46 protein-coding genes and 1 tRNA gene (1 of these 47 only partly in view) are annotated in these 57405 nt (G+C 70.4%); 33 read left to right on the forward strand and 14 right to left on the reverse strand.

Annotated features, from left to right (window positions below):
• Nucleotides 1-116: 116 nt before the first annotated feature.
• On the reverse strand, nucleotides 117-1691 hold the full coding sequence (locus tag ACWDNU_RS26215; RefSeq protein ID WP_449670840.1) for an FAD-dependent monooxygenase: 1575 nt from the start codon (nucleotides 1689-1691) through the stop codon (nucleotides 117-119).
• Nucleotides 1692-1835: 144 nt separating this feature from the next.
• Here ACWDNU_RS26215 and ACWDNU_RS26220 point away from each other — a divergent pair, with 144 nt between their 5' ends.
• Nucleotides 1836-2813: an NAD-dependent epimerase/dehydratase family protein gene (locus tag ACWDNU_RS26220; protein ID WP_449670841.1), complete on the forward strand. Its 978-nt coding sequence runs from the start codon at nucleotides 1836-1838 to the stop codon at nucleotides 2811-2813.
• 81 nt (nucleotides 2814-2894) lie between these two features.
• On the opposite strand, the gene ACWDNU_RS26225 is transcribed toward ACWDNU_RS26220, so the two are convergent.
• The 4 genes from ACWDNU_RS26225 to ACWDNU_RS26240 all read right to left on the reverse strand — a co-directional run bounded on the left by ACWDNU_RS26225 (nucleotide 2895) and on the right by ACWDNU_RS26240 (nucleotide 9589).
• Nucleotides 2895-3722 carry an AfsR/SARP family transcriptional regulator gene (locus ACWDNU_RS26225; RefSeq protein ID WP_370935364.1) on the reverse strand — a complete coding sequence of 276 codons (828 nt, stop codon included), beginning with the start codon at nucleotides 3720-3722 and terminating at the stop codon, nucleotides 2895-2897.
• A 189-nt stretch (nucleotides 3723-3911) separates the two neighbouring features.
• A complete protein-coding gene (locus ACWDNU_RS26230) occupies nucleotides 3912-7697 on the reverse strand; it encodes a type I polyketide synthase (protein ID WP_449670842.1) in 3786 nt (1261 codons plus the stop codon).
• Entirely contained in the window at nucleotides 7694-8746 is a 1053-nt protein-coding gene (locus ACWDNU_RS26235; RefSeq protein WP_449670843.1) for a ketoacyl-ACP synthase III family protein, read from the reverse strand. Before ACWDNU_RS26235 ends, ACWDNU_RS26230 begins: the two co-directional genes overlap by 4 nt.
• 87 nt (nucleotides 8747-8833) lie before the next feature.
• Complete coding sequence (locus ACWDNU_RS26240; protein ID WP_370935367.1) at nucleotides 8834-9589, reverse strand: TetR/AcrR family transcriptional regulator; 756 nt, start codon at nucleotides 9587-9589, stop codon at nucleotides 8834-8836.
• A gap of 215 nt (nucleotides 9590-9804) precedes the next feature.
• Here ACWDNU_RS26240 and ACWDNU_RS26245 point away from each other — a divergent pair, with 215 nt between their 5' ends.
• The 19 genes from ACWDNU_RS26245 (at nucleotide 9805) to ACWDNU_RS26335 (ending at nucleotide 29475) form a co-directional block, all read left to right on the forward strand.
• Nucleotides 9805-10833: a methyltransferase gene (locus ACWDNU_RS26245; protein WP_370935368.1), complete on the forward strand. Its 1029-nt coding sequence runs from the start codon at nucleotides 9805-9807 to the stop codon at nucleotides 10831-10833.
• A 28-nt stretch (nucleotides 10834-10861) separates the two neighbouring features.
• Entirely contained in the window at nucleotides 10862-11992 is a 1131-nt protein-coding gene (locus ACWDNU_RS26250; RefSeq protein ID WP_370935369.1) for an acyl-CoA dehydrogenase family protein, read from the forward strand.
• A gap of 24 nt (nucleotides 11993-12016) precedes the next feature.
• On the forward strand, nucleotides 12017-12649 hold the full coding sequence (locus ACWDNU_RS26255; protein ID WP_370935370.1) for a dTDP-4-dehydrorhamnose 3,5-epimerase family protein: 633 nt from the start codon (nucleotides 12017-12019) through the stop codon (nucleotides 12647-12649).
• Complete coding sequence (locus ACWDNU_RS26260) at nucleotides 12634-13914, forward strand: beta-ketoacyl-[acyl-carrier-protein] synthase family protein (RefSeq protein ID WP_449670844.1); 1281 nt, start codon at nucleotides 12634-12636, stop codon at nucleotides 13912-13914. The genes ACWDNU_RS26255 and ACWDNU_RS26260 overlap by 16 nt, the downstream gene beginning before the upstream one ends.
• Nucleotides 13902-15179 carry a ketosynthase chain-length factor gene (locus ACWDNU_RS26265; protein WP_449670845.1) on the forward strand — a complete coding sequence of 426 codons (1278 nt, stop codon included), beginning with the start codon at nucleotides 13902-13904 and terminating at the stop codon, nucleotides 15177-15179. The genes ACWDNU_RS26260 and ACWDNU_RS26265 overlap by 13 nt, the downstream gene beginning before the upstream one ends.
• Entirely contained in the window at nucleotides 15176-15439 is a 264-nt protein-coding gene (locus ACWDNU_RS26270; protein WP_370935373.1) for an acyl carrier protein, read from the forward strand. The genes ACWDNU_RS26265 and ACWDNU_RS26270 overlap by 4 nt, the downstream gene beginning before the upstream one ends.
• A 24-nt stretch (nucleotides 15440-15463) precedes the next feature.
• Nucleotides 15464-16093 (forward strand): antibiotic biosynthesis monooxygenase, encoded by a 630-nt coding sequence (locus tag ACWDNU_RS26275; protein WP_449670846.1) that lies wholly within the window; start codon nucleotides 15464-15466, stop codon nucleotides 16091-16093.
• A 125-nt stretch (nucleotides 16094-16218) separates the two neighbouring features.
• Complete coding sequence (locus ACWDNU_RS26280; RefSeq protein ID WP_449670847.1) at nucleotides 16219-17184, forward strand: ATP-binding cassette domain-containing protein; 966 nt, start codon at nucleotides 16219-16221, stop codon at nucleotides 17182-17184.
• The gene (locus tag ACWDNU_RS26285; protein WP_449670848.1) at nucleotides 17181-18032 is read left to right on the forward strand and encodes an ABC transporter permease; all 852 of its coding nucleotides are present in this window, start codon (nucleotides 17181-17183) and stop codon (nucleotides 18030-18032) included. The genes ACWDNU_RS26280 and ACWDNU_RS26285 overlap by 4 nt, the downstream gene beginning before the upstream one ends.
• A 42-nt stretch (nucleotides 18033-18074) precedes the next feature.
• The gene (locus ACWDNU_RS26290; protein WP_449670849.1) at nucleotides 18075-19313 is read left to right on the forward strand and encodes a cytochrome ubiquinol oxidase subunit I; all 1239 of its coding nucleotides are present in this window, start codon (nucleotides 18075-18077) and stop codon (nucleotides 19311-19313) included.
• A complete protein-coding gene (locus ACWDNU_RS26295; RefSeq protein WP_449670850.1) occupies nucleotides 19313-20260 on the forward strand; it encodes a cytochrome d ubiquinol oxidase subunit II in 948 nt (315 codons plus the stop codon). The genes ACWDNU_RS26290 and ACWDNU_RS26295 overlap by 1 nt, the downstream gene beginning before the upstream one ends.
• Nucleotides 20260-21957, forward strand: a complete 1698-nt coding sequence (gene cydD / locus ACWDNU_RS26300; protein ID WP_449670851.1) for a thiol reductant ABC exporter subunit CydD — start codon at nucleotides 20260-20262, stop codon at nucleotides 21955-21957. The genes ACWDNU_RS26295 and cydD overlap by 1 nt, the downstream gene beginning before the upstream one ends.
• On the forward strand, nucleotides 21954-22196 hold the full coding sequence (locus ACWDNU_RS26305) for a hypothetical protein (RefSeq protein WP_449670852.1): 243 nt from the start codon (nucleotides 21954-21956) through the stop codon (nucleotides 22194-22196). The genes cydD and ACWDNU_RS26305 overlap by 4 nt, the downstream gene beginning before the upstream one ends.
• A 235-nt stretch (nucleotides 22197-22431) precedes the next feature.
• Nucleotides 22432-24132, forward strand: coding sequence for a thiol reductant ABC exporter subunit CydC (gene cydC / locus ACWDNU_RS26310; protein ID WP_449670853.1), 1701 nt, complete (start codon nucleotides 22432-22434; stop codon nucleotides 24130-24132).
• Nucleotides 24133-24154: 22 nt separating this feature from the next.
• Nucleotides 24155-25315, forward strand: a complete 1161-nt coding sequence (locus ACWDNU_RS26315; protein ID WP_449670854.1) for a nucleotide disphospho-sugar-binding domain-containing protein — start codon at nucleotides 24155-24157, stop codon at nucleotides 25313-25315.
• Between the two features lie 225 nt (nucleotides 25316-25540).
• On the forward strand, nucleotides 25541-26164 hold the full coding sequence (locus tag ACWDNU_RS26320) for a response regulator transcription factor (RefSeq protein WP_370935386.1): 624 nt from the start codon (nucleotides 25541-25543) through the stop codon (nucleotides 26162-26164).
• 203 nt (nucleotides 26165-26367) lie between these two features.
• Nucleotides 26368-27600 (forward strand): glycosyltransferase, encoded by a 1233-nt coding sequence (locus tag ACWDNU_RS26325; RefSeq protein ID WP_370935387.1) that lies wholly within the window; start codon nucleotides 26368-26370, stop codon nucleotides 27598-27600.
• 147 nt (nucleotides 27601-27747) lie between these two features.
• A complete protein-coding gene (locus tag ACWDNU_RS26330; RefSeq protein WP_370935389.1) occupies nucleotides 27748-28929 on the forward strand; it encodes an aminotransferase class I/II-fold pyridoxal phosphate-dependent enzyme in 1182 nt (393 codons plus the stop codon).
• A 108-nt stretch (nucleotides 28930-29037) separates the two neighbouring features.
• Nucleotides 29038-29475 (forward strand): nitroreductase/quinone reductase family protein, encoded by a 438-nt coding sequence (locus tag ACWDNU_RS26335; protein ID WP_449670855.1) that lies wholly within the window; start codon nucleotides 29038-29040, stop codon nucleotides 29473-29475.
• A 231-nt stretch (nucleotides 29476-29706) separates the two neighbouring features.
• On the opposite strand, the gene ACWDNU_RS26340 is transcribed toward ACWDNU_RS26335, so the two are convergent.
• On the reverse strand, nucleotides 29707-30138 hold the full coding sequence (locus ACWDNU_RS26340; RefSeq protein WP_449670856.1) for a nuclear transport factor 2 family protein: 432 nt from the start codon (nucleotides 30136-30138) through the stop codon (nucleotides 29707-29709).
• 189 nt (nucleotides 30139-30327) lie between these two features.
• Here ACWDNU_RS26340 and ACWDNU_RS26345 point away from each other — a divergent pair, with 189 nt between their 5' ends.
• The 9 genes from ACWDNU_RS26345 (at nucleotide 30328) to ACWDNU_RS26385 (ending at nucleotide 41027) form a co-directional block, all read left to right on the forward strand.
• Nucleotides 30328-31110 (forward strand): SDR family NAD(P)-dependent oxidoreductase, encoded by a 783-nt coding sequence (locus ACWDNU_RS26345; protein ID WP_370935393.1) that lies wholly within the window; start codon nucleotides 30328-30330, stop codon nucleotides 31108-31110.
• 28 nt (nucleotides 31111-31138) lie between these two features.
• On the forward strand, nucleotides 31139-32086 hold the full coding sequence (locus ACWDNU_RS26350; protein ID WP_370935394.1) for an aromatase/cyclase: 948 nt from the start codon (nucleotides 31139-31141) through the stop codon (nucleotides 32084-32086).
• Entirely contained in the window at nucleotides 32079-33611 is a 1533-nt protein-coding gene (locus ACWDNU_RS26355; protein WP_449670857.1) for a class I adenylate-forming enzyme family protein, read from the forward strand. The genes ACWDNU_RS26350 and ACWDNU_RS26355 overlap by 8 nt, the downstream gene beginning before the upstream one ends.
• Nucleotides 33608-35173 (forward strand): FAD-dependent monooxygenase, encoded by a 1566-nt coding sequence (locus tag ACWDNU_RS26360; RefSeq protein ID WP_449670858.1) that lies wholly within the window; start codon nucleotides 33608-33610, stop codon nucleotides 35171-35173. Before ACWDNU_RS26355 ends, ACWDNU_RS26360 begins: the two co-directional genes overlap by 4 nt.
• A 66-nt stretch (nucleotides 35174-35239) precedes the next feature.
• Nucleotides 35240-36682, forward strand: a complete 1443-nt coding sequence (locus ACWDNU_RS26365) for an NDP-hexose 2,3-dehydratase family protein (RefSeq protein ID WP_449670859.1) — start codon at nucleotides 35240-35242, stop codon at nucleotides 36680-36682.
• Entirely contained in the window at nucleotides 36679-37665 is a 987-nt protein-coding gene (locus ACWDNU_RS26370) for a Gfo/Idh/MocA family protein (RefSeq protein WP_449670860.1), read from the forward strand. The genes ACWDNU_RS26365 and ACWDNU_RS26370 overlap by 4 nt, the downstream gene beginning before the upstream one ends.
• A gap of 58 nt (nucleotides 37666-37723) precedes the next feature.
• Nucleotides 37724-39025: a lipopolysaccharide biosynthesis protein RfbH gene (rfbH, locus tag ACWDNU_RS26375; RefSeq protein WP_449670861.1), complete on the forward strand. Its 1302-nt coding sequence runs from the start codon at nucleotides 37724-37726 to the stop codon at nucleotides 39023-39025.
• Nucleotides 39022-40257, forward strand: a complete 1236-nt coding sequence (locus ACWDNU_RS26380; RefSeq protein WP_370935404.1) for an FAD-dependent monooxygenase — start codon at nucleotides 39022-39024, stop codon at nucleotides 40255-40257. Before rfbH ends, ACWDNU_RS26380 begins: the two co-directional genes overlap by 4 nt.
• On the forward strand, nucleotides 40257-41027 hold the full coding sequence (locus tag ACWDNU_RS26385; protein WP_449670862.1) for a cyclase family protein: 771 nt from the start codon (nucleotides 40257-40259) through the stop codon (nucleotides 41025-41027). The genes ACWDNU_RS26380 and ACWDNU_RS26385 overlap by 1 nt, the downstream gene beginning before the upstream one ends.
• Nucleotides 41028-41118: 91 nt before the next feature.
• Here the strand turns inward: ACWDNU_RS26385 and ACWDNU_RS26390 are convergent, their stop codons facing one another.
• Together ACWDNU_RS26390 and ACWDNU_RS26395 are read right to left on the reverse strand one after the other, a co-directional pair.
• Nucleotides 41119-42318 (reverse strand): nucleotide disphospho-sugar-binding domain-containing protein, encoded by a 1200-nt coding sequence (locus ACWDNU_RS26390; protein WP_449670863.1) that lies wholly within the window; start codon nucleotides 42316-42318, stop codon nucleotides 41119-41121.
• Nucleotides 42319-42346: 28 nt separating this feature from the next.
• Complete coding sequence (locus tag ACWDNU_RS26395) at nucleotides 42347-43420, reverse strand: nucleotide disphospho-sugar-binding domain-containing protein (protein WP_449670864.1); 1074 nt, start codon at nucleotides 43418-43420, stop codon at nucleotides 42347-42349.
• Between the two features lie 138 nt (nucleotides 43421-43558).
• On the opposite strand from ACWDNU_RS26395, the gene ACWDNU_RS26400 reads away from it, so the two are divergent.
• Complete coding sequence (locus ACWDNU_RS26400; RefSeq protein WP_449670865.1) at nucleotides 43559-44572, forward strand: methyltransferase; 1014 nt, start codon at nucleotides 43559-43561, stop codon at nucleotides 44570-44572.
• A 45-nt stretch (nucleotides 44573-44617) separates the two neighbouring features.
• Here ACWDNU_RS26400 and ACWDNU_RS26405 read toward each other — a convergent pair whose 3' ends face one another.
• A complete protein-coding gene (locus ACWDNU_RS26405; RefSeq protein ID WP_449670866.1) occupies nucleotides 44618-46504 on the reverse strand; it encodes an ATP-dependent helicase in 1887 nt (628 codons plus the stop codon).
• Between the two features lie 138 nt (nucleotides 46505-46642).
• Entirely contained in the window at nucleotides 46643-47884 is a 1242-nt protein-coding gene (locus ACWDNU_RS26410) for an MFS transporter (protein ID WP_449670867.1), read from the reverse strand.
• Between the two features lie 75 nt (nucleotides 47885-47959).
• Here ACWDNU_RS26410 and ACWDNU_RS26415 point away from each other — a divergent pair, with 75 nt between their 5' ends.
• Nucleotides 47960-48337, forward strand: a complete 378-nt coding sequence (locus ACWDNU_RS26415; RefSeq protein ID WP_449670868.1) for a citrate/2-methylcitrate synthase — start codon at nucleotides 47960-47962, stop codon at nucleotides 48335-48337.
• Between the two features lie 79 nt (nucleotides 48338-48416).
• On the opposite strand, the gene ACWDNU_RS26420 is transcribed toward ACWDNU_RS26415, so the two are convergent.
• The 4 genes from ACWDNU_RS26420 to ACWDNU_RS26435 form a co-directional block, all read right to left on the reverse strand.
• Complete coding sequence (locus ACWDNU_RS26420) at nucleotides 48417-49088, reverse strand: DUF4291 domain-containing protein (RefSeq protein ID WP_449670869.1); 672 nt, start codon at nucleotides 49086-49088, stop codon at nucleotides 48417-48419.
• A 1470-nt stretch (nucleotides 49089-50558) separates the two neighbouring features.
• A tRNA-Arg gene (locus ACWDNU_RS26425) sits at nucleotides 50559-50632 on the reverse strand.
• Between the two features lie 1214 nt (nucleotides 50633-51846).
• Nucleotides 51847-52278 (reverse strand): peptidase inhibitor family I36 protein, encoded by a 432-nt coding sequence (locus ACWDNU_RS26430; protein WP_370935418.1) that lies wholly within the window; start codon nucleotides 52276-52278, stop codon nucleotides 51847-51849.
• A 188-nt stretch (nucleotides 52279-52466) separates the two neighbouring features.
• Entirely contained in the window at nucleotides 52467-53507 is a 1041-nt protein-coding gene (locus ACWDNU_RS26435) for a LacI family DNA-binding transcriptional regulator (RefSeq protein ID WP_449670870.1), read from the reverse strand.
• A 143-nt stretch (nucleotides 53508-53650) separates the two neighbouring features.
• On the opposite strand from ACWDNU_RS26435, the gene ACWDNU_RS26440 reads away from it, so the two are divergent.
• Nucleotides 53651-55669, forward strand: a complete 2019-nt coding sequence (locus ACWDNU_RS26440) for a cytochrome c oxidase assembly protein (RefSeq protein ID WP_449670871.1) — start codon at nucleotides 53651-53653, stop codon at nucleotides 55667-55669.
• 103 nt (nucleotides 55670-55772) lie between these two features.
• On the forward strand, nucleotides 55773-57405 hold the 5' portion of the coding sequence (gene ettA, locus ACWDNU_RS26445) for an energy-dependent translational throttle protein EttA (RefSeq protein WP_370935421.1). It continues 44 nt past the right edge of the window; only the first 1633 of its 1677 coding nucleotides appear in the window; its start codon is at nucleotides 55773-55775; its stop codon lies off the right edge, out of view.

The following is a 57405-nucleotide window of genomic DNA, read 5'->3' on the forward strand; positions in this document are numbered from 1 at the left end:
TTTTTTGCTTCATTGCCTGGCCCTCCACTCGCTCGAGTTTTGGGTGGGGGGTTTGGGGTTGTGGGGGGGGCGTTTTCCTTTGTGGCGGGGCACCGGATCCGGTGCCCCGCAACGGTTCAGTGCGCCAGCACAGCGGTCAACACGGTCTCCAGAGCCGCCGCCGGGTCGGCGCCTTCGGGGGAGCGCCAGGCGACGTAGCCGTCGGGGCGGGTCAGGAGGGCCTCGTCCGGGCGGAGCGCGAGGGCGCCGGCCGGGTCGAAATCCGGGGTGGGGTGGAGGTCGGCGCCGAGGAGGTCGGCGGTCAGGGGCAGGCCGTGCTGGTCGGCCGCAGCGCGGGCCGCGAGCACCCACTTGCCGCCGTCCGGCCCGGCGAGCAGGTGAAAACCGCGAGCGGAAAGATCCACTGTGGACACTTGAGCGGCGGACCGGCGCAGCCATCCGTGCGGAAGGCGGGTGCCGGGAGCGCCGACGAGTTCGGTGGCCCTGGTGACAGTCGAGGGGTCGCCCGAGGCAGCGACCGCGGTGGAGTACTGGTGATAGCCCAGGCTCATCGACAGCGGGTCCACGGTCGTAGTCTGCTCGCCCGCGCGCGAGGTGCGGCCCTGCTGGCGCGCACGGCAGTAGTCGCCGGTGATGAGGGCGACGGGGCGGCGCTCGGCTTCGTAGGTGTCCAGCAGGCCGTCGCCCGCGGCTCCAGAGCAGACGAGCGCGATTTTCCACGCCAGGTTGTGCGCGTCCTGGATGCCGGTGTTGCCGGCGAGCCCGCCTGCCGGCGCCATCACGTGCGCCGAGTCGCCCGCCAGCAGGATGTTGCCCGCGCGGAAGCGGCGCGCGGTCCAGCTCGCCAGCTCCCACGTCTGCACGGGCGCGGATTCATACAGCGGCATCAGGGAAAACGGCACCGCCGGGTCGCCGATCGCGGCCCGGATCGCCGCTGTGCACCCGGCTTCGTCCCAGACGCCGGAGCCCTCGGGCACCATGAGCACCCAACGGTCGTCGCGGTCGAGGCGGGTGAGGATGGTGTTCGGCTCCGGACGGCTCAGATACGCCAGCGCGATCGGGCGCCCGGCCAGCGGCCCGGACAGGTCCGCCTCGAACGGGATGTTCACGATCGGCTGCGCCTGCCCGACCCGGTCCACCTCGATGCCGAGTGTGCTTCGAATCGGCGACCGGTGCCCGTCGGCGGCGATCAGATACCGGGTGCGGACCTCGCTCACCGACCCGGACCGCCGCTCCCGCAAGCGAAGCAGCACGTGGTCGCCGTCTTGTTCGAACTCTTCCAGTTCGGTGCCGAACCGCAGCCGCGCCCCCAGCCGCGCGGCCTCCTCGCGCAGCACGGGTTCCACGGCGTCCTGGTCCACCATGATCGCGGTCGTCGGGCTGAGCGGATCGGCCGCCCGCGGCGCCGGTCGCGACGTGCGGTATTCCTCGGCCCCGACGAGATCCGGCGCGCCCAGCACGTCGGTGTAGCGGTTGAGCACCGACCTCGGCACGGCGCGCAACGCGTCTTCGATCCCCGCTGACCGGAACACTTCCATCGACCGCACGGTGAGACTGCGGCTCTTGGGCAGCTGCGACGTTCCGGGATGACGCTCCACCACCAGCGGCGGTATGCCGTGGTGCGCCAGCAGAACCGCCGCGGTGAGGCCCACCAGTCCGCCGCCGCACACCACCACAGGAGTTTCTTCCATCACCAGTCCTTTCGCCCGCGCCTGCAGCCCTGATCGTCTCGGCCGCCGCTCGACCGCCGTTCGAGACCGCCTCGGCGGACGGCTTGACCTCCGCGTGCGCTCCGCTCGATCCCGGCTGGACCGATGAGCTTCACGATGGTCCGCATGATCGAGACCGAAAGGGCGAGCCGCACGGCGGTGGTGCTCGGCGCGAGCGGGTTCGTCGGCAGGCACGTGTGCGCCGGGCTTGCCCGCGACGGCTGGGCCGTGCTCGGCGTTTCCCGTACCCCGGCCGCGGCCGATTCCCCCGACCGGCGCGCGGTCCTCGACCTGGCCGCCGCCGACCTCGCCGAAATAGCGCAGCTGTTCGCGGCCGCGCGGCCGGCGTTGGTGGTGAATGCCTCCGGTGCGGTGTGGCGCACCACTGTGGAGCAGCTGCGGTCCGGCAACGACATCCTCGTCGGCAAAGTCGTGGAAGCCGTCGCCGCGCTGGCGACGCGGCCTCGGTTCGTACAGCTCGGGTCCACCGCCGAGTACGGGCCGGTGCCGCCCGGAACCCTCGTCGACGAGTCAACGCCCGCGCGCCCGGCAAGCGAATACGGCCGCACCAAGCTCGCGGCCACCCAGACGGTGCTCGCCGCGACCGAGGCCGGTCGTCTCGACGGCGTCGTCCTGCGTGTCGCCAACGTGATCGGGCCCGGTACTCCGCCGGGAAGCCTGCTCGGCACCGTCGCGGCGACGCTCGCGCGAGCCGCGCGCGAAGGCACCCCGGCAACGCTTGACCTGTTCACCCTCAGCTCCGAACGCGACTTCGTTGACGTCCGGGACGTCGCGGACGCAGTGGCCGCGGCGGCGGGTAGCGAGCTCACCGGGCAGTGCGTGAACATCGGAGCCGGCGAAGCCGTCGCGGTCCGGCAGCTGGTGACCGACCTCGTGGCTGTCAGCGGGGTCGAGGCGCGGCTTGTCGAACGCGACGCCACCGACTCCGAGGTCGCCGTCCGCGGCAAAGACATGCGCTGGCACGCCGTGGACGTCGCCCTCGCCCGTCGCCTGATCGCCTGGCGTCCGCGGCATTCCCTGCGGGACTCGGTCCGCGCGGTCTGGGCCGAGGCCTGTCGTGTCGAGGCCGTCGGAGCGCGCTGACCCCCAGCCGGGCCGAAGAACAACGGCGGCTCTTCCCGATCGTTCCGGGAGAAGCCGCCGTTGTTCTTCGCACTTTCAGTGCTATGCCGGCCGGGTGCAGGACAACGCGAACTGCCTGGGCTGTGCCTGCCGCGGGGGCGGCGCGCCCAGCGACAGCAGCTCGCGGTGCAGGCGTTGCAGTTCCGGCGCGGGGTCGAGCCCCAGTTCCTCGCTCAGCACGGCTTGCAGGCGCTGGTAGACCTGCAGTGCTTCACTGCGCCGCCCGACGTGCGACAGCGCCCTGATCAGCTGGCCGTGCAGCCACTCGTTGAGCGGGTTCTGCGCGACGAGCGTGCGCAGGTCCGCGATCACCTCCCGGTAGGAACCGAGCTGTGCTTCGGCTTCGATGCACAGCTCGACCGTGCGCATGCGCTGCTCTTCCAGGTGCACGACATACGATTCGAGCACCGTGCCGACCTTCGTGTTGGCGAGCGGTTTGCCCCGCCACATGCCGAGCGCCTCCCGCAGCAGCGGGCGTGCCTCGGCGGGCTCCCCTTCGTCGAGCAGCTGCCGCCCCCGGCGCGAGAGGTCCTCGAACCGGCGCGTGTCGATCTGGTCCGGGCTGACGCGCAGCTGGTAGCCCGGCGGTTCGGTGATGAGCCAGTCTTCTTCCGCGTGCTGGTTCAGTTGCCTCCGCAATTGGTACACATAGGTCTGTGTGGTCGTGGTCGCGCTCTTCGGCGGCGTCTGCCCCCAGAGTTCGTCGATGAGCACTTCGGTCGGCACGATCTGGTTCGCCCTTGACAACAGCAAGGCCAAGACCTTCCGCACCATTGGTGTCGCGGGTGTACAGGTTTCACGCTCGTTCGAGACTTCGAGCGGACCGAGTAATCCGTAGAACAGCAACTCGCCTCCCAGTGATTCGCTCACCTCGGAGTTTTGCAGATCCTTGGTGAAGCGAATAACAAGAAGCGGAACCCCTGACAGATGTCACTTCCCTCGGGGGTTACCCCGTCCCGGTGGCTGGGATGAGCGGCGAAAAGCCTTGTGCGGAAGCGAAAAGCGCACCGGACCCGATGCCGGGTCCGGTGCGCTTTTCGCCGGTTGCGGTTCCGCCGTTCAGTTCGCCGCCAGCGCGTCGGTGAGGTGCCTGGCGATGGCTTCGACAGTCGGTCGTTGCCAGAAGAGAGAACTGGAGAGAGATATTCCGAATATCCGCTCCAGCCGATGGCGCACGGTTACCGTCATGACCGAATCGAACCCCTGCTGGATCAGCGGCCGCGTCGCGTCGAGCTCGTCCGGCGGCAGCCGCATTTCGACGGCGATCTGATCCCGGACGCGCCGCAGGATAAGGGAAAGCGCCTCGTCGGCGGCAAGTCCTCGCCACGGCGCGGCGACCTCTTCTCCCGCCTCGCCGTCGTCCTGCTCCGCTCGTGCGGCCGGGGGATCGACGACGGGATAGCGGAGCCCGTCGAGCCGTCCGGCGATCCGGCCGTCGGAGTCGGCGAGGAGAACGTGGACGAGGTCGGCGTCGTCGCTGTCCCGGCGCACTTCGACGAGCACGCGTTCCGGCGCCGCCGCGGCGAGCACGACGTCGTCGATCCGCACGACCATCCGCAGCGCCAGTTCGCCTTCGAACGCGGCGGGCGCGACCGACAACGCGGCGTCCAGTGCCGACGCCCACGTGGCGGCGGGAGCGTGCACGAGGGCTCGCACCACACCGGCGCCCCGGTCGAATTGTTCGACGGTCCAAGGAAACGCGGTCTCGGGCACGCCCACCTGAGCCAGCCGGTCCCGCACCTGCGCCGGGTCCTCTTCGGTGAGGGCCGATCGCGGTACCAGCGTCCCTGACGGAGCGTCGAGGGCTTCGCGCGGCGGCGGTTCCTCCGCCTGTGCGAGCACGAGCCACGAATCTTCGTCGTCCGCTCGCGACTCCGCCGGGCTCGCGGCGAGCCGGACCTCCGTCGAGTCGTGGACCACCTGCACGCGCTGCCGCTGTGCGGTGAGCAAGGGGTGGTGCATTTCGAGCCCGGACAGCGCGAGCAAGTCTTCGCGTTGCCCGACGGCGCCGAGGAACGTCAGCACGAGCACCGCGGCCGGCACGATCTCCGCACCGCGCAAGGCGTGACTGCCCGGATACGGACGGGTGCTGTCGTCGAGTTCGGTCGTCCACACGCGCAATCCGGTGCCCGCGATCGGGAGCGGATCGCCGATCAGGGTGTGCGTGTCGATCTGGTGCCCTCGACCGCCGGAGCCGTCCTCGGGCGTCGTTTCGCGCCAGTACCGCCGGTCCTGCCACGGATAGCGCGGCAGCGGCACGAGCGGTCCGGCCGGTTGAAGCCGTTCCCACGGCACCTCGACGCCGTGGCAGTGGGCCTCGGCGAGCGCGGTGCGGATCGTGACCTCCGCGGACTTGCGACGGCGCATCGTGACGCCGACGTAGGAACCGTCGTGTCCGGACGCGAACAGCGTCTCCCGGATCGAATGCGCTACGACGGGGTGTGCGGAGACTTCGAGGAATGCGTGGAACCCGTCTTCGACCGCCGCGGTCACGGCTTCGTGCAACCGCACCGGGTTGCGCAGATTCGCCGCCCAGTAACCCGCTCCGGACGCGGCCGGGGTGCGCGGGTCGTCGAGCGCCGTCGAGTACATCCGCACGGTCGCCGGCTGGTGGGCGAGCTCCCACACCGCCGACGTCAGGTCGGCCAGCAACGGGTCGACCTGCGGGCTGTGGAACGCCACGTCGGTGTCGACCTGGCGCACGGCCAGCCCCTCGGACTCCCATTCGGCGCGCAGTTCCGCGACCGCCGGCGCGGAGCCGGACACGACGGTCGACGACGGCGCCGCGCTGATCGCCGCGGCGACGTCGGTGCGGCCGGCGAGGCGACGGCTTACGTCGGCGAACGGCAGCCCGACCATGACCATCGCCCCGTCGCCCGCGATCCGCCGGAGCAGCCGCGACCGGCGGCAGATCAGCTTCGCGCCCTCTTCGAGCGGCAGCGCGCCCGCGACGACGGACGCCGCGACCTCGCCTACCGAGTGGCCGATCACGGCGGCGGGTTCCATCCCGCGGGCCCGCCACTGCGCGGCGAGGCCGACCTGCATCGCGAACGTGAGCGCCTGCGCGAGGCCGGTCTCGGTCAGTTCGTCGGCCACGAGGGCGGACCGGGCCGAAATACCCAGCTCCGCCTCGAAAATCGGCTCGAGCACGTCGATCGTCCCGGCGAACGCGGCCGAGCGCTCCAGCAATTCGGCCCCCATCCCGGGCCAGTGCGAACCGTGCCCCGAGAATACCCATACCAGCGGCTCGGTTCCGGCGGCCGTCCCGGTCACGACCTCGGGGGTCGTTCCGTCGTCCGCCAGCCTGCGCAGCGCGGTGATCAGCTCGGCGCGGCCCGAGGCGACCGCGACGGCCCGGTGGGCGAGGTGCGAACGACGTTGCGCGAGAGTGGTGCCGACGCCGGCCAGCGGCAGCTCGCCCTCGGTCGTGGCAGCCAGCCGGTCGGCCAGCTCGCCGGCCCGCGCCCGCAACGCGGGCTCGCTCTGCGCGGACAGCGGGAAAAGCTCACCGGCCGCGCCGGTTTCCTTGCCTGCCAACGGTTCCGGTGCTTCTTCCAGCAGGATGTGCGCGACCGTGCCGCCGTACCCGAATCCGGACACGCCCGCGCGCCGGGGTCCGGCGCCGCACGGCCATCCGGTGGCCTCCGTCGCGACGCGCAACCCCAGCCGGTCCCATGCGATCTCCGGGTTCAGCTCGGCGGTGAGCCGGGTGGGCGGGACTTCGCGGCGGCCGAGCGCGAGCACGGTCTTGATCACGCCGGCGACCCCGGCCGCGCCTTCGAGGTGCCCGATGTTGGCCTTCACCGAACCGAGCAGGCACGCTTCGTCCGGCGCGCGGCCCGGACCGTAGACGGCGCCGAGCGCGGCTGCTTCGAGCGGGTCGCCGAGGCGCGTGCCCGTGCCGTGCGCTTCGAGGTATCCGACGCTCGCCGGCTCGATCCCGGCGTTTTCGCACGCTTGGCGGATCACGTGTTCTTGCGCCGTGGCCGAGGGCGCCATGATGCCGTCGGTCCGGCCCTCCTGGCGCACCGCGCTGCCGCGGACCAGCGCGAGCACGCGGTCGCCGTCTCGCTGCGCGTCGGCGAGGAGCTTGAGCACCACGACGCCGCAGCCTTCGCCGCGGCCGTATCCGTCCGCGTCGCTGCCGAATGCCTTGGAACGCCCGTCGGCCGACAGGGCGCCGGCGGCGTCGAGCGTCAGGGACTGCCCCGGGGTGAGGATCACGTTGACGCCGCCGACGAGCGCGGCGGAACTTTCGCCGAGGCGCAGGCTCTGGCACGCCAGGTGCAGCGCGACGAGCGAAGCCGAGCACGCCGTGTCCACCGCGAGGCTCGGCCCGCGCAGGTCGAGTGCGTGGGAGATCCGGTTGGCGACCGCGCATCCGGCGGCTCCGATACCGCTCCACGCACCGAGAGCGGGCAGGTCCTCGAGCATCTGGCCGCCGTAATCGTGGGTGCACACGCCGACGAAGACGCCCGCGTCTGTGCCGGCGAGGTCCGAGGGAGGGACCCCGGCGTCTTCGAGCGCCTCCCACGCGACTTCGAGCAGCAGCCGCTGCTGCGGGTCCATGAGTTCGGCTTCGCGCGGGGAGATGCCGAAGAACGCGGGGTCGAACTCGTCGACGTGATCGAGGAAGCTGCCGTTTCGCACGGCGCGCCGCAGCGCGGCGGCGAACCGCGGACCCCTTGCGGCGTAAGCACTCCAGCGTTCTTCAGGGATTTCGCCGGCAGCATCGCGGCCTTCGCGGAGCAGCTCCCAGAACTCGTCGGGCGACCGCACGTCGTTCGGGAACCGGCAACCGATGCCGACGACGGCGATCGGCTCGGTCGTGTCCGCCGCGGTCACTGGGCAGCACCTTCTTCGTCGATCCACGACGGAACTTCGAGGAGCTTCACCACGGCGCACGCGAGATTGATGCCCGGCGCGGTGCCGAGCAACAGCATGTGGTCGCCCGGCTTCAGCGCGCCGGTGCGCAGCTGGTCGTTCAGCGCGAGCAGCTGGTCGCTGGCTCCGCAGTGGCCGACCGTGCGGCCGAAGTCCCAGGTGGACTTCTCCATCGGCAGGCCGAGCGGCTTCATGCACGCTTCCTCGACGATCTCGCGCGAATAGTTGATGTAGGCCACGCGCGCCAGGTCGTCGCGGGAAATCCCCGACTCCTCGACGGCGCGGTCCACGAGATCGACGAGTTCGCCGCGTGCGCGGTCGAGCCCGCCCTGCACGGCCTCGCCCGCCGCGCTGCGGCTGCGGAAGCGGGACGCGAAATCGAGCGACCGGCCGAGCGTGACGCCCGGCGGGAACAGCGGTTCGTCGCCGCGGTGCAGTTCCTCGGCCTCCGGGATGTTCGCCGTGCACACGGAGGTGACCCGCGCGAAGCCCGGTTCCGTGGTCAGCACGAGCGCCGTCGCGGCGTCGCCGGGGATGAAGCCGGGGCCGAGCCGCCAGCGGTTCATCAGCGGGGTGCCGTAGTTGTCGGCGGTGACGAGCAGGGCCGCGGTCCGTCCCGCGGCGGGGTCGAGGTACCCGGCCGCCAGCTCCATCGAGCCGAGGATCCCGTTGCAGCCCAGGCGGATCTCCGCGACCGGGGCGCGGCCGCCCACCACGTGGCGCTGGAGGTAGCTGTGCGGCAGCCAGCCCTCCGGACCCTGATGCCAGGTGCTGGCGTAAAGCAGCAGATCCACTTCGTCCTTCGGCCGTCCCCAGCGCCGCAGCGTCTCGACGGCGGCGAAGCGCGCCATCTCCGGCGCCGGGGTGGTCCCGGCGACCGCGACGCCCGCGAGCTGGTGCAGGTCGATGTCCTCGGCGGGGTAAAGCCCCTGGTCACTGGCCTCCTGGACGGTGACCGTCTCCGGTAGGTAGGTGCCGATCGCACCGATGTACAGGTCAGTCGTACGCACACGCGCCTCCCTCAAGCCGGCTGGCGCGGCGAGATTAGGAAGCGCGGCTGGAGCCTGGATCCACGCCGGACCTGAGCCGGGCGGAGGTCAGTCCCCGGCCGCGGCGGCGCGGCGCTGGTCCACGTACTGCTCCAGCCCGTCGAGCACGATCCCGAGCGTCGTGTCGAAAATCGCCTCCGGGTCCTGTTCGTGCGACACCGCGAGCATGGTGGCGACCTGCGGGTAGTCGCCGCTTTCGAGCACCTGGTTCAGGTACGGCGCCATGCTCTCGTGCCAGTCCGCTTCGGACAGCCCGGTCCGCTGCTGCTCGTCGACCTCGCCGACCTCCGTCTGCGCGGTGGCCTGCGCGACGCCGATCACGGTGAGCACCATCCGGGACATGTCGGCGATCGGCAGGCCCAGGCCGGCCACCGCGGCCAGCGCCCATTCGAGGCCGAGCAGCGCGTTGGGGCCGAACGCCGGGCGCCCGCTGGTCATCATGCGCGTGGCCCACGGGTGGGCCAGCGCGACGTCGCGGATGTTGCGGGCGACGACGTGCAGATCGCGGCGCCAGTCGCCGGAGTGGCGCAGGTCGCGGTCCGGGGCGATGACCGAGTCGTACATCAGCTCGAGCAGGTCGTCCCTGCCGTGCACATGCCGGTACAGCGACATCGGGCTGGTCTCGAGCTCGTCGGCGAGCTTGCGCATCGACACCGCGTCGAGTCCCTCGCGGTCCGCCAGCCGGATCGCGCTGTCCACGATCCGGTCGCGGGTCAGCACCTGGCGCGGCTCGCGCACGGGCTCGCTGATCCGCGCCCAGACCGTGGGGGCTCGCCGGGTCTTCTCCTCGTTCGCTGGACTCACCGATCACTCCTCGTGCACGTCTGGTGCGTACGATGTTATCAAATCTTTGCGGGTGTACGCAGTCGTTGCGCTGGCCGTCCGCTTCCTGTTCTCGCACGTGCTGGTCGTGGCTCGCGCGAGCCACGCTCCACCGGGGTGAGCGCGGGTCTCCAACGGCATTCGACCCGCCCGTCCCAGCATGTGTGCCGTCAACCACTCGACGCGAGAAGGTGAACATGCCGGAATCGAACGACGGCCTGACTGCTGCGGCCTTGCACGACATCCTCCGCGGTTACGTCAAGACCGCGTTGCTGCGCACCGCGATGCGGCTGCGGGTCTTCGACGAGTTCGCGGGCGGGCCCCGGGACGCGGCGGCGCTCGCCCTCCAGCTGGGCACCGACGAACGCGGGATGCGGATCCTGCTCGACGCGCTCACGGCGATCGGCCTGCTGCGCACCGACCCCGGCGGCTACCGCCTCCCCGACGGCGGCGACGAGCTGCTGGTGTCCACCGGCTCGCGGTTCTTCGGCGGCGCGGTGCGGATCGGCGCGAGCGACTGGGAGTGGGACGCGCAGAAGAACCTCATCGACGCCGTCCGCAAGGGCGGCACGGTCGCGGACACCCACGCGCTCACCCCGGAATTCGACTACTGGGAAGACTTCGCCAACCACACCAGCTGGTTCAACAACGGCGCGGCCGACCTGATGGCGGAGCAGCTCGAACCGTGGGCCGCGGACCGCGAGTCGGTGAACGTGCTCGACATCGCGTGCAGCCACGGTTCCTACGGGTTCTTCCTCGCCCAGCGCAATCCGCGGGTTCATCTGTCCTGTGTGGACTGGCCGAACATCCTGGAGATCACCGAGAAGAACGCCGAGAAGCTCGGGCTGGCCGACCGCACCGACTTCATCCCCGGCGACATGTTCGAGGTGGACTTCGGCGGGCCGTACGACATCGTGATGCTCACCAATGTGCTGCACCACTTCCGCGAGGAGAAGGCGACCGAGCTGCTGGCCCGCATCGCGCCCGCGGTGAAGCCGGGCGGGCGCATCGCCGTCGTCGGGCACACCCACGAGGAAGACGACACCCCGGAGACCAATCCGCTGCCGTACATGTTCTCGGTGATCATGCTGGTCCAGACCTTCGACGGGCAGACGCACTCGGTCGGCACCTACCGCCGGATGCTCGAGGACGCGGGCTTCGCGAACGTCACGTCGCACCGCTCGGAGCGGGCGATGCACCGGGTCTTCATCGCCGAGCGCCCCTGAATCCGCTGTGCCGACCCCTGGAGATTCCATGCTGCAGCAGGAAAAAGCCGCGCCCCTGGCGTTCGAGCGGGTGCGGGCGGTCGCGGCGGCGCACGCGGCGGAGGCCGACCGGGACCGGCGCCTGGCCGGCCCGGTGGTCGCCGCGATCACGGCGGCCGGCTTCCCGGGGCACTTCGTCGCGAAAGAGCACGGCGGAGCCGCCGGCGGCTACACCGAGTTCGTCGATGCCGTGCTCGCCGTCGCCGAAGGCTGCGCGTCCGCGGGCTGGTGCGCGTCCCTGTTCGCCTCGCACGCGCGGATGGCGGGGTTCCTGCCGGAACCGGGCCGCCAGGAGATCTGGGCCGACGGCGCGGGCGCGCTGGTCGGCGCTGCGTTCGTGCCCTCGGGCGAGGTGACGCGCGCCGACGGCGGGTGGACGCTGTCGGGCCGCTGGAAGTTCGTGAGCGGCGTGGACTTCGCCGACCACGTGCTGCTGTTCGCCCGCGACCCGGAGGCCGAACCGCCCGGCTTGCGGGTGTTCGCGGTGCCGGCCGGCGAACTCGACGTCGAGGACACGTGGTTCACCTCCGGCATGCGCGGCACCGGCAGCCGCACCGTTGTCCTCGACGGAGTATTCGTGCCGGAACACCGGACGTTCCTGCAGAAGACGATGCTCGCCGGCATTGCCGAGGCGCCCGACGCTCCTGCCCACCAGGTGCCGTTCCGGCTCGTGAACGGCCTCACCATGGTCACGCCCGCCATCGGCGCGGCGCGCGGCGCGCTCTCCGCGTGGACCGAGTGGATCGGCGGCAAGACCGAGGTCGCGATGGGCAAGGTGCAACGCTCCCGGGACAAGGCGAGCGTCCGCTTCGCACTGGCCAGGGCTTCCGCGGAACTGGACGCCGCGGAGCTGCTCGTGCGGCGCATCGCGGCGGTCGCGGACGAAATCGGCCCGGTGCCGCCCGAACTGGTGGCACGCAGCCATCGCGACCATTCCGTCGCCGCCGAGCTGGCGGTGTCCGCCGTGGACCGGATCCAGAGCTGCAGCGGGACCAGCGGACAGGAGGAGGGCAACCCCGTGCAGCGCCACTGGCGCGACGTGCACGCGGCGGCGAGCCACGCGGCGCTCCAGTTCGAAACCGCGGCCGGGGTGTACGCGAACCACGTGTTCGGCGCGTGAACGGGGGCGGGGACGGGAGCGGCGATGGTCATCACTGACGGCGGTCTTCCCGGTGTCCTGCACGTCCTGCCGGAGAAGAAGACCGACGCGCGCGGTTCGTTCTTCGAATCGCTGCGCGTGGGACGGATCAGCGCCGCGGCCGGGCACCGGTTCTCGATCGCGCAGGTGAACTACTCGGTGTCGGCCCGCGGCACGCTGCGGGGGCTGCACGGGGTCGCGCTGCGGCCGGGCCAGTCGAAATTCGTCAGCTGCGTGCGCGGGGCCTTGCAGGACATCGTGGTGGATCTTCGCGTGGGGTCCCCGACGTTCGGGGAGCACACCTCTTCGGTGCTCGACGCGGAGTCCGGGCGCGGGGTGTACGTGGCCGAGGGCCTGTTCCACGGGTTCGTGGCGCTCGCCGACGACACGTGCATCAGCTACCTGTGCTCGACCTCGTACGTGCCCGGCACGCAGATCGACATCGATCCGCTCGACCCCGGACTGAAGCTGCCGTGGCGGCTGGAGACCGAGCCGACCCTGTCGGAGAAGGACGCCGCGGCGCCGTCGGTCGCGCAAGCGCGGCGGGCGGGACTGCTGCCGCGCTACGCAGAGTGCCTTGCCCTGTATGAGGAACTGGGGCGGAGAACGGAGACGGGAACCGGATGGACAGACGGATAGTCATCACCGGCATCGGCGCGGTCGCGCCGGGCGGGATCGGCACGAAGGAGTTCTGGGCGCTGCTGACCGCGGGCCGCACCGCGACCCGGGCCTTGTCGCTGTTCGACGCCGGCGGCTTCCGCTCGCGGGTTGCCGCCGAATGCGATTTCGACCCGCTGGCCAAAGGATTGAGCGCGGAGCAGGTAGCGCGGCTGGACCGGGCCGCGCAGTTCGCCGTGGTGGCCATGGGCGAGGCGATCACCGACGCCGGGCTCGAAGCGGACACGGTGGCGCTGGAGCGGCTCGGCGTCTCGCTTGGCAGCGCGGTCGGGGCCACGATGAGCCTGGAGCGCGAATTCGTGGCGGCCAGCTCCTCCGGTCGCGAATGGACAGTGGACCACACGAAAGTCCGCGACAGCACTTACGACTACTTCGTCCCCAGTTCGATGGCGGCCGAGCTGGCCTGGCTGGCTGGCGCGGAGGGACCCGTGCGCACGATCTCGACCGGGTGCACGTCGGGGATCGACTCGATCGGCCACGCGTGCGAACTGCTGCGCGAAGGCTCGGCGGACGTGATGATCGCCGGCGCCGCCGACGCCCCGATCTCGCCCATCACCGTCGCCTGCTTCGACGCGATCAAGGCCACGACGCCCCGCAACGACGAAGCCGAAACCGCGTCCCGCCCCTTCGACAACACCCGCAACGGGTTCGTGCTGGGCGAGGGATCGGCGATCCTCGTGCTGGAGACGCTCGACGGCGCGCGGGCGCGGGGCGCGCACGTGTACGCCGAAATCGCGGGTTACGGCACGCGGTGCAACGCCTACCACATGACCGGACTGCGTCCCGACGGCCGCGAGCTGGCCGAGGCGGCGACCAGGGCGCTGGCGCAGGCCCGGGTCGATCCGTCCGATGTGGACTATGTGAACGCACACGGCTCGGGCACGAAGCAGAACGACCGCCACGAAACCGCCGCGGTGAAGCGCGGTCTCGGCGAACACGCGCACCGCGTGCCGATGAGTTCGATCAAGTCGATGATCGGGCACTCGCTCGGCGCGATCGGCTCGATCGAGATCGCCGCGTGCGCGCTCGCCATCGAACACGGCGTGATCCCGCCGACGGCCAATCTCACCGAATCCGACCCGGTGTGCGACCTGGACTACGTGCCGCTGACCGCGCGGCAGGCCGGGCTGGACGCCGTGCTGAGCCTCGGCAGCGGCTTCGGCGGATTCCAGAGCGCGATGGTGCTCAGACGGCTACGGGACGGAGCGCGGCCATGGGCGCGGTGATCACGGGCATCGGGCTGCTGACTCCGACCGGCGTCGGCATCGCCGAGTACTGGGCGTCGACGACCGCCGGGACGTCGGCGGTGGGCGAGCTCACGCGGTTCGACGCGAGCCGGTACCCGGCCCGGCTCGCGGCCGAGGTCACCGGCCTCGATCCGGCCGAGCACCTGCCGGCGCGGCTGCTGCCGCAGACCGACCGGATGACGCAGCTGGCGCTGCTCGCGTCCGACCGCGCGTTCGCCGACGCCGGGCTCGTGCCCGCCGAGCTGCCGGAGTTCCGCGCGGGCGTGCTGACCGCCAGCTCGTCCGGCGGTTTCGAGTTCGGGCACCGCGAACTGCACAACCTGTGGAGCCAGGGCCCGCAATACGTGAGCGCCTACCAGAGCTTCGCGTGGTTCTACGCGGTGAACTCGGGGCAGATCTCGATCCGGCACGGCTTGCGCGGCGCGGGCGGGGTCGTGGTGGCCGAGCAAGCAGGCGGCCTCGACGCGCTCGGCGCCGCGCGCCGCCGGCTCCGGGACGGGGAGCTGGAGACGGTGGCCACGGGCGGAATGGAGAGTTCGTTGTCGCCGTGGGGCTGGGCGGCGTACCTCGCGAGCGGGCGGTTGAGCACCCGCACCGACCCGGCGCGGGCGTATCTGCCCTTCGGCGAGGACGCGAACGGCTGGGTGCCCGGCGAGGGCGGCGCGATCCTGGTCCTGGAGGACGAAACCGCCGCGCTGGCCCGGAATGCGCGCAGCTACGGGTCGCTGGCCGGGTATGCCTCGACGTTCGATCCGGCCCCGCGTTCGGGCAGGCCGCCGACCCTGCGCCGCGCGGCCGAGCTGGCGCTGGACGACGCCGGCTGCTCGCCCTCCGACATCGACGCGGTGTTCGCCGACGGCGCGGGCGTCCCGGAACTGGACGCGGCGGAAGCCGGTGCGATCCGCGAACTGTTCGGCCCGGACGGAGTACCGGTGACGGTGCCGAAGGCGGGCACCGGGCGGCTGTCGTCGGGCGCGGGCCCGGTCGACGTGGCCGCCGCGCTGCTCGCGGCAAGCACCGGGGTGCTGCCGCCCACGGCGAACGTGCCCGCGCCGCGCGCCGGCTACCGGATCGACCTGGTGACCCGGCCGCGCACCGCGCGGGTGCGCACGGCGCTGGTGCTCGCCCGCGGCCACGGCGGTTTCAACTCGGCCGTCGTGCTGCGCGCGCCCGCCGAACCGGTGCGCCTCGCCTCCCCGGACTCGCCGGGGGCGGCGGAAACGACAGAAGGGGTACGACGATGACCGGATCCGACCGGCCCACGCTGGACCAGAACACCCTCAAGGAGATCTTGCGCGCCGCCGCGGGCGAGGTCGGGGAAGAGCCCGACTTCCTCGACACGCCGTTCGCCGAGTGCGGCTACGACTCGATCGTGATGCTCGAGACCGCGGCGCGCATCGAGCGCGAGTTCAAAGTGAGCGTGCCGGAGGAGACCCTCGCGGCCGAGTCCACGCCGCGCTCGCTGATCTCCGCAGTCAACAACCAACTGATCGCCGCCGGCTGAGCGCGCGGGAACGAGGAGCACACCATGACCGAGCAGATCACCGCGATCACCCGATTCACCGTCGCCGACGAGGCTGACGCCGAAGCGTTCGCTTCGCGCTTCGCGGAACAGGCGGCCGGGATCGTGACCGCAGCCGGATGCCTTGGCAACTTCTTCGCGCGGTCGGCGCGCGACCCGAGGACGTTCGCCAATGTCGGCTGGTGGGCGAGCGCGGGCGACCACCTCGCCGTCGTGCGCGGCGAGGAATTCCAGAGCCACGTCGCCGTACTGGCCGGGCTCGCGAAGGCCGAGCCGGACCAGTTCGCCGCGACCGGTGTGGGCACCTTCGACGGCCCGGAGCCCGTGCGAGGCGCCGGGGAAGACGCTGCCGTACTCGCGCTCACGCGATTCACCCTGCACAGCGCCGGTCATGAGGGCGGCTTCCGCGAAGCGTTCGAGGAGCACGCCGCGACGGTCCGCACCCGCGACGGATTCCTCGGGCACACCCTGCTGCGCTCGACGATCGATCCGCTGCGCTACGTGAACCTCGGCTGGTGGAACTCGCCCGCCGAGTACCTGGCCGTGCTGCGCACCCCCGAGTTCGCCGCGGACTCCGAGCGCATGGCCGGGTTCGCCGAGGGCAAGGGCGACCTCTTCGTGCGCGCGGACTCCTGAGGATCCGCCCGTCCACGCACGCTCGAGGCCGGTTTTGGGGGCGCTGGAGACCGCTTGACGCCCAACACCGTTACCGTTAGCGTACGTCGTAACCAATGCGTACATCGTTATCAGGAGGTGAGAAGATGCCAGGGCTGGCCATTCAGGCGGAGGGGCTCGTCAAATCGTTCGGCGAGACCCGCGCTTTGCGCGGCCTCGACCTCGAGGTTCCCGAAGGGACGATCTTCGGGCTGCTCGGGCCGAACGGCTCGGGCAAAACGACCGCGGTGCGGGTGTTCTCCACGCTGCTGCGACCCGACGCGGGCGTCGCCAAGGTGGCCGGCCGGGACGTGGTGCGAGACGGCGCGGGCGTGCGGAAGCTGATCTCGCTGACCGGCCAGAACGCTGCGGTCGACGAGCGGATCCCGGGCCGGTCGAACCTGATCATGTTCGGCAGGCTGCGCAACCTGTCGGCTTCCCGGGCCAAGGCGCGCGCCGACGAACTGCTGGAGCGCTTCTCCCTGCAGGAGGCCGGGGGGCGGCTGGTCAAGACCTACTCCGGCGGCATGCGGCGCAGGCTCGACCTCGCGGTGAGCCTCATCGTCACGCCCGCGGTGATGTACCTCGACGAGCCCACCACGGGCCTCGACCCGGTCAGCCGGTCGCAGCTGTGGGACGACATCCGGCAGCTGACCGAGTCGGGCACGACCGTGCTGCTGACCACGCAATACCTCGACGAGGCCGACCAGCTCGCCGACCGCATCGCCGTGCTCAAGGACGGGCGGGTGGTCAGCGAGGGGACCCCGGCCGAGCTCAAGCGCGAGACCGGGCCTTCGCGGCTGGACGTCGTGGTGTCCGACAAGTCCTATCTCTCCGCCGCGGAGACCGCGCTGCGGTCGATGTCCGCCGACGACGAGGTGGCGGTCGACCCCGGCACGCTGACGTTGACCACGGTGGCGGGCGCCGGTTTCACCACGCTCGCCGCGGCCGTGCGCGCGCTCGAATCGGCCAAGGTCGACGTCGTGGACCTCAGCCTGCGCCCGCCGACGCTCGACGAGGTGTTCCTGCACCTCGTGCACCCCGATCAGCCATCCGAAACCGAGGCAGCATGAGCACCGCCCACGCCCCGTCCCCGCCCCTGACCCCGCTCCCGGAGTCGTGGATGGCCCGGCCGCGTCCCACCGCGATGCTGCGGGACGCCTGGATCCTGATCCGGCGGGACCTCGCCCACCTGCGCTACGAGCCGGGCGGCCTGCTCGCCGAGCTCATCTGGCCGGTGATCATGATCCTGATCTTCGGCTACGTGCTCGGGTCCGCCATCGCCATCCCCGGCGGCGGGAACTACCGCGACTACCTCCTGCCCGGCCTGTTCGTGCTGAACCAGGTGTTCACCCTCAGCATCATCGCGGGCGGGGTCGCGAACGACGCCGAGGCCGGCGTCACCGACCGGTTCCGCTCGCTGCCGATGTCGCCCATGGCGGTGCCGCTCGGCATCACCGGCGCGGACATCGTGAAAAGCATGCTGGGACTGGCGATCACGACCGGGCTCGGCCTGCTCGTGGGATTCCGCATCCACGACGGGGCCGCCAACGCCGCGCTCGCGTTCGTGCTGCTGATCCTGTTCCGCTACGCCATCAGCTGGATCGGCACGTTCCTCGGGCTGCTCGTTTCCCCGACGACGGCGGACTTCCTGTTCCCGCTCACGTTCCCGTTCGCCATGATCGCCAACATGTTCGTGCCCACCGCCGGTTTCCCGGCGTGGCTGCGGGTGGTCGCGGACTGGAATCCGGTGAGCTCGGCGGTCGCGGCGACCCGGAAGCTGTTCGGCAGTCCCGGGGGCGCGGACGCGACGGCGTGGCCGCTGGCCCATCCGGTGCTGGTCACGTTCGGCTGGATCGTGCTGATCCTCGCCGTGTTCATGCCGCTGGCCTGCTGGCGCTACCGCACCACGACTCGCTGACCGCGCAGATCCGCGGACCGCACGAGAGGAGGGGCGCACCCGATGAACGCCGTCGACCTCGCCCGGCTCCAGTTCGCGCTCACGGCAGGGTTCCACTTCCTGTTCGTCGCGCTGACGCTGGGCTTGGCTCCGCTGCTGTGTTTCCTTCAGACCAGGTGGGTGATCACCGGGAAACGCGAACACCGTGCCGCGACCCGGTTCTGGGGCAGGCTGTACGTGGCCAACTACGGGATCGGGATCGTGACCGGGCTGGTGATGGAGTTCCAGTTCGGGCTGAACTGGGGCGGGGTCACGGCGTACGCGGGCAACGTCTTCGGCGCGCCCATGGCACTCGAGGCGATCGTCGCGTTCTTCCTTGAGTCGACGTTCCTCGGGATGTGGCTCTTCGGATGGGACCGCATCCCGAAGTGGGCGCACCTCGCGCTGATCTACCTGGTCACGCTCACCGCGTACGCTTCGGCGCTGTTCATCATGGTTGCCAACGGTTTCCTGCAGCATCCCGTCGGCGGCGAGGTGCGGGACGGGGTGTTCCGGCTCACCGATTTCGGTGCGCTGATGACCAACCGCGAAGCCCTCGACGGACTCGGCCACCTGGTGGCCGCAGCCTTGCTGACCGGCGCGCTGTTCATGGCGGGCATCAGTGCGTGGCACCTGGCGCGGCGCACCCCGCAGCGGGAGTTTTTCCTTTCGTCGCTGCGGATCGGGGCGGTCGTGGCCCCGGTCGCCGCGCTCGTCACCGTCGCCGGCGGGTTCGTGCAGACCGACTACCTGAAGATCGACCAGCCCGCGAAGATCGGGCAGGCGCTGGAGGACCAGGCGTCGCTGGCGGCCGCACACGGGCAGCCGCTTCCGCCGGCGTGGATCTCGGGTCCGACGCAGATCATGGTGATCCTCGGGTTCCTCCTGGTGCTGCTGTCGGTGTACGCGCTGATCGTCACGCTGATTTCCCGGGGCAAGCGGGCGCGGTTCTTGTTGCGCCCGCTCACCTGGGTGATCCCGCTGCCGTTCCTGCTCACCCTCTGCGGCTGGGTGCTGCGCGAGGTGGGGCGGCAGCCGTGGACGGTCTACGGACTCCTGCGCACGGACCAGGCCGCCTCGGCGGTGCACGAGGGCTCCGTGGTCGCGTCGTTCGCCGTGTTCGGCCTGCTGCTGGCCGCGCTCGGGGTGGCCGACTACCTGGTGATCCGCCGGTTTTCCCGGCGCTGGGACGACATTCCGGAGCTGGTCCGCGAGCAGACGGCGGCGCCGGCGGTTCCGCTCGAGGCGGGAAGGGTCCTCTGATGGCACAAGGGTTGCTGCTGGCCGCGGTCGGGCTTTTCTTGACCGGATACCTGATTCTCGACGGGTCGGCGTTCGGTGTCGGAGCGGTGCGGCTGCGCACCGGCGGCGGCGAGACCGAGCGGCGGCTTTCGCTCAACGCGGTGGGGCCGTACTTCCTCGGCCACGAGGTGTGGGTCGTGGCCGCCGTCGGGCTGCTCATCGGTGCGTTCCCGGAACTCGAAGCGGCGGTGTTCACCGGGTATTTCCCGGTGTTCGTGGTGCTCGTCGGCGCGTTCGTGCTGCGGGACGGCGGGATGTGGTTGCGCAGCCGCCGGGAGAGCGCGGGTTCGCGGCGGTTCTGGGACCGGGCGATCGCGGTGGCGAGCGTGGTGCTCGCACTCAGCTGGGGGCTCGTGCTCGGCAATCTCGCCGAGGGCGTGCCGAGCGGCGGGCACCCCGCCGCGGCGTTCAGCCCGTACGCCCTGTTGTGCGCGCTGGCCTTCGGGTGCCTCGTGGTGGTGCACGGCGCGGCGTTCCTCGCGATGCGGGTGCGCGGAGAGCAGTCCGTGCGCGCGGCGGCGCTCGCGCGACGGCTGGTGCTGCCCGCGGCGGGGTTGCTGGTATTGGTGCTGGCGTTCGGATTCCTGGCCGCGGATGTCGCCGCGCCGGTGGTCGCGGCAGTGCTGGTGGCCCTGGCCGTCGTGGCGTTGGCCGTGGCCGCGCGGTTCCTCGGCAGGGGAGTGCACGGCCCGGCGTTCGCCGCCACGGCTTGCGCGGTCGGGCTGCCGGTGCTCGCGGTCGGAGCCGGGCAGAGTCCGGTGCTGGTCGGGCTGGCGGCCGCGCCGGAGAGCTTGGCCGTGCTCGGGGTGTTCCTCGCGTGCGCGCTGCCGGTGATGCTGCTGGGGCAGGTCTGGCTGTGGCGGGCGTTCGCCGGGCCGGTGGTGCCGGCCGCACCGCTGTATTTCTGATGGGCGACCGGACCGCGGGCCGTCTCGCGCGCTTGCCGGGGACGCGGCGGCTGACCGCGGTGTCCGCGGGCACCGGCGCAGCGACGGCCGGCCTCGTGGTGGCGCAGGCGGAGCTCCTCGCGGTCGTGCTGACCGGGCCGAGCGCGGCGAATGTCGTCGCGCTGGCCGGTGTGCTCGGTGCGGGGGCGGCGTTGAGCTGGATCCGCGGGCGGCTCGTCACGTCGGCGGCCGCGACCGTCACGGGCGCGGTACGGGCCCGGCTCGCGGACGCGATCAGCGGCCTGGGCCCGGTCCGCCTGCGCGCCGAGCGAGGCGGCGAGCTCGCGACGCTGGCCGGCCCCGGTTTGGACGGCCTCGACACGTACCTCACCGAGTATCTGCCCCAGCGCGTGCCCGCCGTACTGGTGCCGCTGGCCGTGCTGGCCGCGGTCGTCGCGGCTGATCCTTGGTCGGCGGTGGCGATCGCGCTGACGTTGCCGCTGATTCCCGTGTTCGGCGCGCTCGCGGGGTGGTACACCCGCAGCGCGGCGGCCGGGCAGTGGGGCAAACTCGCCGAACTGGGCGGGCATTTCCTCGACGTGGTGCGCGGGTTGCCGACGCTGCGGGCGTTCGGCCGGTCGGGCCACCAGATCGGCGTCGTCGAGCGCACCGCCGAGGCCTACCGCGGCGCGACCATGCGGACGTTGCGGATCGCTTTTCTTTCCGGCCTCGCCTTGGACTTGGTGACCACGTTGTCCGTCGCCTTGGTCGCGGTGCCGATCGGCTTCCGCCTGCTGGACGGCACGCTCGGTCTCCGGACCGGCCTTCTGGTGCTGCTGCTGGCCCCCGAAGCCTACAAACCCTTGCGCGACTTGGGTTCGGCTTTCCACGCGGCCGCCGCCGGCCGCGCCGCCGCGGACCGGGCTTTCGCGGTGATCGACGAAGCTGGGCCCCAGGCTGCTGCTCCGGTTGCCGAGGACCAGTCGCTGCCTTCCGGCCCCGGGCGGGCCGTTTCAAGCGAAGTGCTGATCCGGCTCTCCGGTGCCGAAGTGCGCTTTCCCGGGGCAGCCGACCCGGTGCTCCGGGACGTCGAACTGTGCGTGCGACCGGGCGAACGGATCGCGCTGGTCGGCCCGAGCGGAGCGGGCAAGAGCAGCCTCCTCGCGGTGTTGCTCGGCTTCCTGCCCGCGACCGGTTCGGTGCACCTCGGCGGAACCCCGCTCGACGATCTGCTGGCCGATCCCGCAGCCCTTGCCGCGTGGCACTCTCGCCTCGCCTGGGTCGGCCAGCGCCCCCACCTCTTCGCAGGCACCATCGCGGACAACATCGCCCTCGGCGACCCGGCCGCCACCCCGGACCGCGTCCGCGCTGCCGCGCGCGCCGCCTGTGCGGACGATTTCATCGACGCCTTGCCTGATGGTTACGCGACTCTCTTGGGTGAGCGCGGCGTTGGTCTGTCTGTCGGTCAGCGCCAGCGCGTGGCCCTCGCTCGGGCGTTTCTCGTCGATGCGCCGTTATTGCTTCTCGACGAGCCTACCGCCGGTCTCGATGCCGGGAGCGAGCTTGCCGTCGCCACCGCGACTCGTCGTTTGATGGCCGGTCGTACTGTCGTGCTGGCTACTCACCGGCCCGCGCTGCTATCCGATGTGGACCGGGTTTTCCGGGTCGCGGACGGGCGAGTCTGGGCGGATGCCGAGGCGGGGGTGCCAGCCGGATGATCACCTTGCGCGCCGCCTGTGCGGACGATTTCATCGACGCCTTGCCTGATGGCTATGCGAATCTCTTGGGTGAGCGCGGTGTCGGTCTGTCGGCCGGTCAGCGTGTCGCCCGCGCCCGGGCGTTTCTCGTCGTGCTGGCCACTCACCGGCCCGCGCTTCTGTCCGATGTGGACCGGATCTTCCGGGTCGCGGACGGGCGAGTCTGGGCGGATGCCGAGGCGGGGGTGCCTGCCGGATGAGCACTCTGCGCGCCGCCTGTGCGGATGATTTCATCGACGCCCTGCCTGATGGCTACGCGACTCTCTTGGGTGAGCGCGGTGTCGGTCTGTCGGCCGGTCAGCGTGTCGCCCGCGCCCGGGCGTCTCTCGTCGTGCTGGCCACTCATCGTCCCGCGCTTCTGTCCGATGTGGACCGTATCCTCCAGGTCGCGGACGGGCGAGTCCGCGCTGACGCTGAGGCGGGAGTGTCAGCCGGATGAGCACTCTCCTCCGCACCGTGCTGCGCTGGGCCGGCGGACGGGCGCTGCGCGGGCTCGCGCTGGCCGCCGCGGCGGGAGCGGCGAGCGAACTGGCCAGCGTGGGGTTGATGGCGACCGCGACGTGGCTCATCGTGCGGGCTGCCCAGCAGCCGCCGGTCGCGGCGTTGGGGTTGGCGATCGTCGGGGTGCGGGCATTCGCGTTGTCGCGCGGGGCTTTCCGGTACGTCGAGCGGCTGAGCGGGCACCACGCGGCGCTGTCGGTGCTGGTGCGGCTGCGGCGGAAAGTGTTCGAGGCATTGGAGCGCGGAGCGCCGAATCGGTTGCGCAGCGGGGATTCCCTGTCCCGGATGGTGTCCGATGTGGACGCTATACAGGACCTGCTGCTGAGGTCGCTGGCTCCGTTCGCGGTGGCGGTCGTCGTCGGAACCGGAGTGGTGATCGCGGGCCTGGTGCTCCATCCGGTGGCGGGGGCGGTGCTCGCGGGCGGGCTGGCAGCTGCCGTGATGGTGGTGCCGGCGCTCGCCTGCCTGAGGCTGCGCCAGTTGCTGCCCCGCGTCGCACGGGCGCAGGCGGACCTTGGCGACTGCTACCTCGATCTCGCCGAAGGAGCCGCCGAGCTCGCCGTCTACGGTGCCCGCGGCCGCGCCGAGCAGGCAGCTCGTGCCACGGCCCGGAACTTGGCCGAGCTGACCAAAAAGGGTGCGCGCGTGGTGCAAACCGCGACGGCCGCGGTGGCGCTGGTGCAGGCGGTCACGACCCTCGTCGTCTTGCTGGTCAGTGGGTCCGCGGTCCTCACGCTCACCGCGCTGACCGTGTTCGCGATCGCCGCTCCGCTGCCCTCCGGGGCGAGGCATCTGGCCGGGGCGGCCGCGCCGGTGCACCGGATCGAGGAACTCCTCGCTGCCCGCGCCGCGTTCAGCGAGCCTGAGCATCCGCGGGCCGTTCCGGAAGCGGTTGCCGTGGAACTGACCGGGATCCGCGTCCGTTACGACGAGGACCGCGCGCCCGCGCTCGACGGGTTCGATCTGCGGGTGGAGCCCGGCAAACGCGTCGCCCTCGTCGGGGCGAGCGGGTCGGGCAAGAGCACCGTGCTCGCGGTCCTCTCCCGGTTGGCGGAACCCGACGCCGGCCGCTACTTCCTGAACGACCACGACGTGCGTGAGTACACGACGGTCGACGTCCGTGCCCGCATCACCGGCGCCGCGCAGGACGCGTACGTCTTCCACGCCTCTCTGCGCGACAACCTCGCCCTCGCCCGGCCCGCGGCGACGGACTCCGAACTCGAAGCCGCCGCTCGCCGGGCCCGGCTCGAACTGCCGGGCGGGCTGGACACTGTCGCCGGTCACGACGGCAGTCTGCTTTCGGGAGGGCAGCGGCAACGGCTTGTCCTCGCCCGTGCGCTGCTCGCCGACCCCGCGGTGCTGCTCCTCGACGAACCTGTCGAAGGTGTCGACCCGCCGACAGCCGCGCAGTTGCTTGCCGAAGCCCTCGACGCCACGCGCGGGCACGCGGTCGTGCTGGTCACGCACACGCTGGCCGGTCTTGACGCGGTCGACGAGATCGTGGTGCTCGACCAGGGCCGCGCCGTGCAACGCGGCGCGCACGCCGAGCTTGTCGCGGAACCCGGCCCGTACCGGCGGTTGTGGGAGGCCGAGAACTTCGCGGCCGGCCCGAGCCGCGCACCGAGGCGACTCTAGGCGTGCCCGCCATGGTCAGTGCATGAGAGTCCTGTTGCTCAGCAGTCCTTCCGGCAGTCACCTGCTTCCGATGATCCCGGTCGCCTGGGCGCTTCGCGCCGCGGGACACGAAGTCCTCGTCGTCGGCCGCCCGAACGTCGCGGACACCGCGACCCGCGCCGGTCTGTCGGTGAAGACGATCGGCGACGAGTTCGACGGCAACGCCATCTGGGCGGAACTCCTGCCGCCCGGCCAGCGTCCCATCGAGGCGTTCGGCCGCGGCGGCGAGGACTCCGGCGGCGAGGCGACGCGCGCGTGGTCGTTCCTCGCCGATCAGGTGGTGGACGAACAGATCGAGTTCGCCATGGGGTGGGCTCCCGACCTGATCGTCGCCGACCCGTTCGAGCTCAGCGCGCTGCTCGTCGGCGGGGTGCTCGGCGTGCCCGTGGTGCAACACCGCTGGGGCGTCGACGTGATGGGCGCGTCCGCGCTCGTGTCCGGCCGCCGGTTCCTCGCCGCAACCTGCGCTCGCCTCGGCCTCGACGCGCTGCCCGATCCGGCGCTCGTCATCGACCCCTGCCCGCCCTCGCTGCAGACCGAAGCCGCAGCCGGCGGCAAAGCGATCCGTTACGTGCCCTTCAACGGCGCCGCCCGCGACGTCGACATCTGGCCTGAACACACGTCGGGCCCGAAGGTCATCGCGACCTTCGGCTGGCACGCGCTGGCGCTCAACAGCCACCGGCTGCTGCGTTCGGTGCTGGACGCCGCGGCCGGCCTCCCCGCGGTGACCTTCGCGATGACGCTGGGGGAGAAGTACCGCGAAGAACTCGGCGAGATCCCGGCCAACGTCGTGCTCATCGACCCGACTCCGCTGCATCTCGTCGTCGGCGACTGCGCCGCGGTGGTGCATCAGGGCGGCTCCGGCACCGGCCTCACCGCGCTGGCGCACGCCGTGCCGCAGGTCGTGCTCCCCGGCTACATGGAGGAATTCGACTACGGCGACGTTCTCGCCGAAGCCGGCGCCGGCGTTACCCTCGACACGGCCGAGGGGCAGAACGATCCGGAGACCGTGCGGGCCGCGCTGGTCAAAGTGCTCGAGGACGACGGCTACCGCGAACAAGCCCGGCAGCTGCGCGCCGAGATCGAGCGCACCCCGGCGCCGGCGGCCGTGGTGGCCGAACTCGAAGCGCTCGCCGCGCGGTAGGTCGGCTCGCGCGCGAAGCACCCGTCGTCCCGAGCCGCGGCAAACCCGACATAGGGCCTGAATGGGATAAATATGTGCCCCTATTGGTGAATAGTGCGGTTCTCCTCGAACGGCTGATATGATCGTTTGAGATTCGCGATTTCACCGTCTGGGGGCGGCAGAGATGGAATTCAATTGCTGTAGAAAAAATACTCGCCGGACGCCGTGCGGCAGATGGTGACTAACGTGAATGGGGTACGCGTACTCGTCGGCAACGCCAGTCGGCTCATGCTCGAACTACTGGCGGGTACGTTGTGCGCCGCGGACGGGTTCACCGTGGTCGGAGTCGCCTCCGGTCCGGCGTCGGTGCTGCCCGCGATCAGGCACTACACGCCCGGGGTGGTGATCATCGGGGCGAGGGGCGGCGCCGCGACCGGTCTCACGTTGACCGAGCGGGTCGCGGCCGAGGCTCCGTGGTGCAAGGTCGTGGTGGTGACCGTGAGCCTGGAGGAGGCGCTGCGGGACCAGGAAGCGCTGCGGGACCGGGCGATCGAGAGGGGTGCCACCGCGGTCATTTCGATGGAACACTCGCTGTCGCAGCTGATCCACGTCGTCCAGGGCGCCGCGGGGGTCGGGCGGGTGCGCGCGGGGGCGGACCCGGTGGGGTCGCTGGCCCGTGCGGAACTGACGAAACGGGAGCAGGACATCCTCCGTCTCACGTGGACGGGTGCGTCGGTGAAGGAGGTGGCCCGGGAGTTGTGCCTGGCTCCGGGCACGGTGCGGAACCTGACTTCGGGATGCATGCGCAAGCTGGACGCGCGCAATCGGTTCGAAGCGGCCCGCATTGCCATGGAACGACATTATTTGTGAACTGCTCCATTCGTGCGGAGAAGGTAATCCGGTACTGCCCGGGCGGAGTCCGGCGGGCGGATTGAAGGCGTGGGTCGAAATAGCGTTTTCGACCCACGCCTTCGACGTCAGGTGCGCATTTTCCGGCTCAAGGAAACGTCGACGCGCTCTCCACCGCCGCGGCCGACGCTGATCGCCACGGCATCGGTGATCGGGAGGACGGCATGCGCATTCTGTTCGTGACATGGTCGGCGCCAGGGCATTTCAACCCCATGGTGCCGCTCGCGAGGGCCTGTCTCGCGGTCGGGCACGAGGTGCGGGTCGCGGGGCCGCCGTCGTGCCGGAACCCGATCGTCTCCGCGGGGCTGCCCGCGGTGGTGTGCGGGGAGGACGTGGATCTTTCCGCCATTCCGACCGACGGCCGGCTGCGCGCGTGGGACGAACCGGAGTCGTGGCCGATGGGCTGGCCGCAGCGGCCCGGGCTGCTCGGGCCGGCGCAGACGGACGCACTGGACTGCGCGGCCGACCGCCAGGTCGTGGTCGCCGAGGCGATGCTGCCCCAGCTGATCGCCTTCGGCCGCTGGTGGGGCGCGGACCTCGTGGTGGCCGACCCGCTCACGTTCGCCGGCCCGGTCGCGGCTGCCGCGCTCGGGGTGCCGCTGGTGTCGCACGGCTGGGAGATCGGCACGGTGCTGCACGCGGAGCGCGCCGGGCGCGGTGTGCACTACCGCGAGGGGTACGCGCAGCTGTTCCGCAGCCGCGGCCTCGAGCCGCAGCCCGCTTCGAGGGTGCTCGTCGACCCGTGCCCGCCCAGCCTCGTCGCGGGAGGCGAAGGCGTGGTGCGCCGGGTGCCGATCCGCCATCAGTCCTACACCGGGTCCGGGGCTGTCCCGTCGTGGCTCGTGGAACCGCGGGAGCGCAGGCGGATCTGCCTCACCGGCGGGATCGCGACCGGCAAGATCGACGGCGGCCAGGCCAAGCGCGTGCTCGCCGACCTGATCGAACTGACCGGTGACCTCGACGCGGAAATCCTGCTCGCCGGAGAACAGGGCACTACGGCCGAGCCGCTGCCGCCGCGGGTGCGCGAGATCGGGCTCGTGCCGTTTTCGCTGCTGCTGCCTTCGTGCGACGCGGTCGTGCACCACGGCGGGACCGGCACCGCGTTGTGCGCGGTGGCCGCCGGAGTTCCGCAGGTCGTGGTGCCGCGCTCGCCGATCTACGGCGAGGTGGGCCACCAGATCGCGGCCGCCGGTGCGGGCCGGGTGCTGCCGGCCGGCGCGGAGCGCGCGGCGCTGACCTCGGCGATCGAGGAGGTGCTCACGGATTCGCGCTATCCCAAGGCGCTTGCGGGGTTGCGGCGCGAGATCGAGGACGCCCCGACGCCCGCGGCGGTGGCCGAGCGGCTGCCTGAAGTCGCCGAAGCGGCGGCCGGCGCGCGGGTCGGCGAACCCGTTTGAGGCCGGCTCCACCCAGCCTGGTGTCACTCCGCTTAGCGTACGCGGTATCGGAACGCGTACAACGTACACAGATCGGTGAGGTATGGACAACGCAGCTCTGACTTCCCGCCGGGCCGGTGCCGGCCCGGTCCGCTCCGGGCGGGTCGCGTGACGCCCCCGGTGCTCGCGGCGCTCGGCGGCCCGCCGGCGTTCCGCGAGCCGGTCCACGTCGGCAGGCCGAACGTGCTCGACCCCGACCGCGTCCTCGAACTCATCCGCGGTGCGCTGGACAGCCGGTGGCTGACCAACTTCGGCCCGCTCGTGCGGGAGTTCGAGCAGCGGGTCGCCGAACTGGCGGGCGCGCGCTACTGCGTGGCCACGACCAGCGCGACGTCCGGGCTTCAGGCGCTGCTCACGGCATCGGAGCTCACCGGCGAGGTCATCGTGCCCTCCTTCACCTACGTCGCCACCGTGCACGTGCTGCGGCTGGCCGGGCTGACGCCGGTGTTCTGCGACATCGACGAGGACACGCACAACCTCGACCCGCGCGAGGTCGAACGGCTGGTCACGCCGCGCACGTCCGCGATCCTCGGCGTGCACGTGTGGGGCCGCCAATGCGCGGTCGACGAACTGGCGAAGATCGCCGACCGGCACGGCCTCAAGCTGTTCTACGACGCCGCGCACGCCTTCGACTGCGGTTACCGCGACCGCGGGATCGGCGGATACGGAAACGCGGCGGTGTTCAGTTTTCACGCGACGAAGTTCGTCAACGCCTTCGAGGGCGGCGCCGTCGTGACCGACGACGAGGAGCTCGCGGCGCGCGTCCGGGCCACGCATTTCTTCGGCTTCGACGCCGAGAACCGCGTGATCGGGCTCGGCATCAACGCCAAGATGACGGAGGCGTCCGGTGCGATGGGGCTGACGTCGATCGAAGGGCTGCCGACGTTGCGCGCGGTGAACCGCGAGCGCTTCGGGTGCTACACCGAGGACCTGGCCGAGGTGCCGGGCGTGCGGCTGATCGTGCCGGGGCCGGGGGAGTATTCGAGCCACCATTTCGTGGTCGTCGAAGTCGATCCGGCGTCCGGTCTCGACCGGGATCTGATGGCGAAAGCGTTGCGGGCGGAGAACGTGCTGGTGCGCAAGCACTTCGATCCGCCGTGTCATCGGCTGGAGCCCTACGCGCACCAGCGCGTGCGGCGTCCGCTGCCCGCTACGGAGCGCCTGAGTTCGCGGGTGATGCAGCTGCCGACCGGGCTCGGGATCAGCGCGGAGGGCGTGCACCGGCTGTGCGAGCTGATCGCGGCGCTCGTCGAGCACGCGCCGCGAGTGCGGGCGCGGCTGGCCGGGTGAGGCCGCCCGGGTGAGGCTGGGATTACATCGTTCCGTCGTGCGTGCAGCGTTACTCTTGCGTACAGTGTTACCTGTCAAGGTTGCCCTGCGGCGAGAAGGAGACGCACGATGGAAACCCAGGTGCGGGCCAAGTCAGGCCTGCTCCATGCGGCGATGGGGCTCTCGGTGTGGCTGTACCGCCGCAGCGGCGGCGCGATCGGCGGAGTGCTCGGCGGCGCACCCATCCTGTTGCTGACCACCACCGGACGCAAGACGGGCCGCACCCGGACTCGCCCGGTGGTCTACACCGAGGACGACGGCAGGCTGGTGGTCGTCGCCGCCCGCGGCGGCGACGACCATCACCCCGCCTGGTGGCTGAACCTCCGCGCGACCGGCCGCGCTTCCGTCCAGGTCGGCAAAGACCGCTTCGACGTCAAGGCTCGCGAAGCCGTCGGCGAAGAACGCGACCGGCTGTGGGAAAAGCTGGTGGCGGTGTATCCGCCGTACGCCGAGTACGCGGACAAGACCAGCCGCCGGATGCCGGTCGTGGTTCTCGAGCGCAGTTGATCTCTGGTTATGAGCTTCTGCTGGCTGGACACTCCCTAGTGGACAGTCGGCCGCTGTAAGGATCCGGCCGGTCGACGGCATGTCTCGCCGATCCGTCCACACTGGACAGAAGTCCCGGCCCGGCCCAGCCCGCCGCGGGAATGCGAGAGTGTCCGAGCCGGGCCGGGAAGTGTTGTGCGGCAACGGCATGCCGGCCGCCGAGTGCGGGACTGGCAGGCCGGTGCCGCGGGTTCAGGCGAGGTCGTCGCGCCGGACGGCGCGGCTTTGGACCCGCCATTCCCCTTCGGAAGTGCGGACGAGGACGTCGTCGCAGGTGGTGCTCATCAGGACGGTCGTCTGGCCGCCGCGCGGCGTTTCGAGGATCTGGGCGTAGGAGCGGACCCGGTAGCCGCCCTCGGTGCGGGGTTCGGCGGCGAGCATGCCGAGCCAGTGGCGGCGCTGCACGCCGCGCTCGGCCAGTGCGGCGTGCGCCTTGCGGGCGCCGTCCGCGATCGCGGTACGGCCGACGAACGGGGCCGGGTGCGCGTTCGCGCCGAACGATCCGTCCTCGGTGAACGTGGCGGCCCACTCGTCGACCTTGCCGTCGTCGAGCAGGTGCATCTGGCGGGAGTAGAAATTCTGGATCGACGGGTATTCGGTCCCGGGGTCCTGCTGGGTCGGCATCGCGGTCCTCTCCTGCGCACTGGTCGATGTGCTCCGGCGTGATGCTCCGGACGCCGCTTAGAGCGCCGCTGGAGCGCGGATACAGGAGTCGAGCCGACCTGTGCCGCGCCTCAAGCCGCGCCCCGCACCCTTCCCGGTGTGCCGTCCGCCGTTTCCCGCGGCGGCACTGGACGCGGAGAAGGGGCATCGATGGAGAACACCGGACACGCCGCTCTGGTCACCGGCGGGACCAGCGGCATCGGCCTGGCGGTGGTGGAGGAGCTCGCCGGGCGCGGGATTCCCGCCTTCCTGTGCGGGCGCACCGCCGGCAACGTCGAAAAAACTGTTCGCGCGCTTCAGGAAAAAGGACTGCCGGTCGCCGGGCGCACCGCTGACGTGCGCTCGCGCGAGTCGGTGGAAGAGCTGGTCGCGGCGGCGACCGCGGAGTTCGGCCCGATCTCGGTGCTGGTGAACAACGCGGGCCGCAGCGGCGGCGGCGTCACCGCGGAGATCTCCGACGAGCTGTGGAACGACGTCATCGACACCAACCTCAACAGCGTGTTCCTGCTGACGCGGGCCGTCCTCTCGAAAGGCGGCATGCGCGAGCTTCCCTCCGGCCGGATCATCAACATCGCCTCGACCGGCGGCAAACAGGGCGTGCCGCTGGGCGCGCCGTACTCGGCGGCGAAGAGCGGCGTCATCGGCTTCACCAAGGCACTGGGCAAGGAGCTGGCCCCGACCGGCATCACGGTCAATGCCGTCTGCCCTGGTTACGTGGAAACCCCCATGGCGCAACGGGTTCGCGAAGGCTACGCGGCGGTGTGGGGCGTCACCGAAGACGAGGTGCTCAGCCGTTTCCAGGCGAAGATCCCGCTCGGGCGCTACAGCACGCCCGCCGAGGTGGCGGGGATGGTCGGCTACCTCGTGAGCGATTCCGCCGCTTCGGTGACCGCGCAGGCGATGAACGTCTGCGGCGGTCTCGGCAACTTCTGAAACCCGCAACCCACCGAGGGACGACCCGATGCCTACGCAGCAGCTGCGCACCACCACCCATCACATCGAGATAGCCGCGCCCGCCGACACTGTCTACGGCCTGCTCGCCGACGCCACCCGGTGGCCGGTGTACTTCCGGCCCAACGTCCACGTCGAGCGCCTCGAAGGCACCGACCGCACCGAGCGCCTCCAGATGTGGGCGACCGCGGGCGGCCAGGTCAAGAACTGGATCTCCCGGCGCGATCTCGATCCGGTCAAACGCACGATCGGCTTCCGCCAGGAGGTGTTCAAGCCGCCGGTCGCGGCGATGCTCGGCGAGTGGCAGGTCGAAGCCACCGGCGCCGCCGCGAGCGCGCTCACGCTCCGGCACGAGTTCGCGGCCGTCGACGACGATCCGGACGACTTCGCCTGGCTCACCGACGTCACGAACCGCAACAGCACCACGGAATTGGCCAACGTCAAGGCACTGGCCGAACGCGGCGACCGGCTGGGGGAGCTGGTGTTCTCCTTCGCCGACGAGGTCACGGTCAACGGCTCCGGCGAGGACGTCTACGAGTTCCTCTACCGGGCAGACGAATGGCCGCGGCGCCTGCCGCACGTGTCGCGGTTGGACCTCACCGAGGACCCCGACGGAGTCCAGACCATGATCATGGACACCCGTACCAAGGACGGCTCCACGCACACCACCGAGTCCATCCGGGTCTGTTTCGGCCCCGATCGGATCGTCTACAAGCAAACTGTGGTGCCCGCCTTGATGAACGCGCACACCGGGGAGTGGACCGTCGTCCCGGACGGCGACGGGGTGCGGGTGATCTCGCGCCACACCGTGGAGGTCAAGGAAAGCGCGATCGCGTCCGTGCTGGGCGCCGACGCCAGCGTCGAGACGGCGCGGTCGTTTCTGCGCAAGGCGCTGGGAGGCAACAGCAGCGCGACCCTCGCCCTCGCCAAGGAATTCGCCGAGGGCCGCCGTGGCTGAGCCGTTCGTCGCCGTCGGCCCGCCGCTGCCGCCCGAATGCCCGGACGGCCAGGCGGGCGGCCTGCTCGCCGAGGCAGCGAGGCGATGGCCGGATCGTCCGGCCATCGTCGCCGGCGATCGCACGGCGACCTTCGCCGAGCTGGACGCCGCCGCCGACCGGTTTTCCCGCTGCCTGGGCGACCGGCTCGGTTCCGCCGGGGCCGCGGTCGCCGTCACGTCCTCTTTGGACATTGACTTCGCGGTCGCCTATTACGGTGTGCTGCGCAGCGGAAACGTCGTCGCCCCGCTCAACCCGTTGCTGCCGCCGCCGGTGATCGCGCACAACCTTGCTTCAGTGTCGGCGCGGCTCGCGGTGGTGAGTCCGGAGGTCGCGGAGCGCATAGCTCAGGTCCGTGCGCAGTTGCCGGACCTCGAGGATGTGCTGCCACTCAGCGACGTCGCGACGTTCGGCGGCGAGGCCGTCGCGGCCGAGATCGCCGCTGACGCGCCCGCGTGCCTGCTGTTCACCAGCGGAACCACCGGCGCGCCGAAGGCCGTGCGGCTCTCGCACCGCAACATCACAATCAACGCGGCGCAGGTCCGTCAGGCGCACCATCTCGGGCCGGACGCGGTGTGCGTGGTGAACCTGCCCACCTACCACCCGATGCACCTCAACCCGGCGCTGCTGGCCGGTGCCACGCAGATACTGTGCCCACGCCCGTCCGGAGCTGTCGAGCTTGCGATTCGGTACGGGGCGACGCATTTCTACAGCATGCCGGCCTGGCTGACCCGGCTAGCCGCGACGGACACCGATACTGCCGTCCCGTCCTTGCGCATGATCGCCTCGGGCGGATCGGCTTTGCCGTCTGACGCGGCGGAAACGCTGACCGTGCGCTTCGGCACGCCGGTCTTCCAAGGCTACGGTCTCGCCGAAACGTCCCCGCTCACGCACTCCGACCGGCCGGACGCGCCGGTCACCGGCTCTGTCGGATTCCCGGTCGCGGGAACGGAATGCGACGTCGTCGACACCGGCACGGGTGCGCGGCTGGCGGCAGGCGAGGCGGGCGAGGTCCGCGTGCGCGGACCGCAGGTGATGCTCGGCTATCACGGCCGGCCCGACGGGGAGCACCTCGAAGCGGGCGGCTGGTTCCGGACCGGCGACATCGGGCGCATTTCCGAAGACGGCAGGCTCGTCCTCGTCGACCGGATCAAGGATGTGTTCAAACGCGACAACTGGCTGGTCTCCCCGTCGGCGATCGAGCGGCGGCTGCGCGCTCACGGCGAGGTGGAGGACTGCGTGGTCGTCGACGTCGCGGACCGGGTCGCCGGTGCGGTCGCGGCGGCGTTCGTGGTGTTGCGGGCGCCGGCGGCCGAGGCTGACCTCATCGCGTTCGCCAACCGGGAAGCCCCGGCGTACGAGCATCTCGAGTTCGTCGAGGTGCTCACCGAGATCCCACGATCGGCCAACGGAAAGGTTCAGCGCAAGGAGCTGCGTGCCGAAATGGCACGGCGGCGCGGCGCGCTGACCGGGGAGGGGAAACCGTGAGCACACTCGCCGTTCTCGTCGTCGGCGCGGGTCCGACCGGGCTCACCCTGACCCACGAACTCGCCCGCCGCGGCGTTTCCGTCCGGCTGGTCGACGCCGCCGACGGCCCGGCCGTCACGAGCCGCGCGCTCGCGACCCACGCCCGGACGCTGGAGGTGTTCGACCAGATGGGCGTGGCCGAACGGCTGCTGCCGCGCGGTCGCCGGGTCGAGCATTTCACGCTGCATCAGCGGGGCCGCGAACTCATTCGCTTCGACACCAACTACGACCGCCTGCCGACCCGGTTCCCGTTCACGCTGATGGTCGACCAGGCCGTGACGGAACAGGTCCTGCGCGAACGCGTGGCCGAGCTCGGCGTGGAGGTGGAATGGGGCGTCGAGTTGACCGGGCTGACGCGCCGCGAGGACCGCGTCGACGTCCGGCTGCGCGCCGGCGGCGTGGAAAGCGAATTGAGCGTGCCGTGGCTCGTCGGCACCGATGGCGGGCACAGCACTGTGCGCAAGGAGCTTGGCCTGAAGCTCCACGGCGACCAGTCGCAGACGTGGCTGATCGCCGATGCCGAGGTCGAGTGTTCCCTTCCGCAGAACAGCATCCATTGGCTCGACACCGGCGCCGGAACGGTGATGCTGGTGCCCTTCCCCGAACCGGGCAAGTGGCGGTTGCTGGACACGGCGGACATCGGCGGCGACGCGGACCGCGTGGTCGACCGGTTCACCGAAAAGATTTCGCGCGCGATCGGCGAGCGAGTCGTGATCCGGCCGCCGAGCTGGGTTTCGGTGTTCACCATCCAGCAGCGCATGATCGAAGCGATGGGCCGGGGGCGGTGCCTGCTCGCCGGCGACGCCGCCCACGTGCACAGCCCGGCCTCCGGGCAAGGCATGAACACCGGCATTCAGGACGCCTACAACCTCGGCTGGAAACTGGCCGCGGTCGTGACCGGCGAGGCGGGCCCCGAACTGCTGCGTTCCTACGACGACGAGCGGATGCCGGTCGGGCGCAAGCTCCTCGGTTCGACGCGCACGGCCACCGCGCTGGTGGCGCTGCGCAGCGCGGCGATGTCCACCCTCATGCCGGTCGGTCTCGCGGCCCTGCGCAGGCTCACGCCGGCGAAACGCAGGCTGGAGCACAAGATCATGAGCGGCATGTCGGGCCTGTCACTGTCCTATCCGGACAGTGTGCTGAGCGGGCCGGACGGCAGCACCCGGGCGGGGTGGGCGCCGTCCGACTGCGCCGATCCCGCCGCGCTCGCGAGCCTGCTTCGAACGCCGGGCTGGACACTGTGGACGGTGCCGGGCGATTCGGCCGACTGGCCCGCCGCGGTCGCCGCGATCGAAGGCGCGGTGCCCGGCCCGCTGTCGCCGATTTCGCTTGGCAGCGGGGGAGAGGTGCCCGATCCGGACGGCACGCTCGCCGCGCGGCTCGGCCTCGGACCGGGATCGTGGCTCGTGGTGCGGCCCGACGGGTACCGCTGGGCCTCGGGCACGGGCCCGGAAGCACTGCGGGCGGCGGCCGCGCGCTGGCCGTTCCCCGCCGCCGACGCGATCGTGACGGAATCCGGCTGAGGCCGGCCCGCCAACCTGGGCTCGCGCCGCGGGCACCCGCTGTTCCTCCGAGGGGAGAACCCTGCAATGACGATCCAGAACACCACGCCGCTGCTCACCCGGGAAACCCCGGACCTGTTGCGGCGGTTCACCGAATCGGCCACCACGTCCGATCGCCTGCTGCTGCCGACCGGCGAGTTCCGCGAGTGGTTCGCCGACCGTGCGCGGACGCACGAATACCGGGTCGAGCGCGTGCCGCTGGAGAAGATGCCGGGCTGGTCGGTGCGGCCGGACACCGGCAACCTCGTGCACGCCAGCGGCCGCTTCTATTCCATCGAAGGGCTGCGGGTCGACACCGACCACCGCGACGACGGCAGCTGGACCCAGCCGATCATCGTGCAGCCCGAGATCGGCATCCTCGGCATCCTCGTCAAGGAGTTCAACGGGGTGCTGCACTGCCTGATGCAGGCCAAAATGGAGCCGGGCAACGTCAACATGCTCCAGCTTTCGCCGACGGTGCAGGCGACCAAGAGCAACTACACCCGGGTGCACGAAGGATCGGCGATCCCGTACCTGGAGTACTTCACCGCGCCGCGCCGCGGCCGGGTGCTGGCCGACGCGCTGCAATCGGAGCAGGGCGCGTGGTTCCTGCGCAAGCGCAACCGCAATATCGTCGTGGAGACCGACGAAGACGTGCCGCTGCACGACGACTTCTGCTGGCTGACGCTCAATCAGCTGCGGGAGCTGCTGCTCGTCGACAACCTCGTGAACATGGATTCCCGCACCGTGCTCGCCGGCATCCGCTTCGCCGCGCCCATGGACCGGCCGTCGGCGGTGCGGGAGGATTCGTTCCGTGGCGCGCTGATCCGTTCGCTCGCGGAGGTCGACGGCTCCTTGCACAGCACGGCCGAATTGCTCAGCTGGTTCACCGAGCTGAAGGCGCGCCATGAGCTGAGACAGGCCCGCACGCCGCTCGCGCAGGCACCCGGCTGGAGCGAGCGCGACGGCGTGATCTCCCACGCGAGCGGCAAGTTCTTCGAGGTGATGGGGGTCGACGTGCAAGCGACCAGCCGGGAGGTCGCACACTGGGCCCAGCCGTTGTTCGCGCCGCGGGAGAAGGGCGTGCTGGCATTCCTCACCCGGCGAATCGACGGCGTGCTGCACATGCTGGTGCAGGCGCGCACCGAGGCGGGCACGTTCGACGTGGTCGAAATGGCGCCGACGGTGCACTGCACCCCGAACAACTACACCGGCCTCAACGAACACCACCGGCCGCCGTACCTCGACTACGTGCTGAACGTGGACCCGTCGCGAATCCGGTGCGACGTGGTGCATTCCGAGGAAGGCGGACGGCTCTACCAAGCCGAGAACCGCTACCTCATCGTCGAGGTGGAGGACGACTTCCCGCTCGAGACCCCCGACGACTACGTGTGGATGACCGCACGCCAGGTCAACGATCTCGTTCAATACGGCAATCACTTCAACGTCGAAGTCCGCAGTCTGCTCACCTGCTTGCAGGTGCTGTGGTGAGCACCGTGCGGCTCGGGGTGCTCGGCTGTGCCGACGTCGCCGTCCGCCGGGTGCTGCCCGCACTCGCGCGGACGGACTCGGCCGGGCTGACCGCCGTCGCCAGCCGGGACGGGGAGCGGGCCGCCGAGATCGCGGGCCGTTTCGGCGGGGAACCCGTGACCGGGTACGGAGAATTGCTCGCCCGGCCCGATGTGGACGCGGTGTACGTGCCGCTGCCGACCGGCCTGCACGCGGAGTGGGTGCGTGCCGCGCTGGAGCAGGGCAAGCATGTGCTCGCCGAGAAGCCCTTGACCACTACGGAAACCCAGACGCGCGAGCTGTTCGAGCTTGCCGAAAGCCGCGGGCTCGTGCTGCGGGAAAACTACATGTTCCCCTGGCACAGCCAGCACGATGCCGTGCGCAAGCAGGTAGCCGACGGCGCGATCGGGCAGTTGCGCTCGATCCGGGCGACCTTCACTGTGCCGCGCCGGCGCGACGACGACATCCGCCACGACGCGGCACTCGGCGGCGGATCGCTGCTGGACAACGGCGGCTACCCGGTGCGGGTGGCGCGGATGTTCCTCGGCGACGACCTGACTGTCGCCGGCGCCTCGTTGTACCGCCCCGCCGGTGCGGAGGTCGACCACGGCGGATCAGCTGTGCTGCGCCGCGCGGACGGAGCGACCGCGGTGCTGACTTTCGGCATGGATCACGCCTACGAAGCAAGCTACACACTGCACGGCTCGACGGGAGTCCTGACGCTCGACCGGGCGTACGCCCCGCCCGAGGACCATCGCCCGGTGCTGCGCGTTCGGCGGCAGCAGCACAGCGAGGACCACACCTTGCCCGCCGACGACCAGTTCGCCGCTTCGGTGCGCGAGTTCGCACGGGCCGTCGACAGCGCGCGGCGGGCGGGGCGTGACGAGGCCGCCGCCGCGGCCGCGGCGGGGGCGATCGCGCAGGCTCGTCTGATCGACGGGATCCGGCGGTGTTCCCGGCAGTGAGCGAAGCGGTGAGCAATGCGGCCTGTCCGCCCGGAACCGGTGTCCCGAGAGGAAGACCATGGACCAGCTGAAGGATGACATTCTCGACCAGGTGCGCAAGCTCCACGCCGAGCGCCTGCCCCGCGAGTTCCGGCCCGGGATCACGCCGATCCCGAGTTCGGGCGCGGTGTTCAGCGAGGACGACCGCGTGGCGCTGGTCGAGGCCGCACTCGAGATGCGCGTCGCCGCGGGGGTGAGCTCGCGGCGGTTCGAGCGCGAGTTCGCCCGCCTGTTCGGATTGCGCAAAGCACACATGACCAACTCCGGTTCGTCGGCCAACCTGCTCGCTCTCTCGGCGCTGACGTCGGAGCAGCTCGAAGACCGCCGGCTGCGCCCCGGCGACGAGGTGATCACCGTCGCCGCCGGGTTCCCGACCACGGTGAACCCGATCGTGCAGAACGGCCTGATCCCGGTGTTCGTCGACGTCGAACTCGGCACTTACAACACCACGCCGGAGCGGATCGCCGCGGCGATCGGGCCGCGCACGAAGGCGATCATGATCGCGCACGCCCTCGGGAATCCGTACCAGGCGGCGGAAATCGCGCAACTGGCCGACGAGCACGACCTCTTTTTCGTCGAGGACAACTGCGACGCCGTCGGCTCGACCTACCACGGCCAGCTCACCGGCACGTTCGGCGACATGGCCACCACGAGCTTCTACCCGGCCCACCACATCACGACCGGAGAGGGCGGCTGCGTCGTCACGGCGAACCTCGTGCTGGCGCGGATCGTGGAGCAGTTGCGCGACTGGGGCCGCGACTGCTGGTGCGAACCCGGCGAGGACAACACCTGCTTCAAGCGGTTCGACTACCAGCTCGGGACGTTGCCCGCGGGCTACGACCACAAGTACATCTTCTCCCACATCGGCTACAACCTGAAGTCGACCGACTTGCAGGCCGCGCTCGGCGTCTCGCAGCTCGCCCGCGTGCACGAGTTCGGCGCGGCGCGGCGGCACAATTGGACGCGCCTGCGCGACGGCCTCGAAGGCGTGCCCGGCCTGTTGCTGCCGAGTCCCACCCCCGGCTCCGACCCGAGCTGGTTCGGTTTCGTGCTCACCGTGCAGCCGGACGCGCCGTTCACCCGCCGCGACCTGGTGGCGTTCTTGGAGGACCGCCGGATCGGCACCCGCCGTTTCTTCGGCGGGAATCTGACGCGCCACCCGGCCTACCTCGGCACCGAGCACCGCGTGGTCGGCGACCTGGCCAACTCCGACGTGATCACCGAGAACACGTTCTGGATCGGCGTGTACCCGGGCATCACCGAGGAGATGACCGCGTACATGATCTCGTCGATCCGGGAGTTCGCCGGAGTGTCCTCGTGAGCACCAGCGCCGAAGCCGAGGCGACGCGCACTCGTACGCAGGTGTGCGTCGCCGGAGGCGGCCCGGCCGGCTTCGCGCTGGCGCTCGCGTTGCTGAGGGAGGGCGTCGCGGTCACCGTGGTGGAGCGCGCGACGATGAAGGAACGCAAGTTCCGCGGCGAGATCCTGCAACCCGGCGGGCAGGCCGTGCTGGCCGGGCTCGGAGTGCTGGAGGACGCGAAGGCGCTCGGACACTGCGCGACACCGCGGTTCACCGTCGTCGACCGCGGTCGCACGATCCTCGACATCGACTACCGGCGGCTGCCGCCGCCCCACGACCATCTTTTGAGCCTGCCGCAGCTGCACATGTTGAAAACGCTGTACGAGCGGTGTTCGGCGCTGCCCGGTTTCACTTACCTCGAGGGCTACCGCGTGTCCGAGCTGTCGGGCACGACGGTCACCGTTCGCGGACGCGCCGGGAACCACGTGGTCGAGGCCGATTGCGTCGTCGGGGCCGACGGGCGTTATTCCAAGGTGCGCAAGCTCGTGGGCATTCCCGACGGCCGGGAGGACGTGTTCGACCAGGACGTCCTGTGGTGCAAGCTGCACGCGCCCGGCCGCCCCGTCGGCACGGTCAGCGTGCACCAGGCGGCGCGGCGGCCGGTGCTGATCTACGACGCGCATCCGGACACGGTGCAGATCGGCTGGATGCTGCCCCACGGCGGATACGCCGACGTGCTCGAAGCGGGCGTGGACCGCGTGATCGATCAGCTCGCGGACGGATTGCCGCAGTATGCCGACCTCATCCGCGAGCAGGTCCGCGGCCCTCGCGATTTCACCCTGCTCGACGTGTTCGCGGGCTGCGCGCCGCGGTGGTGCGCCGACGGCGTCGTGCTGATCGGCGATGCGGCGCACACCCACAGCCCGCTTGGCGCGCAGGGCATCAATCTGGCATTACAGGACGCTCTCGCGCTCGCTCCGGTGCTCGTCGAAGCGGTGCGGACGAACGACTTTTCGGCTGCGGCGCTGTCCGAGTACGAACGCGTCCGGCGGCCGGCGGTCGCGTCGATCATGCGGTTTCAGAAGCGGCAGAGCCGCGGCATGCTTTCGCGCGGTCGCGTGGCGACGGCGATGCGCCCGGCGATAGCCGGGTTGATTTCGCATACGCCGCTGGCCGCGAAACTCACGCGGCTGGTCGCGTACGGGAAGGTCGCGCCGCCCTCCGGCGCGCCGGCTGGGAAAGGCGGAAGCTGATGGCCCTGATCGATCTTTCGTCGCCGATCGACGCGGCCGGATGGGAGCCGGATCCGGTGAGCCACGACGTGCTCTCCCCGGCCGCCGCCGCGCAGCACATGGCCGACGAAATGCGCGCGCACTTCGGGATCGAGTTCGATCCGGCAGTACTGCCCGGCGGGGAACTGTTGTCGCTGGACACCTTGTCGCTCACCACGCACACCGGCACGCACGTGGACGCACCGTCGCACTACGGTTCCGCGGCGGTGTCCGCCGCTCGGCCGCGGCACATCGACGAGTTGCCGCTCAGCTGGTTCCACGGGGCAGCGCTCACCCTCGACCTCACCGGTGAAGCACCGGGCGCGGTCGGCGCCGCCGCGCTGGAGAAGCGGTTCGCCGCGCTCGGCCGGGAGCCGCGGCCCGGCGAACTCGTGCTGCTGCACACCGGAGCCGACGCCCGCGCCGGAACGCCCGCGTATTTCACGGAGTTCACCGGGCTCGACCATTCGGCGGTGACCTTGTTGCTGGACCACGGGGTTCGCGTGATCGGCACCGACGCGTTCAGCCTCGACGCGCCGTTCACCTGGATGATCGAGCAATTCAGAAGCACCGGCGACCGAGGCGTGCTGTGGCCGGCGCACTTCGCCGGCCGCACCCGCGAATACTGCCAGATCGAACGGCTGGCGAACCTCGGCGCGTTGCCCGCGCAGGGATTCACGGTGAGCTGCTTTCCGGTGAAGGTCAAGGGAGCGGGCGCGGGCTGGGCTCGTGCGGTGGCCTTTGTGGACTGATCCGCCACGCGGAAACGGTCCCCCGGACGCGTTGTCCGGGGGACCGTTTTCGTGTGGCGAGGAAAAGCCGGGACCGGCGGCCCGGCTTCGCTCACCGCTTGGCCAGCTCTTCCAGCACCGGCACGATCGTCGCCGGGCCGGGCTGGGCGGCCATCTCTTCCTTCAGCGCGCGGGCCGCCTCGGCGAAGGCGGAGTTGTGCAGGAGTTCGCCGACGCGGTCGCCCGCGGCGCCGTCGGTGAGGTCGTCCTGGCGGACTTGGAGTCCGGCGCCGGCCGCGGCCACGCGCATGGCGTTGAACTCGCCCTCCGGGATCTTCGTCACGGCCAGCTGCGGGATCCCCGCCTCGGCGGCGGTGAGCATGACGCCGGTCCCTCCCGTGTGGACGATCGCGGAGCAGTGCGGGAGAAGAAGGTTGAGCGGGACCCAGTCCAGCGGGCACACGTTGCCCGGCAGGGCGCCGAGGTGAGCGAGTTCGGTTTCGCTCATGCCGCCGGTCAGCAGCAGCACGTCGACATCGTGCTTCGCGACCTCGCGCACGATCCGGCCGAACAGTTCGAACACCGCCGGGCCGAGCTTCTTCTGCTGAGAGGTGCCCCAGGTGACGCACACGCGCGGCCGCTCCGCCCGGTCGAGCAGCCAGTTCGGGGCCGAACCCGGGCCGTTGTAGGAGATGTAGCGCATGGGATGGCGCGGTTCGATCGGCCGCTGGTCCGGCCAGCGCAGGCTCGGCGGGCAGGGGTCGATCCACGCGGTCGGGTCGACGCGCGGCGTGCGGTCCCATCGTTCGAACAGCCGCAGGAACCCCGGCCGCGGCTGATCGCCCACCCAGTCCTCGATTTCCAGCCGCAGCAAGCGGGCCAGTCCGTAGAGGTGGCTCACCGACGGGATGCCGAGCGCCTCCGCGGCGACCGGGCCGGCGAACGTCACGGGGTCGTGCACGAGCACGTCGGGCGACCAGTGCCTGCCGAAGTCGACCAGGTCGTCGACCATCGCTTCGCAGACGCTGTACTGCTTCTCGGCCAGCCGCTGCGTGACGCGCCGCCACGGGTCGTACTCCGACGTGTCGGATTCCTCGGCGTGCGGCCGGAAGTTGCCGCTCGCGAACCAGCGCTCGGCGTCGATGTCGGAGCCCACCGACAGCGACGGCAGCCCGGTGCCGTGTATCGCGTCCTGCAGCGCGGGGGTGCTGGCCATGCGAACCTCGTGGCCCGCCGCGAGGCAGGACCACGCCAGCGGCACCATCGGGTAGAGATGCGGCCGGGCCGCGAAGGTGGTGAACAGAAAACGCATCGCTTACTGTCCTGCTTTCTCGGTCGGGTCAGGCGGAAATGCCAGACGTGGTGTGCTGGAGGGCAAACGAGCCTTGTTCGATCCTCGCCACGATCTCGGCGGGCGCCGGCGCCGTCCGCACGGCCGCGGCAAGCGCTTCGGCGCCCTCGCGCAACGCCGCGTCGCCGAGCACCGAATTGATCGTCGCCGCGTCGGGGATCCGGGCCGAAAGCCTCCCCGCCCCAGCCGCCTCGACGCGCTCGGCCGCCGTCCACTGTTCCGGCCGCATCGGCACCACGACCTGAGGCACCCCGCTCGCCGCCGCGGCCAGCGTCGCCGGCCCCGAGCCCCGGTGCACGAGCACATCGCACGCTGGCAGCGCGAGGCCGTCCGCGTGGGCGACGGCGACGTCGAGGTCGAGCTGGGCGAGCGGATCGTGGTGGCCGTCGGGCAGGACGGCGACGCGGGGAGCACGGCCGTACGGCCGCGGGGGCAGGCGAGGCACGGCGCGGATCGGGCGGAGGTCGGCAGCCGGGTCGCCCGGGGCGCGGAGGGCGGCCGGGCAGGGGTCGAACTCGGGCGGGGCGTGGTCGGGGACGGGAGCGTCGAATCGGGCGAACAGGTCGGCGTACGCGGGCAGCGGAGCGCCGTCGGCGTCGCGGTGCAGGCGGACGGGGGCGACGCGGCCCCAGGAGTGGGCGATGGCCGGAACTCCAAGCCGGGTGGCGGCGACCTCGCCCGCGAGGCTGGCCGCGTCATAGATGACCACGTCGGGTGCGAAGGGCGTGGCGTAGGCGAGCAGGTCCGGCAGCATCGCCGCGGCGATGCCGAGTTGCTTGCGGGCCAAGCCGGCGAGGAATGCGCGGCCGGTGTCGTCGAGGAGCGCGGGATCGCGCTGCCAGCCGCGGGGCCACGGGGCGGGCATTGAGCCGGACGGCGGTCCGCCGTTCGCCGGCTGGGCCCCGACGGCGACCGCGGGCAGCCCCCACCCGCGGGCGCGCTCGGCGTCCTCCGGCGGGGCGGCGACCGCGATCTCGTGTCCTGCCGCGGAAAACGCCCAGGCCAAGGGCAGCATCGCGGGCAGGTGGGCGGTGGAGTTCCAGGTGACGAACAGTATTCGCATCAGCGCTCCGTCGGAATCGGCTGCCGTCACTCTCTCCGATGCCGGCCGTGGCTCGCTCGAGTCCAGTTCACCTCCAGCGCGGTCCGAGCGGCGCGGGCTTGGGTAGCCAGGAAGCCCACTTGACTGGAGGGATTGGACATGCCGGAATCAGACGGGGTCGCCGCGCCGCTGCGGTTGCACGCGCTCGCCTACAGTCTCGGCGTGACCGCCGCGCTGTCGGCGGTGGTCAGGCTGGGTGTCGCCGACGCGCTGAGCGATCAGCCGCGCCCGGTCGCCGAGCTGGCGCTCGACGCAGGCGCCGATGCCGGGGCGTTGCGCCAGCTGTTGCGGGCGCTCGCGGTCCGCGGAGTGTTCGCCGACGTCGGCGGCGACCGGTACGAGCACACGGAGCTTTCGCGACTGCTGCGCAGCGGCGAGACCGGCGGCAAACGGGACATGGTGCTGCTGGCGAGCGCGCCGTTCGCGTGGCGGACGTGGGCATCGCTCGACGAGGCGGTCCGCAGCGGAGAGTCGGTGTTCCCGAAACTGTACGGCAAAACGCTTTTCGAGTATCTGGCCGAGGACGACCCCGAGTCGGGCGCGGTGTTCGAACAGGCCATGGCCCGGTCCGGACGGCTGATCGCCGACTCCGTCACCGAAGCGCTCGATCTGTCCGGCGCCGCCCACATCGCCGACGTCGGCGGCGGTCGCGGCCACCTGCTCAAGGCGTTGCTGGAGCACAACCCTTCGGTACGCGGCACGTTGTTCGACCTGCCGCAGGTCATCGCGAACGTCGATCCCGGGCTGCGGGACGACCCGCGCTGCGCCGTCGTGGCCGGTGACGCCACCGAAGCCGTGCCCGTGCACGCCGACGTCTACCTTCTCAAGCACGTGATCCACATGTGGGACGACACCACCGCGGTGCGCGCGCTGCGTGCCGTCGCGGCGGCAGCGCCTTCCGGCGCGCGGATCGTCGTCGCGGAACAGCTCCTCGACGACGGCCCCGCACTCGAGGTGACCACCACGATGAGCCTGCTCATGCTGGTCACCCAGGGCGGCCGGGAACGCACCGGTGCCGAGCTGCGCGCGCTGCTCGCCGCGGCCGGCCTGCGGTTCGTGGGCATCACCCTGACGAAATCGCAGGTCCGGCTGGTAGAAGCGGTGGTCGCCTGAGCAGCGGCCGGGGCCTCGCGGACGGGGTCCCGGCTTTGCCGTGGATCACAGCTTGCTCAGCTTGTGGTCCGCCGCCACCGTCTTGACGCCGTAAGGGGTGCCGAAATCGGCCGTCACAGCTGTTGTGGTCGCCGCGGTCACCTTGCCCATGCCGAAAGCAGCGCTCACCACCCGGTCGCCGACCGAGTACGGATTCCGCGCCGGCACGGGAGCCGCCGGGAACGAACGCCGGACCGGAACGATCTGGTCGAGGAATCGCGAGGGCTTCCTGGGATACCCCTTTTCGCTGACCAGTGCGTACGAAAGTTCCAGCCGCTCCCTGGCCCGGGTAACGGCGACGTAGAACAGGCGGCGTTCCTCGTCGACCTCCGCCGACGAAGTCGCGTAAGCGATGGGGAGGAAGCCTTCCGCGAGGCCAGGAAGCAGGACGGCGTCCCATTCCAGTCCCTTCGCCTTGTGCATGGTGGCCAGGGTGACTCCGCCGCCGCCGCGGGGCGCGTGCTCCGCGGCCGCCCGTCGTTCCAGCTCGCGAAGGAGGATGCCGACGGTTTCCCGTGCGTCGTCGGGTGTCCGTTCGACAAGCCGCAGCAGCGCTCCCAGCGATTCCCATCGATCGCGCGCGGCGCCCTGCCCGGTCGGAGGAACGTCCGGATCGAAGCCGGCATTCTTGAGGACTTCCCGCAGCCCGGCCAAGCCAGGCGACCGTTCGTCGAGATCGGCCAGCGCTGTCATCGCCTGGCGGATCTCCTGCCGTTCGAAGAACTTCTCGTCGTCGAAAACCTCGGTGGCGACCCCCTCGTCCTGCAGGGCGGTTCGGTAGAACAAGACCTGGGACCTCGTCCGGACCAAGACGGCGATCTCGGATGCCGCCGTGCCCTCGGTGACGAGTTCGCTGGCCCGTCCCGCCACTGCCGTGGCTTCGGCCGCTTCGGTGTCGTAGGTCCGGAGAACCGGTTCGGGACCGTCGGGTCGCTGTCCCTTGAGCACCACGCCCGCCGACGCTTGCCCCATGAGCCGGTTGGCGTAGCCCACGATCTGAGGCGTCGAGCGGTAATCCCGGTCGAGCGAAATGCTGACCGCGCCGGGAAAACGATCGGCGAACCCGACGAGCAAGGAGGGGTCGGCCCCTTTGAACGAGAAGATGGTCTGGTTGGGATCACCGACGACGGTCACATCGCGGCCCGAGCCCAGCCAAGCCGCCAGCAGGCGCTCCTGCGCCGGGTCGGTGTCCTGGTACTCGTCCACGACGAAGCACCGGTACCGGTCTCGGAACTGCGCTGCCGCCGCACGGTCGTTTTCGAGCAGGAGCGCGCACTGCTCGATAGTGTCGCCGAAGTCCAGCACGGCCTGGGACCGCTTCGCCTGCTCGTACCGTTTGTAGCCGGCCGCCAGCACCGCGGCGGGCAGGTTTCGCTTCCGTCCGCTCGCATTCGCCACTTGCGCGTACTGGTCCGGCGTGAGCCGGCTCCGCCGCGCCCAGTCGACTTCCTCCTTGAGGTCCCGGACATCCGTGGTCGCGACCGACCGCACCTCGGCTTCCAGCGCCTTGCGGAGAAAGGACCCCTGACCGCCCGGGATGTCGTGAATCATCCGCAGCTCGTCTCCGGGAAGACCGGTCTTCGCCCAGAAATGTTTCAACTGGCCCATCGCCGCGCTGTGGAACGTCCGAGCCTGCACGGACACTCCCAACGCCCGGATGCGATCCCGCAGCTCGCCCGCGGCTTGGTTGGAATGGGTCACCGCGAGGATCTCGGTGGCCCTGACCTGATTTGTCAGGGCCAGATAAGCAATCCTGCGAGTGATGGTCCGGGTCTTGCCGGTCCCGGCCCCGGCAAGAATGCGCACCGGACCCGGCGGCGCCAGCACAGCCGCACGCTGTTCGGGATCCAGCCCGTCGAGCACCTGCTCCCGCCGCCGAACATCGTCAGCCATCTGAACCCTCCCCGGTTTGGCGCGTTGTTCGAATCAAGACCCTACGACGTGGCTGCTCGGTCGGGGAGCACGACCGCCGGCGTCGCCTTCTTACCGGGACAGCAGCCGAGAACGGCGGGCTTGGAAACCGTCCGGTGATCACCGCCGCGCATCGCCCGCCGTATTCACCGCGAGGCTTTCGCTGGTGGGAACAAGGGCGATCGTGGCAGCAGTGAGAGCCGCTGCCACGCCGAGCAGGAGCTGACTGCTGACGGTGCCGCGGAATGCGGTGGCCGCGAGGCTCCCGAGCGGCGTGGCTCCGTAGGTCAAGGCTCGAAAGACGCCCAGGACTTGGGCTCGCTGGCCCGGGTTGGTGGCGCGTTGCCGCAGATTCATCGCCTGGACGGCCCACATCGCCCCGAACGCGCTTCCCGCGACCATGACGGGTGCGATGAGCCAGGGAGAGCGCAGCAATGGGCTGAGAAACAGCAAAGCCCAGCCGACCCGGGTGAGCCGCATGGTGCGGACCTCGCCGAATAACCGTTCGGCCCGGCCCGTGAGGTAGGCCCCGACTCCCGCCCCGGCACCGACGAGGCCGGTAAGCACTCCGTAAGTCGCCGGGGTGAGGCCAAGACCGGTGTCGGAGTTGGCGTAGACGGCGAAGACAGTCAGATAGATACCGTTGGCGATGCTGGTTACGCAACTGATGGCGATAGCGGCTTTGAGAATCCGGTTCCGGCCCACGATCCGAAGACCGCTCCGGAAGTCGACCTTGCCGTGGCCGCCACGCCGGTGCGGCCACGGCTGCCGTACCGCGGCGATGCACAACGTCGAGACACCGCAAAGCACGCCGGAGAGCAGCGCCGGTGCCGATGGCCAGAGCGCGTAGGCCAGCCCCGCGATCGGCGGTCCGAGGAACTGGTAGAAGACCCGAGTCGACACCGAGAGCGCCCCGTTCGCGTCCGAGAGCCGGTCGCGGTCGACGACCTCGGGGATGAGTGCTTCCGCCGCACCGTCGACGAAAGTCTGAAGCACCCCCGAAATAAAGACTGCTGCGACGAGAATAACGGCGGAAATGTGCCCAGTGGCGCTGACGACGCCGGTAGCAAGCATTATTCCCGCACGCACGAGGTTGGCGATCTGGATGACGCGGTGCCCGTCCACGCGATCCACGACGATTCCCGCGGGAATCGCCGCGACAAGCCACGGAATGGTCGCCAGAGTGAGCAGAATCCCTACGAGGGCAGGATTTTCCAAGGTGTGGATGGCGAGCAGCGTCGCGCCGATGAGGAAAATGCCGTTACCGGTGTCGGAGAGCGCGGTGGAACACCATAAGCCAAGAAAACGTGGCCCGAGTCCGCTCCTTCGCGCCTGTCTCGCGCCCCTGTTCGTTTTGGCCATGTACTGACTCTGGCCAGCGGGAATCAACGTTGTCAACGTTGATTGAGTTCACTATGGTCCAGGCGTGGACGGCGAATGGATGACTGCTGCCGAGGCCGCGAATCGGCTGGGCGTCATGGTGCGCTGCCAGGGTTCGGACACCAGGTGTACACCGACTTCGACCCCCGTGCCCCGCATCTGCTGGCCGCTCTCGAGCGCGTCCACGAGGAGAGCGACTGCCTGGACCTCGTACGGACGTTACTGAAATCGGCATCCCGGCACGGCTTGCCCCAACCCAACATCGACTTCGCGCTCGGTGCGATGACTTGGCTTCACCGCTGGCCCGAGGAAGCATCGACGGGTTTGGTGGTCGTGGCAAGGACAGCAGGCTGGCTCGCCCACGCGGCCGAAGCCTACGAACGACCGTCGCGAATGCGCCCCCGCGCGGTCTACATCGGATCGAGGCACCGCTGAGATTGCATTGCGTGCGGTAGTGATTATCGAAGCAGTCGTGCTGACGCCTTCGTCCGACGTGGCGGCCCGCCCAGCGGATTCATGAGAACTCGCTGGACTGAGGCTCGCTCGCCCCGATGAGACCGAGAATGGGCGCGGGCACGGGATAGATTCGTTCGACCGGCAGTTCTTCCTGGGCGGCATCGAGACGGCCGGAGCTGACGCAGCGGTGCACACGCGCGGCGAGCGGGGTGATGTCCGTGATCCTGGTGATCCACTGGTCGAGATACCGGTCCACAGCCTCGCCGGAGAGCCCGATCTGGATAGCGCGCCGGTCGAGCGGAGCGAGGGTCGCCGACCGGTCGGGATCCCACTGGATGCGGACCGGGCTGGCGTCCTTGCGCTCGGCCCATTGCCGCTGGCTGGCGTAGGTGCCGGGCTCGTAGCTGCTCAGGGCTGCGTGGGCGAGCGCCCATTCGAAGCCGTCCCTGGTGATCTGGATTTCCAGGATGCGCTCCTGGCCGGGCTTGGCCGCCCACCCGGACCGGTACATCATCCACAGGAACGAGGGCTTGATCCAGGTCATCCGCTCGCGCTTGAACGGCGGCGCGAACGTCTGCGATTCGACTGCCACGTCGGCTATTTCCCGCGAGTACGCCTGGTAAACCGTGATGGTCTCGTCGGTGAAGCTCGCCCGTACATCACGGCGCGGCACGCTTGGCCCATGGGCCCGCGGGTTGCGAAGCTGGTTGGGATTGAACTGATCAGACACGTGGTTTCCTTCGTGATCGTAACGTGAGATTCATTGTGCCTCGCTGGCAACGGTTGTGTCGCTTGAAAATTGGCTCTAACGCGCCGTTCGACCCGCTCAGGCGTGTTGTCCTGCAGGGAGGTTCGACTACGTGTCGATCCAGGCGACCGTTGCCTGGTACGGATTCTCCGCAGCGACGACCTGTTGTTCTCGGAAGAGGAGTTTCGTTGACGGTTGTGGTGGCTGACGAGGTCGCGGCGAATGACGCGGCGGCGCTGCAAGTTCCCGGAACCGCGGTAATCGCCGTAGGCAGGGGCGACAACGGCGTGAAGTCGGAAGGTGCTCGAATATCTTGCGTCCTCGGAGCCGCGAAGCGAAGCAGGCGGGAGGCTCTGGCTCGGACGAAGGCAATAGGTGGCTGAGGTCGGTGCCGCTTGCGCGCAGCTTGCCGGATCCAGGACGTCAGCGTCCTTCTTCTGCAGACGCTGGCGGCAGACCTCTGCAACCCTCTCGCAAGCACCGGATGCGACCGCGCTGAAGCTGTGATGACTGCCTGGCCGCTTCAGTGCGGCTTCATCAAGGGCAGCGTTTGCCTCGTCGATGTTGGCTTCGGTTCGGAGTCTTCATGGCAGGGCAGCCGTGTCGCTAGTGCGGCGACGTTCGTCGGTGTCTATTGCGCCGCTGTCCGAGCGTTTCGACGAGGAGTTCGGTCGGTGAAGATGTATGCCGGAGATCTCGAGTCGAGCTTGACCCGGGTGCCATTGCCTTGGCTGCGCGCCCCCGGTCCACCGGAGTGGGTTCGGGTACGCGGCAGACAGAGTCGACGTGAGACCTGTCTATGTCCTGGACTGGCATCGCATGCTCGGCAGGCAGGTGTCTCGCCGAGGTGCCTGGGGTTAAGCCTCGCCGGGGCTCGAGGTGGATGGTTCTGTTTGGGCGGCGGTCAGGCGGCTTCGTCCGGCGCGGCGGCCTCTGTGGACGGTCGGTGCGGCGGTGTTGTCGCAGGGTGGGCGAGGTCAATACCGAGCGCGAGTTGCCGTGCTGGTGGGCGTCTTCGTCGGCGTGTTGGAGGCTGCTGGTGCGTTGGTGCTGCTTCGACTGCGGCTGGGGTCGCGACTGGTCGCGGTGTGCTTGCTGCCGGTGAGCGCGGGTGCCGAGCGAGGTGGTGGAGTTTGCGGAGGTGTCGTTGGACGAGCCCGGCGCGGCGGGCTTCCTCGAAGAGAGCTCGGGCGGCCCTGTTTCGCGACCGGCGGCTGGGGTCGGGCATGCGGAGTTCCTGGCGTGGGCGAGCTGGTTGAGGGCAAGATCACGAATGCATTTCGGCCTGGTTGAGACGTCGTGATGGCGGGTAGTGACGCCGTGCCACGGGACTGCCGGAGGAGGCGACGCGGGCTTGCGGTGAGAGGCCCGGCGGTACTGAGGTTCACGGGCGGTTCGACCACCCGGGTGTGAGCCGTGCCTGGTCAGGGGTTCCCCTGACCAGGCTGTTTGTGCCCCCGGCAGGACTCGAACCTGCGACCTAGAGATTAGAAGGCTCTTGCTCTATCCAGCTGAGCTACGAGGGCCCGGGTGGCCGACAGCTGCTGACCTCCAGCATGGGCAGCTTAGTCATCGCCAATCTCTCGATCGTTCGACACCGTCGAATCGTTTCAGCCTCGGTTCGTCGGATTTGCGGGCCTCCGGGGGCGGAATGCCACAGCGCGCGACGGTTCCGGTACGCACTGCTCGGGAGAACAGCCCTGGGCGGCTGGTGGGCGGCGGTTTGTGCAGCTTGGGCACCTGGATCTCCTGGCTGGGGCGGCAGGCGGGGAGGACGTGCGGGCTTCGCGGCTGGTGGAGACTGTGGCGATCTTGTGATGTAGGACGTCTGGCTGGGCAGCGACGGTTAGGCGGTTCGGCGGTTGCGGTCGGGCGGCGAGCTGTCGGGGCGGACCGTGTGGTTCGGCGGGCGGCTTTGCGCGTGGCGTCATCGGGTCAGTGGCAGGTCCCCGGACCTCACGAGAGGTCGTCGCGAAAGGACGGGTCGGCCGCCGCAGCGTTGCCCGGCGACCGCCGGTGCGTGCCGGGCTGATCCACCGGAGTCTGGCGCGAGGGCACTAGTGCGTGGTGGTGGACCGGGCGGACCGCCTTCCGAACTGGTGTCGGGCGGGCATCCGCCTGAACTGCGGCGGATCACGACGGGGCCAAGGCCTCTCACGGCGGAACCCACGCCAACCATGACGGCAGCCAGGCCTGCCGCGACGGAATTGAGGTCTGCCGCGGAACCCAGGCCCGCCGCGAAGCAAGCCTGACCTGCCGTGGCGGAACCCAGGCCTGCCGCGAAGCAAGCCTGACCTGCCGTGGCGGAACCCAGGCCTGCCGCGAAGCAAGCCTGACCTGCCGTGGCGGAACCCGGGGCCGCTGCGAACGAAGTCAGGCCTCCCATGGCGGAAGCTTGACCTGCCGCGACGGGACGCAGCCCCGCAACAACGGAAGTCAAGGCCCCTCGCGATGGAACCCAGATCCTTCCGCCGACGGAACCCAAAGCCTCCTGCGAAGGACCCCAAGGCCTCTGCGACGGCACCCAGGCCTCGCCTCCCGCACCCAGGCCTCGCCTCCCGCTCCCAGGTCGGGGCCGGGAGCGGGAGGGCGAGGGGTCAGGGGCCCGTGGGCGCGGGTGTTCCGGGCTGCGCGCCCACGGGCCGGGGGCCGCTCGGGGGTGCGGCCCCCGGGCCGGCGAACTTCGGCTGCGAGTCGACTCGGCCTGGAGCTCGCCTTGTTCGCCTGGCCCGGTCTCGGGTTATTCCCACACTTTCAGGGCACGCACCGCGAACGGGGACTGCGGAACGTACGTGCCACCGCCCGGATAGGTGATGAAATCGCCCTCGGTGGAACAGTCCGCTCCTTGGTAGATCGTGACGTCGCGGGTCATCCGGTTGACGAAGGAATGTCCTTGGAATCCCTCGGGCAGGGGAATGCAATCACCCGGATTTGCCGTGCGCAGGTCGTAATTCTGTGCCCCGCCGGAATAGGTTTCGCTGTCCCACAGGCAGAACTCTCCCGCGTTGCAGGCGGGTGCCGGGGGAGTGGCGGGCGTGGCTTGAGCCAGGCCCGAACCAGTCAGGAGACCGGCGGTGACCAGCAGCAATACGCCGGGCAGGCGGGACGGGGCGGCGGCGGGCCAGGTGCGGCGGCCGGGGAACGGCAGGGACGGCAGCAGACGGCGGAACATCGTGGGAACTCCCCCTCAATCGAAAGCGGTGCCGGGCGAAGAGGCCGGCGGTATCCCGGGAAACCGGGCATGTCTCCACCTTGGCCGGTTCCGTGCGGTTTGTCTGCCCGCATTCCTACGTCTGTGGACAAGTAGTTTCCCTTCACCCGGAAGAGACCTAGTTGTCCACAGATCGCCGAACGGTCTTGCTAAATCGCCGCGGTGCTTTCGCGGACGGCCAGCGACACCGGGAGTTCGACCGGCGGCGGGATCGGCTCCCCCGCCAGCAGGTCCATCACCAGTTCGCCGGCGACGCGGCCCTTGCCTGCCAGGTCTTGGCGGACGGTCGTGAGAGGTGGTTCAGACCATGCGGCTTGCGGGGTGTCATCGAAGCCGATGATCGACACATCGGCGGGTACGCGCAGGCCCAGCCGGTGGGCGGCGGCGATCGCGGCGAAGGCCAGCTGGTCGGACATGCACAACAGCGCCGTCGGCCGCACCGAGGCGGTGAGCAGGTCGGTAGCCGCGGCGCGGGCGGTCGAGGCGGACAGCCAAGGGGCTTCGGTGATGGAGATGTCGGTGATTCCGGCGGCGGCCAGTGTGTCCAGGTAGCCGGCGAGGCGTTCCCGGGTGCCGTGGAAAGGGCTGGTGACCGCGGAAAGCCGTGGTGCGGCCAGGATTCCGAACCGCCGGTGTCCTAGCTCCACTAAATGGCGCGCGGCCAACGAAGCGCCGCCGCGGTCGTCGCAGCCGACTCGGGCCGTGTCCGGTAGCGGCGGCTGGTCGATGACGACCAGCGGCAAACCCCGTGCCCGCACGGCTTCCAGCGCCGGAGTGCCGTCGGCGAGCGAGTAAGCCACGGCGATATCCGCTTGTGCGGCCAGGACTCGCGACGCTGGCGGGCCCTCCTCGGCTTCGCGGCCGGGCAGCAGCAACAGGGCATTGCCGGTCGGTTCTACGGTTTTCGCCAGCGCGTCCAGGGTGATCGACAGCGCGGGATCGGAGAAAGCCGCCGACAGCGACGAATCGAGCAGGAAAGCGATCGCGCCGGTGCGGCTCGTGGCGAGGCTGCGGGCGGTCGGGTTCGGGCCGGGGTAACCGAGTTCACCCGCTACGCGCAGAATCTGTTCCCGCAACTGCGTCGACAGCTGGTCAGGCCGGTTGTAGGCGTTGGACACAGTGGCGCGCGACACCCCGACCGCCTCCGCGACGTCGTCCAGCGTCGGGCGGCGGCGACGGCTGCTGGTCATCGGCGGAGCATAGAGGAAAGCCTTGCCACGCACCGGGTTCCGCCCGGCAACCTGGCTCGACCAGCGCAAACACCGCAAGCGAGCGATCCGGCGCGAAACCCACCCCGGTGCCGGGCCGCGCGCGACCGGCCTAGTCTCGTAACGTGAGCTCGGAACCTGTGACGAAACCCGCCCCGAACGGCGGACGCAAGACGAGTGTGCTCCCGCTGCTTTCGGTCGGAGTCGTGCTCGCCGCGGTCGTCGCGGTCGGGCTCGTCGCGCTCACCGGCGGCGCTGGCTACGTCATCGCCGGGCTGCCGGACCCCGGGCTCGTCACGCGGTACGGCGTCACAGTGGCCCGTGTGCTCGCCGAGGCCTCGTCGGTCGTGTGCGTCGGAGCCTTGCTGCTCGCCGCTTTCCTCGTCCCGCCACAGAAATCCGGCACGCTCGCGCCCGAGGGGTACGCCGCGGTCCGCACCGCCGGAATCGCCGCGTGGGTCTGGTTCGCGGCCTCGATCCTGTCGGTCGCCTTCACCGCCGCGGACAGCGCGGGCAAGCCGTTCGGCGACGTCCTTTCCCCGGACACCCTGCTGAGCCTCATCAGCGCGATCGAGCAGCCCAAGGCGTGGCTGTGGACGGCGCTGATCGCGATCCTGCTCGCCCTCGGCTGCCGCCTGGTGCTCAGCTGGGGCTGGACGGCCGTGCTGTTCTTCCTGGCCGTCGCCGGGCTCGTCCCGGTCGCGGTCACCGGGCACTCGGCCAGCGGCGGTTCGCACGACCTGGCCACCAACAGCCTCCTGTACCACCTCGTCGCGGCCGCGCTGTGGGTCGGCGGCCTGCTGGCCGTGCTCGCGCTCGGCTGGCGCCGCGGCAAGAACCTCAGCCTCGCCGCGCAGCGGTTCTCCAAGCTCGCCCTGGTCTGCTGGGTCGTGATGGCGGTGTCCGGCATCGTCAACGCGCTCGTCCGGATCAACCTCGGCGACCTGTTCACCACCGACTACGGCCTGCTCGTCGTCGCCAAGATCGTCGCGCTGCTGCTGCTCGGCGTCTTCGGCCAGCAGCAGCGCAGCCGCGGCGTCGCGAACCTCGTCGACGGCAAGGGCGGCAGCCAGCTGCTCCGGCTCGCGGCCGTCGAGGTGCTGATCATGTTCGTCACCATCGGCATCGCCTCCGGCCTCGCCCGCACGCCTCCGCCGCCGGACGCGGTCACCCAGCCGGGCACCGTCGAACTCCTCATCGGCTACGACCTCCAGGGCCCGCCGACGTTCTGGCGGCTGCTCACCGACTGGCGATTCGACCTCGTCTACGGCACCCTCGCGATCGTTCTCGCCGGCCTCTACCTCGCGGGCGTGCGGCGGCTGCGCAAGCGCGGCGACACCTGGCCAGTCGGCCGGACGGTGGCGTGGCTCGCCGGCTGCCTGGTGATCCTGCTGGCCACGTCGTCGGGCATCGGCCGGTACGCGCCTGCGATGTTCAGCGTGCACATGGGCAACCACATGCTCCTGTCGATGGTCGCGCCGGTCCTGCTGGTGCTCGGCGGCCCGGTCACGCTCGCCCTGCGCGCGATCCCGCCCGCCGGCCGCGACGCTCCTCCAGGGCCGCGCGAATGGCTGCTGGCCGCCGTGCACTCGCCGGTGTCGCGGTTCCTGACCAACCCGATCGTCGCGCTGCTGCTGTTCGTCGGCTCGTTCTACGGGCTGTACTTCTCCGGCCTCTTCGACAACGCGCTCAACTACCACTGGGCGCACCTGGCGATGAACGCGCACTTCCTGCTCGTCGGCTACGTCTTCTACTGGCCGGTGATCGGCGTCGACCCCGCGCCGCGGCGGCTGCCGCCGGTCGGCAAGCTCGGGATGATGTTCGGCGCGATGCCGTTCCACGCGTTCTTCGGCGTGATCCTGATGAACATGCAGACCGTGATCGGCCGCGAGTTCTACACGTCGCTGAAGCTGCCGTGGGTCGGCGACCTGCTGACCGACCAGCGGCTCGGCGGCGGCATCGCGTGGGCGTCGGGCGAGGTGCCCGTGCTGCTGGTGCTGATCGCGCTGCTGGTGCAGTGGGCGCGCCAGGACGAGCGCGAGGCGAAGCGGCGCGACCGGCGCGAGGAGAACACCGGGGGCGAGGAACTGGCCGCCTACAACGCGATGCTGAAGAACCTCGCCGAGGGCAAACGGGCCGAATGACGCGGCGGAAAATCATGCTGTCCGCGTGACCTCGACTTGACCCTCGGTAGCACGGTGGTGACCGCCGTCAGGCCGCCGGAGGAGCCACTCTACGATCGATGGCATGGCCGAGTTCATCTACACCATGAAGAAGGTGCGCAAGACCGTCGGGGACAAGGTGATCCTCGACGACGTGAGCACCGCGTTCTACCCCGGAGCCAAGATCGGCGTCGTGGGCCCGAACGGCGCCGGCAAGTCGACCGTTCTCAAGATCATGGCGGGGATCGAGCAGGCCAGCAACGGCGAGGCCTTCCTGCAGCCGGGCGCGACCGTCGGCATCCTCATGCAGGAGCCGGAGCTGAACGAGGAGAAGACCGTCCGGCAGAACGTCGAGGAGGGCCTCGGCGAGACCAAGCAGAAGCTCGATCGCTACAACGAGATCGCCGAGCTGATGGCGACCGACTACAGCGACGCGCTGATGGAGGAGATGGGCCAGCTCCAGGAGGAGCTGGACCACGCCGACGCCTGGGAGCTCGACTCGACCGTCGAGCAGGCCATGGACGCCCTGCGCTGCCCGCCGCCGGACGAGCCGGTCACCCACCTCTCCGGGGGCGAGCGCCGCCGCGTCGCGCTGTGCAAGCTGCTGCTCTCCGCGCCTGACCTGCTGCTGCTCGACGAACCCACCAACCACCTGGACGCCGAAAGCGTGCTGTGGCTGGAGCAGTTCCTGGCCACCTACAAGGGCGCCGTCCTGGCCGTCACCCACGACCGGTACTTCCTGGACAACGTCGCCGAGTGGATCATGGAGCTCGACCGCGGCCGCGTCGTCGGCTACGAGGGCAACTACTCCACGTACCTGGAGAAGAAGCGCGAGCGGCTCGAGGTCCAGGGCAAGAAGGACGCCAAGCTGGCCAAGCGGCTCAAGAGCGAACTCGAGTGGGTGCGGTCCAACGCCAAGGCGCGCCAGACCAAGTCCCGTTCGCGGCTCGACCGCTACGAGGAGATGGCCGCGGAGGCGGACAAGCACCGCAAGCTCGACTTCGAGGAGATCCAGATCCCGCCGGGCCCGCGGCTGGGCAGCGTCGTGGTCGAGGTCGAGAAGCTGCGCAAGGGCTTCGACGACCGCGTGCTGATCGACGGGCTCTCCTTCGACCTGCCGCGCAACGGCATCGTCGGCGTGATCGGCCCGAACGGCGTCGGCAAGACGACGCTGTTCAAGACCATCGTCGGGCTCGAGGAGCCGGACGGCGGCTCGGTCAAGATCGGCGAGACGGTCAAACTGTCCTATGTGGACCAGAGCCGCGGCGGGATCGACCCGAAGAAGACCGTGTGGGAGGTCGTCTCGGACAAGCTCGACTACATCCACGTCGGGCAGACCGAAATGCCCTCGCGCGCTTACGTGAGCGCGTTCGGCTTCAAGGGCCCGGACCAGCAGAAGCCGGCCGGCGTGCTGTCCGGCGGCGAGCGCAACCGGCTCAACCTCGCGCTGACGCTCAAAGAGGGCGGGAACCTGATCCTGCTGGACGAGCCGACGAACGACCTGGACGTCGAAACGCTCGGCTCGCTGGAGAACGCGCTCGAGCAGTTCCCCGGCTGCGCGGTCGTGATTTCCCACGACCGGTGGTTCCTGGACCGGGTCGCGACGCACATCCTCGCCTGGGAAGGCACCGACGAGGACCCCGCGAAGTGGTTCTGGTTCGAGGGCAACTTCGAGGGCTACGAGAAGAACAAGGTCGAGCGCCTCGGCGCCGAAGCGG

This window comes from Amycolatopsis sp. NPDC003676 (assembly GCF_053587275.1).

What these genes read in the sequence shown, in the direction of transcription:
- ACWDNU_RS26400 (WP_449670865.1), top strand. Translation starts at nt 43,559, where the DNA reads ATGCCGGAATCAGACGGGGTCGCCGCGCCGCTGCGGTTGCACGCGCTC.
- ACWDNU_RS26365 (WP_449670859.1), top strand. Translation starts at nt 35,240, where the DNA reads ATGACGATCCAGAACACCACGCCGCTGCTCACCCGGGAAACCCCGGAC.
- ACWDNU_RS26305 (WP_449670852.1), top strand. Translation starts at nt 21,954, where the DNA reads ATGATCACCTTGCGCGCCGCCTGTGCGGACGATTTCATCGACGCCTTG.
- ACWDNU_RS26410 (WP_449670867.1), bottom strand. Translation starts at nt 47,884, where the DNA reads ATGGCCAAAACGAACAGGGGCGCGAGACAGGCGCGAAGGAGCGGACTC.
- ACWDNU_RS26220 (WP_449670841.1), top strand. Translation starts at nt 1,836, where the DNA reads ATGATCGAGACCGAAAGGGCGAGCCGCACGGCGGTGGTGCTCGGCGCG.
- ACWDNU_RS26340 (WP_449670856.1), bottom strand. Translation starts at nt 30,138, where the DNA reads ATGCCGACCCAGCAGGACCCCGGGACCGAATACCCGTCGATCCAGAAT.
- rfbH (WP_449670861.1), top strand. Translation starts at nt 37,724, where the DNA reads ATGGACCAGCTGAAGGATGACATTCTCGACCAGGTGCGCAAGCTCCAC.
- ACWDNU_RS26265 (WP_449670845.1), top strand. Translation starts at nt 13,902, where the DNA reads ATGGGCGCGGTGATCACGGGCATCGGGCTGCTGACTCCGACCGGCGTC.
- ACWDNU_RS26290 (WP_449670849.1), top strand. Translation starts at nt 18,075, where the DNA reads ATGAACGCCGTCGACCTCGCCCGGCTCCAGTTCGCGCTCACGGCAGGG.
- ACWDNU_RS26270 (WP_370935373.1), top strand. Translation starts at nt 15,176, where the DNA reads ATGACCGGATCCGACCGGCCCACGCTGGACCAGAACACCCTCAAGGAG.
- ACWDNU_RS26250 (WP_370935369.1), top strand. Translation starts at nt 10,862, where the DNA reads ATGCTGCAGCAGGAAAAAGCCGCGCCCCTGGCGTTCGAGCGGGTGCGG.
- ACWDNU_RS26430 (WP_370935418.1), bottom strand. Translation starts at nt 52,278, where the DNA reads ATGTTCCGCCGTCTGCTGCCGTCCCTGCCGTTCCCCGGCCGCCGCACC.
- ACWDNU_RS26350 (WP_370935394.1), top strand. Translation starts at nt 31,139, where the DNA reads ATGCCTACGCAGCAGCTGCGCACCACCACCCATCACATCGAGATAGCC.
- ACWDNU_RS26435 (WP_449670870.1), bottom strand. Translation starts at nt 53,507, where the DNA reads ATGACCAGCAGCCGTCGCCGCCGCCCGACGCTGGACGACGTCGCGGAG.
- ACWDNU_RS26335 (WP_449670855.1), top strand. Translation starts at nt 29,038, where the DNA reads ATGGAAACCCAGGTGCGGGCCAAGTCAGGCCTGCTCCATGCGGCGATG.
- ACWDNU_RS26260 (WP_449670844.1), top strand. Translation starts at nt 12,634, where the DNA reads ATGGACAGACGGATAGTCATCACCGGCATCGGCGCGGTCGCGCCGGGC.
- ACWDNU_RS26275 (WP_449670846.1), top strand. Translation starts at nt 15,464, where the DNA reads ATGACCGAGCAGATCACCGCGATCACCCGATTCACCGTCGCCGACGAG.
- ACWDNU_RS26325 (WP_370935387.1), top strand. Translation starts at nt 26,368, where the DNA reads ATGCGCATTCTGTTCGTGACATGGTCGGCGCCAGGGCATTTCAACCCC.
- ACWDNU_RS26295 (WP_449670850.1), top strand. Translation starts at nt 19,313, where the DNA reads ATGGCACAAGGGTTGCTGCTGGCCGCGGTCGGGCTTTTCTTGACCGGA.
- ACWDNU_RS26285 (WP_449670848.1), top strand. Translation starts at nt 17,181, where the DNA reads ATGAGCACCGCCCACGCCCCGTCCCCGCCCCTGACCCCGCTCCCGGAG.
- ACWDNU_RS26385 (WP_449670862.1), top strand. Translation starts at nt 40,257, where the DNA reads ATGGCCCTGATCGATCTTTCGTCGCCGATCGACGCGGCCGGATGGGAG.
- ACWDNU_RS26215 (WP_449670840.1), bottom strand. Translation starts at nt 1,691, where the DNA reads ATGGAAGAAACTCCTGTGGTGGTGTGCGGCGGCGGACTGGTGGGCCTC.
- cydD (WP_449670851.1), top strand. Translation starts at nt 20,260, where the DNA reads ATGGGCGACCGGACCGCGGGCCGTCTCGCGCGCTTGCCGGGGACGCGG.
- ACWDNU_RS26390 (WP_449670863.1), bottom strand. Translation starts at nt 42,318, where the DNA reads ATGCGTTTTCTGTTCACCACCTTCGCGGCCCGGCCGCATCTCTACCCG.
- ACWDNU_RS26415 (WP_449670868.1), top strand. Translation starts at nt 47,960, where the DNA reads ATGGATGACTGCTGCCGAGGCCGCGAATCGGCTGGGCGTCATGGTGCG.
- ACWDNU_RS26345 (WP_370935393.1), top strand. Translation starts at nt 30,328, where the DNA reads ATGGAGAACACCGGACACGCCGCTCTGGTCACCGGCGGGACCAGCGGC.
- ACWDNU_RS26315 (WP_449670854.1), top strand. Translation starts at nt 24,155, where the DNA reads ATGAGAGTCCTGTTGCTCAGCAGTCCTTCCGGCAGTCACCTGCTTCCG.
- ACWDNU_RS26245 (WP_370935368.1), top strand. Translation starts at nt 9,805, where the DNA reads ATGCCGGAATCGAACGACGGCCTGACTGCTGCGGCCTTGCACGACATC.
- ACWDNU_RS26255 (WP_370935370.1), top strand. Translation starts at nt 12,017, where the DNA reads ATGGTCATCACTGACGGCGGTCTTCCCGGTGTCCTGCACGTCCTGCCG.
- ACWDNU_RS26395 (WP_449670864.1), bottom strand. Translation starts at nt 43,420, where the DNA reads ATGCGAATACTGTTCGTCACCTGGAACTCCACCGCCCACCTGCCCGCG.
- cydC (WP_449670853.1), top strand. Translation starts at nt 22,432, where the DNA reads ATGAGCACTCTCCTCCGCACCGTGCTGCGCTGGGCCGGCGGACGGGCG.
- ACWDNU_RS26405 (WP_449670866.1), bottom strand. Translation starts at nt 46,504, where the DNA reads ATGGCTGACGATGTTCGGCGGCGGGAGCAGGTGCTCGACGGGCTGGAT.
- ACWDNU_RS26280 (WP_449670847.1), top strand. Translation starts at nt 16,219, where the DNA reads ATGCCAGGGCTGGCCATTCAGGCGGAGGGGCTCGTCAAATCGTTCGGC.